This is a genomic window from Bacillus sp. NPDC060175, assembly GCF_042728695.1.
Lineage (GTDB): Bacteria > Bacillota > Bacilli > Bacillales > Bacillaceae_G > Bacillus_A.
Genome location: NZ_JBHWYR010000028.1, coordinates 1 through 57,671, shown reverse-complemented (window position 1 = coordinate 57,671; position 57,671 = coordinate 1). Strand labels below are relative to the sequence as shown.

At 37.3% G+C, this 57,671-nt stretch carries 60 protein-coding genes, 2 tRNA genes and 1 other annotated feature (1 of these 63 running past the window's edge); of the genes, 11 read left to right on the top strand and 51 right to left on the bottom strand.

Translation table 11 applies throughout. The features are described 5' to 3' along the window. The 17 genes from ACFWDE_RS15625 to hemA all read right to left on the bottom strand — a co-directional run. Positions 1-14 carry part of the coding region annotated (locus ACFWDE_RS15625) for a hypothetical protein (protein WP_377893259.1) on the bottom strand (this coding region is incomplete at its 3' end). 1,456 nt of the annotated region lie to the left of the window's left edge, so 14 of the 1,470 annotated nt are shown. After that, positions 7-762 carry an ABC transporter permease gene (locus ACFWDE_RS15620; protein ID WP_341305760.1) on the bottom strand — a complete coding sequence of 252 codons (756 nt, stop codon included), beginning with the start codon at positions 760-762 and terminating at the stop codon, positions 7-9. The genes ACFWDE_RS15625 and ACFWDE_RS15620, both read right to left, overlap by 8 nt. Further along, positions 759-1,454, bottom strand: coding sequence for an ABC transporter ATP-binding protein (locus ACFWDE_RS15615; RefSeq protein ID WP_377893258.1), 696 nt, complete (start codon positions 1,452-1,454; stop codon positions 759-761). The genes ACFWDE_RS15620 and ACFWDE_RS15615 overlap by 4 nt, the downstream gene beginning before the upstream one ends. A gap of 43 nt (positions 1,455-1,497) precedes the next feature. Then, a complete protein-coding gene (locus tag ACFWDE_RS15610) occupies positions 1,498-1,689 on the bottom strand; it encodes a thiazolylpeptide-type bacteriocin (RefSeq protein WP_377893256.1) in 192 nt (63 codons plus the stop codon). Positions 1,690-2,137: 448 nt separating this feature from the next. Next, positions 2,138-2,770 carry a RadC family protein gene (gene radC, locus ACFWDE_RS15605; RefSeq protein WP_377893254.1) on the bottom strand — a complete coding sequence of 211 codons (633 nt, stop codon included), beginning with the start codon at positions 2,768-2,770 and terminating at the stop codon, positions 2,138-2,140. A gap of 50 nt (positions 2,771-2,820) precedes the next feature. Then, positions 2,821-3,396, bottom strand: a complete 576-nt coding sequence (locus ACFWDE_RS15600) for a Maf family protein (RefSeq protein WP_002112047.1) — start codon at positions 3,394-3,396, stop codon at positions 2,821-2,823. Positions 3,397-3,615: 219 nt separating this feature from the next. Next, the gene (locus ACFWDE_RS15595; protein WP_377893252.1) at positions 3,616-4,575 is read right to left on the bottom strand and encodes a stage II sporulation protein B; all 960 of its coding nucleotides are present in this window, start codon (positions 4,573-4,575) and stop codon (positions 3,616-3,618) included. Between the two features lie 164 nt (positions 4,576-4,739). Beyond that, positions 4,740-6,041 (bottom strand): bifunctional folylpolyglutamate synthase/dihydrofolate synthase, encoded by a 1,302-nt coding sequence (locus ACFWDE_RS15590; RefSeq protein ID WP_377893251.1) that lies wholly within the window; start codon positions 6,039-6,041, stop codon positions 4,740-4,742. 94 nt (positions 6,042-6,135) lie between these two features. Then, entirely contained in the window at positions 6,136-8,781 is a 2,646-nt protein-coding gene (locus ACFWDE_RS15585) for a valine--tRNA ligase (protein ID WP_377893250.1), read from the bottom strand. Between the two features lie 38 nt (positions 8,782-8,819). Continuing rightward, positions 8,820-9,051, bottom strand: a binding site (T-box leader). Positions 9,052-9,254: 203 nt separating this feature from the next. Next, positions 9,255-10,280 (bottom strand): spore coat protein YsxE, encoded by a 1,026-nt coding sequence (gene ysxE / locus ACFWDE_RS15580; RefSeq protein WP_377893249.1) that lies wholly within the window; start codon positions 10,278-10,280, stop codon positions 9,255-9,257. 72 nt (positions 10,281-10,352) lie between these two features. After that, on the bottom strand, positions 10,353-11,375 hold the full coding sequence (gene spoVID, locus ACFWDE_RS15575; RefSeq protein WP_377893248.1) for a stage VI sporulation protein D: 1,023 nt from the start codon (positions 11,373-11,375) through the stop codon (positions 10,353-10,355). A 79-nt stretch (positions 11,376-11,454) separates the two neighbouring features. Continuing rightward, positions 11,455-12,744 (bottom strand): glutamate-1-semialdehyde 2,1-aminomutase, encoded by a 1,290-nt coding sequence (hemL, locus tag ACFWDE_RS15570; RefSeq protein WP_377893247.1) that lies wholly within the window; start codon positions 12,742-12,744, stop codon positions 11,455-11,457. Next, a complete protein-coding gene (gene hemB, locus ACFWDE_RS15565) occupies positions 12,744-13,733 on the bottom strand; it encodes a porphobilinogen synthase (protein WP_377893245.1) in 990 nt (329 codons plus the stop codon). The genes hemL and hemB overlap by 1 nt, the downstream gene beginning before the upstream one ends. Before the next feature lie 174 nt (positions 13,734-13,907). Then, positions 13,908-14,660, bottom strand: coding sequence for a uroporphyrinogen-III synthase (gene hemD / locus ACFWDE_RS15560; RefSeq protein ID WP_377893243.1), 753 nt, complete (start codon positions 14,658-14,660; stop codon positions 13,908-13,910). A 2-nt stretch (positions 14,661-14,662) separates the two neighbouring features. Next, on the bottom strand, positions 14,663-15,592 hold the full coding sequence (hemC, locus tag ACFWDE_RS15555) for a hydroxymethylbilane synthase (RefSeq protein WP_002145529.1): 930 nt from the start codon (positions 15,590-15,592) through the stop codon (positions 14,663-14,665). A 15-nt stretch (positions 15,593-15,607) separates the two neighbouring features. Beyond that, positions 15,608-16,441: a cytochrome c biogenesis protein gene (locus ACFWDE_RS15550; RefSeq protein ID WP_215554308.1), complete on the bottom strand. Its 834-nt coding sequence runs from the start codon at positions 16,439-16,441 to the stop codon at positions 15,608-15,610. A 17-nt stretch (positions 16,442-16,458) separates the two neighbouring features. Continuing rightward, positions 16,459-17,790, bottom strand: coding sequence for a glutamyl-tRNA reductase (hemA, locus tag ACFWDE_RS15545; RefSeq protein ID WP_002112063.1), 1,332 nt, complete (start codon positions 17,788-17,790; stop codon positions 16,459-16,461). A gap of 410 nt (positions 17,791-18,200) precedes the next feature. Between hemA and ACFWDE_RS15540 the strand changes: the two genes are divergently transcribed. Continuing rightward, complete coding sequence (locus ACFWDE_RS15540) at positions 18,201-18,653, top strand: MarR family winged helix-turn-helix transcriptional regulator (RefSeq protein WP_377893241.1); 453 nt, start codon at positions 18,201-18,203, stop codon at positions 18,651-18,653. Positions 18,654-18,655: 2 nt separating this feature from the next. After that, a complete protein-coding gene (locus tag ACFWDE_RS15535) occupies positions 18,656-19,072 on the top strand; it encodes an organic hydroperoxide resistance protein (protein WP_002145525.1) in 417 nt (138 codons plus the stop codon). Positions 19,073-19,106: 34 nt separating this feature from the next. Here the strand turns inward: ACFWDE_RS15535 and yihA are convergent, their stop codons facing one another. The 7 genes from yihA to ACFWDE_RS15500 all read right to left on the bottom strand — a co-directional run bounded on the left by yihA (position 19,107) and on the right by ACFWDE_RS15500 (position 28,549). Next, positions 19,107-19,703: a ribosome biogenesis GTP-binding protein YihA/YsxC gene (gene yihA / locus ACFWDE_RS15530; RefSeq protein WP_002088829.1), complete on the bottom strand. Its 597-nt coding sequence runs from the start codon at positions 19,701-19,703 to the stop codon at positions 19,107-19,109. Further along, positions 19,700-22,030 (bottom strand): endopeptidase La, encoded by a 2,331-nt coding sequence (lon, locus tag ACFWDE_RS15525; RefSeq protein WP_377893238.1) that lies wholly within the window; start codon positions 22,028-22,030, stop codon positions 19,700-19,702. Before lon ends, yihA begins: the two co-directional genes overlap by 4 nt. Positions 22,031-22,215: 185 nt before the next feature. Next, positions 22,216-23,886: an ATP-dependent protease LonB gene (lonB, locus tag ACFWDE_RS15520; protein ID WP_002112070.1), complete on the bottom strand. Its 1,671-nt coding sequence runs from the start codon at positions 23,884-23,886 to the stop codon at positions 22,216-22,218. Between the two features lie 106 nt (positions 23,887-23,992). Beyond that, the gene (gene clpX / locus ACFWDE_RS15515; RefSeq protein WP_002145523.1) at positions 23,993-25,252 is read right to left on the bottom strand and encodes an ATP-dependent protease ATP-binding subunit ClpX; all 1,260 of its coding nucleotides are present in this window, start codon (positions 25,250-25,252) and stop codon (positions 23,993-23,995) included. A 264-nt stretch (positions 25,253-25,516) separates the two neighbouring features. Further along, positions 25,517-26,794 carry a trigger factor gene (gene tig, locus ACFWDE_RS15510; protein ID WP_002145522.1) on the bottom strand — a complete coding sequence of 426 codons (1,278 nt, stop codon included), beginning with the start codon at positions 26,792-26,794 and terminating at the stop codon, positions 25,517-25,519. Positions 26,795-27,104: 310 nt separating this feature from the next. Continuing rightward, positions 27,105-28,103 (bottom strand): hypothetical protein, encoded by a 999-nt coding sequence (locus tag ACFWDE_RS15505; protein WP_002145521.1) that lies wholly within the window; start codon positions 28,101-28,103, stop codon positions 27,105-27,107. 197 nt (positions 28,104-28,300) lie between these two features. Next, on the bottom strand, positions 28,301-28,549 hold the full coding sequence (locus ACFWDE_RS15500; protein ID WP_002145520.1) for a hypothetical protein: 249 nt from the start codon (positions 28,547-28,549) through the stop codon (positions 28,301-28,303). A gap of 315 nt (positions 28,550-28,864) precedes the next feature. Between ACFWDE_RS15500 and ACFWDE_RS15495 the strand changes: the two genes are divergently transcribed. Next, on the top strand, positions 28,865-29,479 hold the full coding sequence (locus tag ACFWDE_RS15495; protein WP_002160347.1) for a PH domain-containing protein: 615 nt from the start codon (positions 28,865-28,867) through the stop codon (positions 29,477-29,479). Positions 29,480-29,793: 314 nt separating this feature from the next. Here ACFWDE_RS15495 and ACFWDE_RS15490 read toward each other — a convergent pair whose 3' ends face one another. From ACFWDE_RS15490 to ACFWDE_RS15465, 6 genes are all read right to left on the bottom strand, one after another. Then, the gene (locus ACFWDE_RS15490; protein ID WP_377893237.1) at positions 29,794-30,039 is read right to left on the bottom strand and encodes a hypothetical protein; all 246 of its coding nucleotides are present in this window, start codon (positions 30,037-30,039) and stop codon (positions 29,794-29,796) included. 291 nt (positions 30,040-30,330) lie between these two features. Beyond that, the gene (locus ACFWDE_RS15485; protein WP_377893236.1) at positions 30,331-30,492 is read right to left on the bottom strand and encodes a hypothetical protein; all 162 of its coding nucleotides are present in this window, start codon (positions 30,490-30,492) and stop codon (positions 30,331-30,333) included. 41 nt (positions 30,493-30,533) lie between these two features. After that, positions 30,534-30,773, bottom strand: a complete 240-nt coding sequence (locus ACFWDE_RS15480; RefSeq protein WP_377893235.1) for a DUF4148 domain-containing protein — start codon at positions 30,771-30,773, stop codon at positions 30,534-30,536. Positions 30,774-30,872: 99 nt separating this feature from the next. Then, the gene (locus ACFWDE_RS15475) at positions 30,873-31,646 is read right to left on the bottom strand and encodes a hypothetical protein (protein ID WP_377893234.1); all 774 of its coding nucleotides are present in this window, start codon (positions 31,644-31,646) and stop codon (positions 30,873-30,875) included. 26 nt (positions 31,647-31,672) lie between these two features. Continuing rightward, a complete protein-coding gene (locus ACFWDE_RS15470; protein ID WP_377893233.1) occupies positions 31,673-31,912 on the bottom strand; it encodes a hypothetical protein in 240 nt (79 codons plus the stop codon). Next, complete coding sequence (locus tag ACFWDE_RS15465; protein WP_377893232.1) at positions 31,909-32,175, bottom strand: helix-turn-helix transcriptional regulator; 267 nt, start codon at positions 32,173-32,175, stop codon at positions 31,909-31,911. The genes ACFWDE_RS15470 and ACFWDE_RS15465 overlap by 4 nt, the downstream gene beginning before the upstream one ends. Before the next feature lie 291 nt (positions 32,176-32,466). Here ACFWDE_RS15465 and ACFWDE_RS15460 point away from each other — a divergent pair, with 291 nt between their 5' ends. After that, a complete protein-coding gene (locus ACFWDE_RS15460; protein ID WP_098656211.1) occupies positions 32,467-32,706 on the top strand; it encodes a hypothetical protein in 240 nt (79 codons plus the stop codon). Between the two features lie 16 nt (positions 32,707-32,722). Here ACFWDE_RS15460 and ACFWDE_RS15455 read toward each other — a convergent pair whose 3' ends face one another. The 4 genes from ACFWDE_RS15455 to ACFWDE_RS15440 all read right to left on the bottom strand — a co-directional run bounded on the left by ACFWDE_RS15455 (position 32,723) and on the right by ACFWDE_RS15440 (position 35,081). Then, positions 32,723-33,079: a hypothetical protein gene (locus ACFWDE_RS15455; RefSeq protein WP_377893231.1), complete on the bottom strand. Its 357-nt coding sequence runs from the start codon at positions 33,077-33,079 to the stop codon at positions 32,723-32,725. After that, positions 33,069-34,046 carry a hypothetical protein gene (locus ACFWDE_RS15450; RefSeq protein WP_377893230.1) on the bottom strand — a complete coding sequence of 326 codons (978 nt, stop codon included), beginning with the start codon at positions 34,044-34,046 and terminating at the stop codon, positions 33,069-33,071. The genes ACFWDE_RS15455 and ACFWDE_RS15450 overlap by 11 nt, the downstream gene beginning before the upstream one ends. A gap of 49 nt (positions 34,047-34,095) precedes the next feature. After that, entirely contained in the window at positions 34,096-34,374 is a 279-nt protein-coding gene (locus tag ACFWDE_RS15445; protein WP_377893229.1) for a hypothetical protein, read from the bottom strand. Between the two features lie 113 nt (positions 34,375-34,487). Continuing rightward, positions 34,488-35,081, bottom strand: coding sequence for a helix-turn-helix domain-containing protein (locus tag ACFWDE_RS15440; RefSeq protein ID WP_377893227.1), 594 nt, complete (start codon positions 35,079-35,081; stop codon positions 34,488-34,490). A 1,653-nt stretch (positions 35,082-36,734) separates the two neighbouring features. Between ACFWDE_RS15440 and ACFWDE_RS15435 the strand changes: the two genes are divergently transcribed. The 4 genes from ACFWDE_RS15435 (at position 36,735) to ACFWDE_RS15420 (ending at position 41,295) form a co-directional block, all read left to right on the top strand. Further along, a complete protein-coding gene (locus ACFWDE_RS15435; protein WP_377893225.1) occupies positions 36,735-37,310 on the top strand; it encodes a recombinase family protein in 576 nt (191 codons plus the stop codon). A gap of 877 nt (positions 37,311-38,187) precedes the next feature. Continuing rightward, on the top strand, positions 38,188-38,769 hold the full coding sequence (locus ACFWDE_RS15430; RefSeq protein ID WP_098500339.1) for an AbiV family abortive infection protein: 582 nt from the start codon (positions 38,188-38,190) through the stop codon (positions 38,767-38,769). A gap of 425 nt (positions 38,770-39,194) precedes the next feature. Then, positions 39,195-39,788, top strand: coding sequence for a helix-turn-helix domain-containing protein (locus tag ACFWDE_RS15425; protein WP_098656218.1), 594 nt, complete (start codon positions 39,195-39,197; stop codon positions 39,786-39,788). 127 nt (positions 39,789-39,915) lie between these two features. Further along, the gene (locus tag ACFWDE_RS15420; protein WP_377893223.1) at positions 39,916-41,295 is read left to right on the top strand and encodes a KAP family P-loop NTPase fold protein; all 1,380 of its coding nucleotides are present in this window, start codon (positions 39,916-39,918) and stop codon (positions 41,293-41,295) included. 213 nt (positions 41,296-41,508) lie between these two features. Here the strand turns inward: ACFWDE_RS15420 and ACFWDE_RS15415 are convergent, their stop codons facing one another. The 13 genes from ACFWDE_RS15415 to ACFWDE_RS15355 form a co-directional block, all read right to left on the bottom strand. Continuing rightward, positions 41,509-41,697, bottom strand: a complete 189-nt coding sequence (locus ACFWDE_RS15415; protein ID WP_377893221.1) for a hypothetical protein — start codon at positions 41,695-41,697, stop codon at positions 41,509-41,511. Then, positions 41,694-42,389, bottom strand: a complete 696-nt coding sequence (locus ACFWDE_RS15410) for a hypothetical protein (RefSeq protein WP_377893219.1) — start codon at positions 42,387-42,389, stop codon at positions 41,694-41,696. The genes ACFWDE_RS15415 and ACFWDE_RS15410 overlap by 4 nt, the downstream gene beginning before the upstream one ends. A gap of 639 nt (positions 42,390-43,028) precedes the next feature. After that, positions 43,029-44,027, bottom strand: a complete 999-nt coding sequence (locus tag ACFWDE_RS15405; RefSeq protein ID WP_377893217.1) for a tyrosine-type recombinase/integrase — start codon at positions 44,025-44,027, stop codon at positions 43,029-43,031. A gap of 109 nt (positions 44,028-44,136) precedes the next feature. Further along, positions 44,137-44,210: transfer RNA gene (locus ACFWDE_RS15400), tRNA-Arg, on the bottom strand. A gap of 1 nt (position 44,211) precedes the next feature. Then, positions 44,212-44,285: transfer RNA gene (locus ACFWDE_RS15395), tRNA-Gly, on the bottom strand. Between the two features lie 108 nt (positions 44,286-44,393). Further along, the gene (locus tag ACFWDE_RS15390; protein WP_070145014.1) at positions 44,394-44,897 is read right to left on the bottom strand and encodes a metallophosphoesterase; all 504 of its coding nucleotides are present in this window, start codon (positions 44,895-44,897) and stop codon (positions 44,394-44,396) included. A gap of 13 nt (positions 44,898-44,910) precedes the next feature. Beyond that, positions 44,911-45,519, bottom strand: coding sequence for an XTP/dITP diphosphatase (locus tag ACFWDE_RS15385; RefSeq protein WP_377893216.1), 609 nt, complete (start codon positions 45,517-45,519; stop codon positions 44,911-44,913). A gap of 11 nt (positions 45,520-45,530) precedes the next feature. Then, on the bottom strand, positions 45,531-46,268 hold the full coding sequence (rph, locus tag ACFWDE_RS15380; RefSeq protein WP_002138500.1) for a ribonuclease PH: 738 nt from the start codon (positions 46,266-46,268) through the stop codon (positions 45,531-45,533). A 131-nt stretch (positions 46,269-46,399) separates the two neighbouring features. After that, positions 46,400-47,449 (bottom strand): GerMN domain-containing protein, encoded by a 1,050-nt coding sequence (locus ACFWDE_RS15375; RefSeq protein WP_377893214.1) that lies wholly within the window; start codon positions 47,447-47,449, stop codon positions 46,400-46,402. Positions 47,450-47,579: 130 nt separating this feature from the next. Continuing rightward, positions 47,580-48,392 (bottom strand): glutamate racemase, encoded by an 813-nt coding sequence (racE, locus tag ACFWDE_RS15370; protein ID WP_377893212.1) that lies wholly within the window; start codon positions 48,390-48,392, stop codon positions 47,580-47,582. A gap of 379 nt (positions 48,393-48,771) precedes the next feature. Further along, entirely contained in the window at positions 48,772-48,996 is a 225-nt protein-coding gene (gene gerE / locus ACFWDE_RS15365; protein ID WP_000659484.1) for a spore germination transcription factor GerE, read from the bottom strand. Between the two features lie 165 nt (positions 48,997-49,161). Beyond that, positions 49,162-50,457 (bottom strand): purine/pyrimidine permease, encoded by a 1,296-nt coding sequence (locus tag ACFWDE_RS15360; RefSeq protein ID WP_377893210.1) that lies wholly within the window; start codon positions 50,455-50,457, stop codon positions 49,162-49,164. A gap of 98 nt (positions 50,458-50,555) precedes the next feature. Further along, positions 50,556-51,797, bottom strand: coding sequence for an amidohydrolase family protein (locus tag ACFWDE_RS15355; protein ID WP_377893208.1), 1,242 nt, complete (start codon positions 51,795-51,797; stop codon positions 50,556-50,558). Between the two features lie 189 nt (positions 51,798-51,986). Between ACFWDE_RS15355 and ACFWDE_RS15350 the strand changes: the two genes are divergently transcribed. Beyond that, positions 51,987-52,172, top strand: a complete 186-nt coding sequence (locus tag ACFWDE_RS15350) for a PspC domain-containing protein (RefSeq protein WP_098268772.1) — start codon at positions 51,987-51,989, stop codon at positions 52,170-52,172. 68 nt (positions 52,173-52,240) lie between these two features. On the opposite strand, the gene ACFWDE_RS15345 is transcribed toward ACFWDE_RS15350, so the two are convergent. Then, positions 52,241-52,813 (bottom strand): helix-turn-helix domain-containing protein, encoded by a 573-nt coding sequence (locus tag ACFWDE_RS15345; protein WP_002112092.1) that lies wholly within the window; start codon positions 52,811-52,813, stop codon positions 52,241-52,243. 100 nt (positions 52,814-52,913) lie between these two features. Here ACFWDE_RS15345 and ACFWDE_RS15340 point away from each other — a divergent pair, with 100 nt between their 5' ends. Beyond that, positions 52,914-53,903 carry a DMT family transporter gene (locus ACFWDE_RS15340; RefSeq protein WP_377893207.1) on the top strand — a complete coding sequence of 330 codons (990 nt, stop codon included), beginning with the start codon at positions 52,914-52,916 and terminating at the stop codon, positions 53,901-53,903. A gap of 117 nt (positions 53,904-54,020) precedes the next feature. Next, a complete protein-coding gene (locus ACFWDE_RS15335; protein WP_002067333.1) occupies positions 54,021-54,686 on the top strand; it encodes an aquaporin in 666 nt (221 codons plus the stop codon). A gap of 60 nt (positions 54,687-54,746) precedes the next feature. On the opposite strand, the gene ACFWDE_RS15330 is transcribed toward ACFWDE_RS15335, so the two are convergent. From ACFWDE_RS15330 to ACFWDE_RS15320, 3 genes are all read right to left on the bottom strand, one after another. After that, positions 54,747-55,178, bottom strand: coding sequence for an Rrf2 family transcriptional regulator (locus tag ACFWDE_RS15330; RefSeq protein ID WP_002112095.1), 432 nt, complete (start codon positions 55,176-55,178; stop codon positions 54,747-54,749). A gap of 118 nt (positions 55,179-55,296) precedes the next feature. Then, complete coding sequence (locus tag ACFWDE_RS15325) at positions 55,297-56,523, bottom strand: ABC transporter permease (protein ID WP_377893205.1); 1,227 nt, start codon at positions 56,521-56,523, stop codon at positions 55,297-55,299. Between the two features lie 2 nt (positions 56,524-56,525). Next, the gene (locus tag ACFWDE_RS15320) at positions 56,526-57,410 is read right to left on the bottom strand and encodes an ABC transporter ATP-binding protein (RefSeq protein WP_377893202.1); all 885 of its coding nucleotides are present in this window, start codon (positions 57,408-57,410) and stop codon (positions 56,526-56,528) included. Positions 57,411-57,671: the final 261 nt, after the last annotated feature.

The window sequence follows — 57,671 nt, the reverse complement described above, 5'->3', positions numbered from 1 at the left end:
AATTTATTAGTCATTTTTCATCTTCTCCTTAACCAATAATCCTATATAGATTGCCAATAATATTACTCCTAAAATTAAATAAGACTTAAATAACTCACTATTACTATATAAATCATTAAATTTACTATCCCAAAAAGGACGTAATATTTTATTTGCATGATATAAAGGATTAAACTCAGCAATATTCTGAGCCCACTTTGGTAAAGCTGTTAATGGTAATGTCGCATCTGATAAGAAGAACATGGGAAAAAATAAAGTCATCATTAAAACTGTATACGTCTTAATTCTATCTATAAGTAGAGCTATCCCAATACCTAACAATAATGAATAACCAATAAAAATAATGTATGCTAATAAGAATGAGATTTTCTCAATACCGAATTCGATATTAAACATATAGATAGCAACTAAAATAATAAGGAGGAAGCCAATGATAGCTAATAAACCCGCTTTCAGTAAAATAACCCCAATAAATCGAGAAATTTTAATTGGGGTTACAGCTATTCTTCTATATATCCCCTTCTCTTTATCGGATATAATTTGATTTCCAACATTAAAAACAGATGTAGCAAATAAAATTAACATACAAAATCCAGGTATATATAAAGAAAAAAAGTCCACTCCACCATAATCATTTGACGAATACAATTTCCCAAAAAACACAAAACTTGCAACTGGCATTATTAAACTAAACAGTATATATAACGGCTGCCTTAAATATATTTTTAATTCAATTAAAAATTGTTTAGCAAATGAACTCATTGATTTTTTGCTCCTTCATGATTCCAAGATATATATATATCTGATAGACTTTTTTGTTCTTTATTTATTAATTCTTTTACCTCTCCAAAATAATGAACATTTCCCTTAATAAGAAACAAAATATGAGAACAATATTTCTCAACCTCTTCCATGTAATGAGAAGAAAGTAAAATTGTTGTGTTGTTAGATTGCTTTCTTACAATGCTCCACAAATCTTCTCTTGCTATAGGATCTAATCCAGTAGTAGGTTCATCTAATAATAGTAATCTCGGTTTGTTTAATATTGCCAATGCAATATTAACTCGTTGCTTCATTCCACCTGATAAATTCTTATAATACTCATTAATATATCCTTCTATCCCAGTTACAGAAATGATCTCATTTACATCCATCGTACTTTTATAGAATGTTGAAAATAATTTAATTAATTCTATAACTTTTACATCCTCATAAAAAGAATTCTCTTGCAAAACAACACCTAAATCTTCTTTAAAATCCTTTCCATTCAAAAAATTAACATTTCCTGATGTAGGTTTTTTTAAGCCTGATAATATTTCTAATAATGTTGTCTTTCCAGAACCATTGTGCCCAATAATACCAACAGTAGAATTTTCTTTTATTTTTAAGTTTAAGTCCTTAAGCGCATACATATTTCCATACTTTTTATCTAAATTATTAATAATAATATCCATAAAATCGCCTCACAATCAAATTAAGGGGGAGTGATTTATTAAATCATCCGCCTAAATGAATACAACAACCATCACAACATGAAGTAGATGCACAGCAAGAACAACTATTGCAAGATGAAATACCACTAGATGCAGCAGTTTCAGAAAGTGTAATACTTTCGTCAATTTCAATTAACTCAATATCACCAAATAACTCGTTAAATTCAAAATTTTCATTTCCTTTTTCAGTATTCATAAAAAAACACCCCTTTTAAATTTTAAAAAAATAACTATGATTCCTTAGTTTACCAAAAATACTAATCACTCCCTTGGTTAATTAAAACATATATTATGTTTTTTGGATAATGAATTCTACAAATATGTAATATTGCATATTTGATGCGTTTTTTAATTTTCTTCTGAAATTAATCTATTACCTAAAAGGAGTGGACTCCCACCGTTATCAAGTCAACACAACAATATACCCTCTAAAATTAAAAAACACGCTATTCTTTCTGTAGAATCATAGGAAAGGATAGCGTTTTATATTTCTATTTTTACATCTAATAAATTGCATCTCTTTGCCCAAGAAATTCAAGGTTTCTTATCCCCAAAAACCTTACGCGATCTTGTTTGTCCAGCGAACTAGTACATGCCAAGCAAAAAATAGATACATAAGCAATTAAAAACAAAAATCCTTTAGATTAAGAAGCTATTTTATCAATAGAATTTCGCCCATATAGATTGGGCGAAATTCTACCAAACATTAAATTCACAACAAATAATGAATCCGCCCATTTTAAAACAATATATATATGAAGACATATAATAGAGGCTGCTGCCCGACGGAACGCTTCTTTAAAAACTTCCCTTGGGTGCACAATCGACGTATTTAAACTTCCAATAAAAATAGTTTGCCTATGTATAACTTGATTTTTCGTATTCAAATATAAACAAACAAAATGCTCCTGTTGCAAAAAACGCATCTCTTCCATCATATAACTCGCACAATCTTCTGGACTTCGAATACTATATCTATTTTGATATTCTAAACGTACCATTCTTCTACCTAATTCAAAAGCAGCCATAAGCTGCGACGCCTTTGCAATCCCAACACCATGAATGCTCATCATCTCTTCTAACGTTGCATCCTTTAACATTCGTAAGCCGTCAAAATGATGTAGAATATTATCTGATAACGTTAACACCGTTTCTTCTTTAGAACCCGTTCTGAGTAAAACTGCAAGAAGTTCTCGATTCGATAAACTTCCTGCTCCTTCTAACAATAAACGCTCCCGTGGCTGTTCTTCTCTCACAACATCACGAATACCGTTCATCTCTCCACCCCTTTTTTTACGATTTCTCCTAAAGAAAACCCCATGCAATTTTACGCATGGGTTACATCGCTATCAAACTGTTTTAATTCACGGACAAGACGCGCAATTGGCAAGCCAACTACACTGTAGTAGTCCCCTTGAATATGTTGAACAAAAATAGACCCTTTACCTTGAATTCCATAGCTTCCTGCTTTATCAAGTGGTTCCTTCGATGCAACGTATACGTCTATTTCCTCTTCTGTTAATTCCCAAAATGTTACTTCTGTACGTTCATAAAAAGTTACCGTTTTTTCTTTCAATATAATTGCAACACCTGTGTATACTTCGTGTGTTTTCCCCGATAATAATCGTAACATTTCTTTCGCCTCAGCCTCATTAGACGGCTTTCCAAGAATACGTGAATCATATGTAACAATTGTATCTGCACCTAATACAACGTGATCACTATGATTTTCTGCCACAGCAGATGCTTTTTGCAACGCAAGCGACATAACAATATCAGAAGGTGATAAATATGCACCAATCGTCTCTTCTACTTCACTAACAACGATTTCAAATGGCACATCAGCTAATTCAAGCAGTTCCTTCCTCCTAGGTGATCCTGAAGCTAAAATAATTTTCCTCATATTTTCTCCTTCCCTTCTCGCATGAAGCAGAATAATTCAAATCAATCGTATCAAAGGAATAGTTTCCCCACAAATTCTAGAAATATCATTTTCTCTAAACAAAATAATAGTTCTTTTTAAATACGATTATATTCTGCCCATACAGAAAGCACTTTGCTCTAAATTCAAAAGAAAAGAAAGAAGTATATGTACTTCTTTCCCCTTCATCTTATTATCTTATTATTTTACTTTTTGTGAAACCATTTTTTCGTACGAAAGTAATCCATCAATAATAACTTGATTTAATTTAGCTACAGATTCCTTATCGTTCTTCCCTTCCTTAATCGTTTGCACCGCTATTGACGTATACGTATAAAGCTTCTTCGCATCTTCACGCTTCATACTCTTCCCTTCCTTTTCAATAACTTTCCACTCTTTTTCAATCGCCTCTACATCTTTTGGATTAATTTTTCCACTAGTTTGTACGCTGGACACATATTTTGTTAAATGAGTATATAATGGCTGCACTTTCGCTAAAAACATTCCTACTTCTTTATCATTTTTGAGCAATGCTTTATCTGTAATATCCCAATTTTTTTTCAAAACTGAAACACCATCTTGCTTATACTGATCTATTAATTGATTAACAGCCTGTTCATCGCTCGTAATACCAACAACTAACGCATACTTATCACCACTCGGTTTCAAAGCAGCCACGCCTCCATTGCCTTTCCACTCTTCAAGAGCGGCCTGTCCCTTTTCTTCGGAAGAATAAATCCCTCCTTGAACAAAAAATAATTTCATCGGGTCTAATGACGTTCCTACCTGTGCTTTTTGTTTTTCCTCTTTTGGTGCCGGTGTTTGTTCTGCCGTTCCACCCACCTTTGATTCTTCATTCCCCGTCTGCTTCGAAGCTGTTACTTCGCTTCCCCCTGTCGTCCCTTGTCCTGTTAAATGAAGCATTCCCATTCCAAACGCCGTACCAATAACAATTGCAGTTGCAACGATTGCAATTAATGTATTACTCCACTTCTTTCGATATTTTTCCATAGATACTGATTTCGCTTTTTGAAACGGAACGACATTTTTCGGTCTCTCACTTTCTGCTACCATCCAGTCAAACTCATCCTTCTTTTTTTCCTCATACTTCGCTTCTGTTCCATTTACTTTCACCGAGATTGTTCGTGATTGCTTGTCCATACACTCACACCTCACCTCTTGTCGTTGTCCGCATCATATCATATTCATTCCACAAAAAAACGAGATATTTGTCAGAGGAATTCGTCAAATAACCCTATATTATTATCTTATATGTATGCATTTGACTTCATTTGTAGAACAAAAAACTAGATAGCAAAGACTATCTAGTTTTTCTCGCGAATATATTTTCGAACTTCAGAAATGAAATAAAGAGAACCTGTTATGATAAAGACATCATTTTCTCCAATCATATCAACTTTTGTATCAATTGCCTCTTTCCAATCTTCAAAAACTAATTTTGATTCTTGTTGTGAATACGATGCAAGCTTGTCAGCAGAAATGGCACGATCAAAGGCAAACGTCGTAAATATTATTTCATCAGCAACTTTTTCTAATTGCCCTACCATGTTATGTAACTGTTTGTCACCAAGAGCAGTAAATAAAACTATTACATTCTTCTTTTTATAATGTGCCTCTACTGTTTTTACAAGACTTTCAATACCTTCTGGATTATGGGCACCATCTATTATAATATCTGGATTACTTTGTAACTTTTCAAATCGACCAATCCAGTAGGCTTCTTGTAAGCCAGCTTTCATTTCCTCTTCATTAATTAAAAATGATATATATGTTTTTAAATACATGACTGCCATAAGCGCTAGCGCTGCATTGCCTACTTGATGAATACCTTTCATTGAAATCCGAACATTTTCAAACGAGGCGAATGGACAAGCAAAATCAAAATGTTCCCCATCTTCATTAGAATGTTTATGTAATGTTGTAAACTGTTTTCCAAATTCATATAAGCTTGCATGATTTTCCTTAGCAAGCTTTTGAATTACTTGTAATGCTTCTTCATTTTTCACACCAGTAATAACTGGAACACCAGACTTAATAATCCCTGCCTTTTCATATGCAATTTCTCCTAGTGTATTTCCTAAAATATGCATATGATCGTGGCCGATATTCGTAATCATCGTGAGAACCGGATGAATAACATTTGTAGAATCAAATCTTCCCCCAAGCCCCGTTTCAAATAAAACAACATCACAGAAATTAACTTTACCGAAATAACAAATTGCCATTACTGTAATGATTTCAAACTCAGTCGCTTCTCCTAAGTCCGTCTCATCTAATTTTTCAACGACTGGCTTTACCATATTTACAAGTTCCGCAATCTCTTCATCTGCAATCGGTATTCCGTTTACACTAATACGTTCATTGAATGTTTCTATGTAAGGCGATGTAAACGTTCCTACTTTATATTTCGCACCTTCTAACATGTAGCGCATATATGTTAAAGTTGAACCTTTTCCATTTGTGCCGGCAAGATGCACACATTTTATATGACGCTCTGGATTTCCGAGTTCTTCCAACATCCATTGCATTCTTTCTAGTCCTGGTTTTATCCCAAATTTCAATCGGCTATGAATCCAGCTTATCGCTTCTTCGTATGTATGTATCACGTTTGCTATTCCCCTTTCAAAAGACAAACTTCTTAATTCTATTATACGCAAAGAAAAGAGACTCACCAATATAGTGAGTCTCTGAAAAACATTTTTATTTTTCAAGATCAGCTAGACGTTGACGAACCGCTTCGCGTTTTTCTAGATAATCTTGCTCTTTCGCACGCTCTCCGTCAATAACTTCTGCAGGAGCTTTCGCTACGAATCCTTGGTTTGAAAGTTTCTTCTGTACACGCTCTACTTCTTTATCGAACTTCTCAAGTTCTTTTTCAAGACGTGCTTTCTCTTCATCAAGATTGATAAGATCAGCTAATGGTAAGAATAACTCTGCACCTGATACGATTGCAGTCATCGCTTTTTCTGGCGCTTGTAAATCAATCTTAATTGTTAGTTCACTTGGGTTACAGAAACGCTCAATGTAAGAACTGTTTTTCGTAAGCTGAGCTAGTACTGCCTCGTCTTTTGCTTTAATTTGCATTTGAACTTTTTTGCTCATTGGTGTATTTACTTCCGCACGGATGTTACGAACAGAGCGAATGATATCAACTAGAAGGTGCATTTCTGCTGCCGCTTCTTTATCTTGTAAATCTTCACGAACTGTTGGCCATGCCGCTACTGTAATAGACTCGCCTTCATGCGGTAAATGCTGCCAAATTTTCTCTGTTACAAATGGCATGAATGGGTGTAATAGACGCATCGTTTGGTCTAATACGTAAGCTAAAATAGAACGAGTTGTTTTCTTAGCTTCTTCATCTTCACCGTATAGTGGCAGTTTCGCCATCTCAATGTACCAGTCACAGAAATCATCCCAAATGAAGTTGTATAATGAACGACCAGCTTCACCGAACTCATATTTATCCATGTTACGTGTTACACTTTCGATTGTTTCGTTTAAGCGAGTTAAAATCCACTTATCTGCAACTGATTTTTCACCAGTTAAATCGATTTCTTCATACTTCATGTCATCCATGTTCATTAATACGAAACGTGATGCATTCCAAATTTTATTAATGAAGTTCCAAGTAGATTCTACTTTTTCCATGCTGAAACGTAAATCTTGACCTGGTGCACTTCCTGTTGATAAGAAGTAACGCATTGCATCTGCACCATACTTCTCGATAACATCCATCGGATCAATACCGTTACCAAGAGATTTACTCATTTTACGTCCTTGCTCATCACGAACTAAACCGTGAATTAATACATCTTTAAATGGACGCTCTCCTGTAAACTCTAAACCTTGGAAAATCATACGAGATACCCAGAAGAAGATAATGTCATAACCAGTTACTAAAGCATCTGTTGAATAGAACTTTTTAAAGTCTGCTGCATCTTCATTCGGCCAGCCGAGTGTTGAGAATGGCCATAGTGCTGAACTAAACCATGTATCAAGTACGTCGTTATCTTGATTCCAGTTTTCAATATCCGCTGGCGCTTCTGTACCTACGTATACTTCACCAGTTTCTTTATGATACCAAGCTGGAATGCGGTGACCCCACCATAATTGACGAGAAATACACCAGTCATGAATGTTTTCCATCCAGCGTAAGTATGTGTTTTCAAAACGCTCTGGTACGAACGTTACTTTTTCTTCTTCTTTTTGTTGAAGTTTTACCGCTTTTTCTGCAAGTGGAGCCATTTTTACGAACCATTGTGTTGATAAGTAAGGCTCAACAACTGCACCGCTACGCTCACTATGACCTACTGAGTGCATATGAGGCTCGATTTCTACTAATACGCCAGCTTCTTGTAAGTCTTTCACTAACTCTTTACGGCATTCGAAACGATCCATACCGTTGTACTTACCAGCTTTTTCGTTCATCGTTCCATCTTCGTTCATTACTAAAATACGTGGTAAGTCATGACGGTTACCTACTTCAAAGTCATTCGGGTCATGAGCTGGTGTAATTTTTACAACGCCTGTTCCGAAGTCTTTTTCTACGTATTCATCAGCAATAATCGGAATCTCACGGCCTACAATTGGAAGTGTTACTGTTTTTCCGATTAAATGTTTGTAACGATCATCTTCTGGATGAACTGCTACTGCTGTATCACCAAGCATTGTTTCTGGACGAGTAGTTGCAAGACGAATGTGACCAGAACCGTCTGTTAACGGATAGTTCATATGGTAGAATGCACCTTGAACTTCTTTATGAATTACTTCAATATCAGAAAGAGCTGTGCGTGTTGCTGGGTCCCAGTTGATGATATACTCACCACGGTAAATTAAGCCTTTTTCATATAATTGAACGAATACTTTATTAACTGCATCAGATAAACCTTCGTCTAATGTGAAACGTTCACGAGAATAGTCTAGTCCTAAACCAACTTTTCCCCATTGTTGACGAATGTGAGAAGCGTACTCTTCTTTCCACTCCCAAGCTTTTTCAAGGAATTTCTCACGGCCAAGATCGTAACGTGAAATACCTTCTTCACGAAGTTTCCCTTCTACTTTCGCTTGCGTTGCGATACCAGCATGGTCCATTCCTGGAAGCCATAATACATCGTATCCTTGCATACGCTTCGTACGAGTTAAAATATCTTGAAGAGTTGTATCCCAAGCATGACCTAAATGTAACTTACCAGTTACGTTCGGAGGTGGAATTACAATTGTATACGGTTGTTTCTTCTCGTCTCCTGTTGCTTCGAAATATTTGCCTTCAAGCCACCACTTATAAAGGCCTTCTTCAACGGACATATGATCATATTTAGTTGGTAAATTCTTTTCCGTGTTTGACATTATTTTCCCTCCTTAAAATAAAAAATGTCCCTCATCCAAAAAAGGACGAGGGACATCGCGGTACCACCTTTATTTACAAACAAATTCAGAATTTGCTTATACTCTTAATTTGATAACGGACAAATCCGTCTTTTCCTAATGAGAACTATTCCGTTCAGAAAAGATGCTCCAGGGCTACCTTCTAACATAACTATCTAGAGAATCTCCCAGCTAATGATTCTCCTCTCTGAAGACGTTTCATGTTATACTCTTCCCCTTCAAGGCATTTATATGATTGTTAATTATTATATACAATAGTGTAAAAAACGAAACCTTATTCGTCAAGATAAATTTGAAACTGCGACCTTTATCTCTTTATGGAACTAATAAAAAGAAGATAAGCAGGTTTCTCCCTACTTACCTTCTTTATCCCGATTGATGAAGGCTAATAATCAGTGGGAATGAACAAAACCCCCACTGATTAAAATTTCACTTTATCCGTTCCCTTGCTGGGCAGCTTGTAATTGCGAAAGGAAATATTCTGTATTACTAATGAGCCAATGCGATTGCTGCAGAGTTTTCACCCCGCGGAGCTCATTTTCTTCATTACGACTCTTTCTTCTTTTCGTATACGACTGAATTTGCCGAATAAAATGAGACGGGTACGTCATATACGCAAACATAAGAAGCTGCTCTTCTTTCGTAAATGGAAAATTTTTTTGATACATTTGATACCATTCAAAGCGATCACTCCGCGCAATTGGATATGTGTTCAAAGACCTTGAATAAAAGCTGACAATATCCTGTACCGGTGTAGCAAACTGAGACTTTTCTAAACTAATAAAATAACCGTTTCGTTCATAATCAAATAAAAAGTGATTAAGCGATACATTTCCATGAACGAAAGTAGTACGTGTCGTTTCCTTTTCTTTCATTGCATCGTGCCATTCACTTAATTGTTTCGTTGCGAACTCACGTGCTCTCATAGCATGGTGATAATACGTACAATATTGTAATTCAAATGGCGACATATACCACTTCGCTTCAGATTCTACAAGAAACTCTTCTAACATCTCACCATCATTTTCCCAACGATCGGATATATTTGTATAATGTTTTTTTAAATCTTCTTCTGTATAAGTCTCCTCTTTCACTGTTTTTTGATGCAACGTCCCGAGCGTTTGAAACATCTTATGGTATTGATCATTATCTTCTCCGTTTCCTTCCGCACGTTCTAACCAAGGCATTAAATAATAACTATACGTCCCATCACTTAAAACATAATTCCCGTCCGTCGCATGATAGATAGGTACATAATTCGAAAAACCTTTCTCCTTCAAATATTGAATATGGTGCAAAAAATTATTCCGCTCTAATTTTCTATCTTGTATTTTCTTTAACGCATACGGACCTTGATTCGTATAAATTTTCATTACACTTCCGTGCTCTTCCATATGCTGAGTGTCCAATCTATATTGCCTCACAATGGGTTCATAGCGATTTCGTAATTCAATATCCATACGAATAACCCTTTCTTATTCAAAACATAGCTTCTAGGAAAAGAAAAGAGGTGAGTGAAAAAACTCACTCACTTATTTCACCTTTGCTTTTGAAACAGGAATATATATAATTTGCCCTGTAGTTAAATATATATCTTCTGATTGATTTACACGATGTAAGTTTTGTACAGTCGTTTCATAACGTTCTGCAACAGCTTCAATTGTATCTCCTTCTTGTACGAAGTACATTCTTAACTTCGTAAATTCTTCTTCTGGTTCTTTCGTAAATAATTTCGTTAAATAAAGTGCATTTTCATCTCGCTGTGAATATGTTTCTTCCTCTGGCTCTTCCTGCTTTTTCGCTTTTTCTTTCTTGAAATTTTTTCGCCCGAACAATTCAAATTGTGGCGTCGTTTCTTTCTCCTCTTCACGCCCCGCAAATTCATGTTCTTCTATTTCCTCTTCTTCTATTTCCTCTTCTTCTATTTCTTGCTCTTTTCTTTCTTCTAGCTGAAACGGTTCAAATGCATAATCTTCCCATCCATCTGATTCTTTATAGGCTGGTACCTCTTCGTGCGGCGCAGGTCTACTTTCACCTTCTTCAGCTGAATCAGCTTCCAACTCGGCATACGCCATCTCTTCCTCTTCATCCTCGGTTCTTTCTTCGTCACATAAACCTGTAATAGATATATCCGCTAATAGTTGTAAGCAACCATTTTCCTTTAATTCATAATCAAATTCCTCGATTGATACATATAATTCTTCAATTACTTTCACTCGATTTCTTGGAATTGATATTTCGAGCGGAAAGGAATGGACAAGCTCATTAACCCCGTCTGCCCTTGTTTCTACATAATCAATTGCCTTTGCTGGTGATAGCTCTCTTAATGAATAAGCTGAATCATCTTGCCTTGCAACGTACTCTCCCGTTAAATCTAATTGCCCTCTCACGATAACTTCATGATCGAGCTCCTCTATCTCAACGTCTGGATCTAACGAAATTGACAAAAGTTCTTCGACTTCCTGTCCCTTTTGGAACCAAACAGATTCTTTTAACGAAAATCGTAATGAATGATCTGTTGCCACTTCTTTTCCCCCTCCCAAACTATAGGTCATTACAGATTTATGTTCCCTAAGGCTACTTTATGAATAAAAAAAATCGCTCCCCTAATGGAAAGCGATTTTCTCTAAGAAATTATGCTTTTAATTTTGACATTGCAATTTCAGCCGCCGCAATTGTCGCCTCAATATCTGCATCACTATGTGCTGTTGATAAGAATAAACCTTCAAATTGAGAAGGTGGTAAAAATACACCTTGTTCTACCATTTCACGATAGTAAGCTGCAAAGAATTCTAAGTTTGAAGATTTTGCTGTATCATAATTAATAACCTGCTCATCTGTAAAGAAAATGCCAATCATAGAACCTGCACGATTAATGTGATGCGGGATATTATGCTTTTCAGCTACCTTACGTAGTCCAGCCTCTAACATTTCTGCTTTACGCTCAAATTCCACATATGATTCTGGTGTTAACTGCACTAGCGTTTCATAGCCTGCTGTCATTGCAAGTGGATTACCCGATAATGTTCCGGCTTGGTAAATCGGTCCGCTTGGTGCAACTTGACGCATAATCTCTGCCTTACCACCGTATGCTCCTACCGGCAAGCCACCACCGATTACTTTACCTAAACAAGTTAAATCAGGAGTTACGCCGTAGTAACCTTGCCCACAATTATAAGCAACACGGAATCCAGTCATTACTTCATCAAAAATAAGTAGTGCACCGTTTTGCTCTGTCACTTCACGAAGTCCTTCTAAAAATCCTGGTTGCGGGGGAACAACACCCATATTCCCTGCCACTGGTTCTACAATTATACAAGCGATGTCATCACCGAATTGTTCGAAAGCATATTTTACACTTTCTAAATCGTTATACGCTACTGTAATCGTATTTTTCGCTACACCTTCTGGTACACCAGGGCTATCTGGTAAACCTAGCGTCGCCACACCAGAACCTGCTTTAATTAATAAAGAATCGCCATGACCATGGTAACAACCAATGAATTTCAAAATTTTGTTACGCCCTGTATAACCTCGAGCTAAACGTAGTGCACTCATTGTCGCTTCTGTTCCAGAGTTAACCATACGTACAATCTCAATTGATGGCACGCGCTCAATAACAAGCTGCGCTAATTTATTTTCAATTTCTGTTGGGGCACCAAAGCTTGTTCCTTTTTCAGCAACAGCTTTTAAAGCCTCAACAACACGGTCGTTCGCATGACCATGAATTAAAGGTCCCCACGATAATACGTAATCGATGTATTCATTCCCATCGATATCATATACTTTAGAGCCTTTTCCGCGCTCCATAAACAGCGGATTCATACCAACAGACTTAAAGGCACGAACAGGGCTATTTACGCCTCCAGGCATTAAATTTTGTGCCTCTTCAAACGCCGCAATCGACTTATCGAACTTTTTCATTATTTAGCGCCTCCTTCTTGTAACCATCTTGCTGCATCTTTTGCATGATACGTAATAATCAAGTCTGCTCCTGCACGTTTCATGCTAATTAATTTCTCAAGTACAACTTCTTTTTCATTAATCCAACCATTTTGCGCTGCTGCTTTAATCATCGAATATTCACCACTTACGTTATAAGCAACGACTGGTAAGTTAAAGTTATTTTTCACATCACGAACGATATCTAAATAAGAAAGAGCTGGCTTTACAATTAAGAAGTCGGCCCCTTCCATTACATCTGATTCTGCTTCACGGAATGCCTCCATACGGTTTGCTGGGTCCATTTGATATGTTTTACGATCACCAAACTGCGGTGCACCATGTGCTGCATCACGGAACGGTCCGTAAAATGCTGATGAATATTTCACAGCATACGACATAACTGGTACGTGCGCGAAACCATTTTCATCTAATGCATGGCGAATTGATGTTACGAATCCATCCATCATGTTAGATGGTGCAATAATGTCCGCCCCTGCTTTCGCTTGACTTACAGCTGTTTTTGCAAGAGCTGCAAGAGACTCATCATTTAAAATAACGCCATCTTCAATAACACCGCAATGACCATGGCTTGTGAATTGACATAAACATGTATCTGCAACTACTACTAGCTCTGGGAACTCATCTTTAATTTGCTTAATTGCACGCTGTACAATTCCATGCTCACAATATGCCGATGATCCAACTTCGTCCTTTTCAGCAGGTAAACCAAATACAATAACAGAACGAATACCTAAATCAACGACCTCTTGCATTTCAGCTTGCAATAAGTCTAACGACATTTGATATACGCCTGGCATAGAAGGAACTTCATTACGAGTATTTTCTCCTTCTAATACAAAAATAGGGTAAATAAAATCTTCTGTATGTAAAAATGTTTCACGCACAAGTGCACGCATGCCCCCGCTTTGTCTTAGACGACGATGACGATTAAATTGTAAAGAATTCATAGATTTCTATCCCCATTCTTTTATTTTATCCCGCTATTTGCGGGCAGTAAGACCCCCACCTCAAAATTCGGCTGGAGCAAAGAAGTTAGGTGGGAGATCAACTGCCCGTAAACGCCCGATTGGTGAAGGCTAATAATCAGTGGGGGATGAACAAAACCCCCACTGATTAAAGTTTCACTTTATAGATTCACAAATGCATTGTAGTAATGCTTCTACAGTGTACTCTTTCGGCACAATAACATGTGGAAAATAAAGGAGCGCCTCTTTTTCCGTAATAGGCCCTATACAAGCAATTGTACATTTTTTTGTCCATTCTCTCCAGTTTGTACCCTCAAGTAAATGAACAAAACTATCCACAGTTGATGGGCTCGTAAATGTAATAATATTTACTTCCCCTAATTTCAATGCTGCTATAAGTTCTTGTTTTTTCTCTACATTCACCTTCGTACCATATACGATTAGCTCATCTAGAAAAACACCAACCTCCCTAAGTTTAACCGGGATTACATCTCTTGCTAAATTCCCCTTCGGAAATAAAATACGCTCGTTTCCACTTAATTCTTTTAGAAACTCTTCGGAAAATGCTTCTGCAACAAATGAGGTCGGAACAAAATGAACTTGATAGCCCCTTTTTTCTAACTCTAATTTTGTTTTCACGCCTACCGCAGCAATTTTAATAGTTAATGGTATTTTCTTTTTCAAACCATCTAGAAAAAAAGCTACACCATTTTTACTCGTAAAAATAACCCAGTCATACGAATGTAGTTGCCTTGTTATACGTTGAATTTGCCTATGAGATGTGCCTTCCATACGCAAAAGCGGAATTTCCAATGGAATTCCGCTCCTTTCTTTCACTGCTACACTCATTTGTTTCGCTTGATGCTGGGCACGTGTAATCAATACTATTTTGCCAGCGAGAGCATCCATATTTATTGTTGCTCCTTATTTGCAGCAAGGATGAGCTCTTTTGCTCCTTGTTTAATTAAACGGTCCGCAGCCTCTAATCCAACTTGCTTCGGATCATTGCCTACTACTATCTCTTTCAATAAAACAGAACCGTCCATAGAACCGACAAGCGCTGTTAATTCGATTGCATCATTTTCTTTAAGAGTTGCATATCCAGCGATTGGAACTTGGCATCCACCTTCAAGTTTATGAAGAAATACTCGTTCAGCAGCCACTGTTCTTTCTGTTACTGCATCATTAATATGTGCTAACAACTGAAGTAAGTCCTTATCATCCTCACGACATTCAATCGCTAATGCACCTTGTCCTACGGCTGGTACACATAACGTTTCATCTAAATGTTCTGTAATAACTTCTCCATCCCAGCCCATTCTCTGTAATCCTGCTGTCGCTAAAATAATTGCATCGTAATCTTCATCTTTCAACTTACGTAAGCGTGTATCGATATTCCCACGAATCCATTTCACTTGTAAATCTGGTCTCGCAGCTAGTAATTGTGCACTACGTCTCAAACTACTCGTCCCTAAGATCGCGCCTTCTGCTAAGTCTTTAAACGATTCTCCGTTTTTAGAAATAAAAGCATCACGAGGGTCAACGCGCTTTGGCGTACAACCAATCGTTAATCCATCTGGAAGTACAGCTGGCATATCTTTCATACTATGTACAGCCATATCAATTTCTTTCGTAAGCAACGCATGTTCAATTTCCTTTACAAATAAACCTTTTCCGCCTACTTTTGAAAGAGTAACATCTAAAATAACATCACCTTTTGTGACGATTTCTTTCACTTCAAATTCATATGGTAAACCAAGCGCTTTTAATTGATCGATAAACCAATTTGTTTGTGTTAATGCTAGTTTACTCTTTCGTGAACCTACAATAATTTTGCGCATAATTCTCTCTCCTCATTATAAATACCAAAAGTGGAAATTAGATAAACTGCTTAATAGAAAAATGTTAACTAGCATTACGAGAAATGCCCCGATATTCCACAGCACAATTTTCTTACCCTGCAACACATCTGCCGCTCGTAAATATAAGCCCACGCAATATACAAATAGAACGACAAAAGAACCGATTACTTTCGTATCATACCAATGGAAATTATCCAATTTTGTATATCCCCATATGCATCCTAATATAATTGCTAATAAGAAAAACGGAACAGAAAATAAATTTAATCCGTAAGACATCGATTCAAGCTTCGGCAAATTTCCTAACCTTCTTAATCTCGCATTCCATTTTTTCTTTTTTAATAGCCGATATTGCAATAAATACATAATAGAAAAAATAAACGATACAGTAAACGTTGCATAAGAAATAATCGCCATACCGACATGCACGTATACAAGTTCTGAAACTAATTGCTCTGCAAGTACTGGCGACATCTTTCCGAGCGGTGTAAAAATAGAAAAAGCGCTTACGCCAAATGCTACAACATTTGTAAAAAAGACTAAAAAGTCAATGCGCATAAATCGATTAATGACTAATGACATCGTAATCAATAACCAAACATAAAAATAAATCCCTGACAATAAAGTTAAAATAGGATTCGTTTCTGAATCTGTAGCCCTAAGCAACATAAAGATAGACTGCAATACCCATACAATCGAAAGTAACCAAAAAGCAAATCGGTTCGCCTTTCGGTTACTTTGAAAATAATCTATAAAATATAAACTAATGCTACAAGCATATAAAATAATTGCAATATGATAAATAATACTGTTATTTAAAAAACTCATCCGATCATCCTTCCAAGTTATAAAGATGGAACGGATGGTGTCCACGCTCTTTTATGTTCTACTTCTTCCGTATTTCCCGCTTCTTCCACTTCTAAATCAAAAATCTTCGCAAATAAAGCTAATTTTTCGCCAGCTCCCTCTTCAGCAGCTAATTCTTTAGCTACTAAAATTGGATCTTTTAACAATTGGTTAATAATACTTTTCGTATGTTTACTAATTACTTTTTTCTCACGATCACTAAGGTTTGGTATTTTTCGTTCAAGGCTTTCCATCGTGTCACTTTGAATTGCTAGCGCTTTATCACGAAGAGCCGATATTAACGGTACAACACCAAGCGTACTTAACCACGTTTTAAATAAAACCATTTCCTCTTCAATCATAAATTGAATTTTCTCCGCTTCTTTTAAACGTTCAGCACGGTTTGCTTCAACTACACCTTGCAGATCGTCGATATCATATAAGAAAGAGCCTTCTAATTCATCAATCGCAGGATCAATATCACGTGGTACTGCAATATCAACCATAAATAACGGACGACCAGAGCGCATTCTCTCTACTTTCGTCATCATCTCTTTCGTAATGACATATTCTGATGCACCCGTTGAACTAATTAAAATATCCGCTTCTAATAATGCACATTGCAATTCACTTAAAGGCTTTGCATGTCCCATATATTTCTCAGCCATCACTTCCGCTTTCGTAAGCGTCCTATTCATAACTGTTACTTTACGAGCACCACTTCCGTATAAGTTTTGCAGTGCAAGTTCACCCATCTTACCAGCACCAAGAATAAGTACATGACAATCTGTTAAATCTCCAAATATTTTCTTTCCGAGCTCAACAGCAGCATAACTAACAGACATCGCACTTTCACCAATCGTTGTTTCTGAGTGCGCACGTTTTGCTAACGTAACCACTTGCTTAAACAACTCATTAAAAATTGTACCTGTCGCTTTTACTTGTTGCGCTTCTAAAAAGCTATCTTTTATTTGACCTAAAATTTGCGTTTCTCCAACAACCATAGAATCTAAACCGCACGTTACGCGGAATAAATGATCTATTGCGCCATCTTGTTCAAAAATAGACAAGTATGGTGCGACTTCTTCTATTTCAAGCTGAAACCAATCAGCTAAAAACTTCTTAATGTAATACCGTCCCGTGTGTAATTGATCGACAACAGCGTAAATCTCAGTGCGATTACAAGTTGATACAATGACATTTTCTAGTACGCTCTTTTGGTTTTGTAATGTAGTCATTGCTTGCTCTAGCTCTGCTGCCTGAAATGTGAGTTTCTCACGAAATTCTACAGGGGCTGTTCGATAATTTACACTAACAACAAGAATATGCACGCAGCATGTCCCCCTTCACCCGTTTTATCACTTTATCTACTATCATAATACAACTTTCCTCTTATGAATCTGACAATCGTGTGAACAACTGATTATTTTTTCTCCATATGTAATAAAGGAGCTTCAGTAAGATTAATAAAGAACTCTCTACTTTATAATGATTATAAAATAATAACTCTATTTGTACGTTACCAAAAAAAGTCCTCATAATCAAGTGATGGAAACTATTCCATATTAATTATAACATCATCTTTTCTATCTTCTTTCATCATGAAGGAAAATATGTATGATTGTTCCAAAATATAGTACTCACTTTCTCAATGCAATGCATTTGACATTGTATTTATTTTTCGTTATATTGATTTTACAAAATTAAATTGTGCACAATTTAAAAGTATAAGGAGTTGCTTATGAAAGAAAATCCTCTACATCTAGATAACCAACTTTGTTTTTCTATTTACGCTTGTTCTAAAGAGGTTACTCGTTTTTACCGACCCTATTTAGAAGAAATGGGCATTACGTATCCCCAGTACATTACTTTACTCGTACTCTGGGAACGAGACGGACTAACAGTAAAAGAAATTGGAGAACGTCTATTTTTAGATTCTGGTACTTTAACACCTATGTTAAAACGGATGGAATCATTAAAACTTGTAAAACGTGTTCGTTCAAAAGAAGATGAGCGAAAAGTTTGTATTGAATTAACAGAACAAGGTAAAGATTTAAAAGAAAAGGCTTGTTCATTACCGACAACAATGGCTGCAAATTTAGGGATTACAGAGCAAGAATATCGTTCTTTACTAATCCAATTAAATAAATTAATTGAAACGATGAAAACAATTAATGATAGAAAAGGGGAATAAACATGGATAAATTATATACTGCTTCAGTAACAGCTACAGGTGGAAGAAACGGTAAGGTAGTTTCAGATGATGGCATATTAAATCTTGATGTAAAAATGCCAAAAGCACTAGGTGGCGCAGGCGGAGAGGCAACAAATCCAGAACAATTATTTGCAGCTGGTTATGCAGCTTGCTTTGATAGCGCATTGCAACTTGTAATTCGTACAAAACGTGTGAAAGTGGAAAGTACAGAAGTGACTGCACACGTGTCTATCGGTAAAGATACAGATGATGGTTTCGGACTATCTGCTGTACTTGACGTACATGTTGCTGGTGTTTCTCATGCCGAAGCACAAGAACTTGTAGAAGCCGCTCACGGTGTATGTCCTTACTCTAAAGCAACAAGAGGAAATATTGAGGTTACATTAAACGTACGCTAAAAGTTTAGTAAATAAAAAAAACGCGCGACATTCGTCACGCGTTTTTTGTTTTTGTCATTTTATGAATTGCTTTCCATGCTTCTTCTTTTCCAAGACCTGTTTCAGAAGAGAATAGAACGATTTCATCGCCAATTTCAACAGCAAGCGTTTCTTTTACAACTTTTAAATGCTTTTGCCATTTCCCTTTCGGAATTTTATCGGCTTTCGTTGCAATAATAATTGTTGGGATTTCATAATGCTTTAAGAAATCATACATCATAATGTCATCTTTTGTTGGTTGGTGACGTAAATCAACTACTAATACAGCTGCGTCTAATTGCGTACGTGTTGTAAAGTAAGTCTCAATCATTCTGCCCCATGCCGCGCGCTCTGTTTTAGATACTTTCGCATATCCATAACCTGGAACGTCAACAAAATGCATCATTTCATTGATTAAGAAAAAGTTCAGCGTTTGCGTTTTTCCTGGTTTAGAAGAAATACGTACTAACTTTTTACGATTTAAAATTTTATTAATAAAGGAAGACTTCCCGACATTAGAACGACCTGCTAAGGCAATTTCTGGTAAATCACTGTCTGGATATTGTTCCGGTTTAACGGCACTAATTACAATATCTGCTTTTGTTACTTTCATTGTTTCACTCCTACTAATGCGTGCTCCAATACTTCGTCTAAATGAGATGCAAGCACAAACGTAAGGTTTTCTTTTACGCTCTCTGGAATATCATCTAAATCTTTCTCATTTTCCGCCGGTAAAATAATTTTTGTTAATCCCGCGCGGTGAGCACTTAATGTTTTTTCTTTCAAACCACCAATTGGTAATACACGACCACGAAGTGTAATTTCACCTGTCATACCAACTTCTTTACTTACAGGAATACCTGTTAGTGCAGAAATAAGTGCCGTTGCCATCGTAATACCTGCTGACGGTCCATCTTTTGGAACTGCTCCTTCTGGAACATGAATATGAATATCGTTTTTCTCATGGAAATCCGGATCAATATGAAGTTCTTCTGCACGAGAACGAATATAGCTAAACGCGGCTTGTGCGGATTCTTTCATAACATCCCCAAGTTTCCCTGTTAAAATTAATTTCCCTTTTCCTGGCGCTACAGACACTTCAATTGCAAGTGTATCGCCGCCCGCTGCTGTGTAAGCTAAACCTGTTGCCATACCAACTTGGTCTGTTTTTTCAGCTTGACCATAACGGAATATATGCTTACCAAGTAAATCAACAATATTTTTCTCTGTTACAACAATGCGCTTGCGTTCTGCTGTAACGATAATTTTTGCTGCTTTACGGCAAACTTTTGCAATTTGACGCTCTAACGTACGAACACCAGCCTCGCGTGTATAATAACGAATAATTTCAAGAAGCGCTTCATCACGCACTTGCAAATTACCTTTTCGTAGGCCATGTTCTTTTAATTGTTTCGGCAATAAATGCTCACGAGCAATATGCACCTTTTCAAGTTCTGTATAACCAGCAATCGAAATGATTTCCATACGGTCAAGCAATGGGCCCGGAACACTTGCAAGTGTATTAGCAGTTGCAACGAACATAACTTTCGATAAATCATATGGCTCTTCAATGTAATGATCACTGAAGTTATGGTTTTGCTCTGGATCTAACACTTCAAGTAACGCCGCTGATGGGTCTCCCCTGAAATCGTTAGACATTTTATCAATCTCATCTAATAAGAAGACTGGATTAACTGTTTTCGCCTTTTTCATACCTTGAATAATACGTCCTGGCATCGCTCCTACATATGTACGACGGTGACCACGAATTTCAGATTCATCGCGCACACCACCAAGAGAAACACGTACAAAATTACGATTTAACGATGTTGCAATAGAACGTGCTAACGAAGTTTTCCCAACCCCAGGAGGTCCTACTAGACAAAGAATTGGTCCTTTTAATGAATTCGTTAACTTCTGTACAGCTAAATATTCAAGTACTCGCTCTTTCACTTTTTCAAGACCGTAATGATCTTTATTTAAAATTTCTTCCGAATGAGCGAGGTCAATCATATCCTCTGTTGCTGTTGTCCATGGGAGAGCTAATAACCAATCAATATAATTACGAATAACACCACTCTCAGCAGAACTTACAGGTAACTTTTCATAACGATCTAATTCTTTCAGTGCAGCCTGCATTGTTTCTTCAGGCATTCCCGACTGTTCAATTTTCTCACGAAGTTCTTCAACTTCCCCGCCCTTGCCTTCTTTATCACCAAGTTCAGTTTGAATCGCCTTCATTTGCTCACGTAAGAAATATTCTTTTTGCGTGCGCTCCATTGAACGTTTCACTTTTTGTCCAATTTTCTTTTCTAGGCTAAGTAACTCTTGTTCATCTTGAATAATTGAAATAAGTGTATGTAGTCGTTCTTTCACAGATACACTCTCTAAAATCTCTTGTTTCTGCTTCGTTTTAATCGGTAAGTGAGAAGCAATTAAATCAGCTAGTCTTCCGGGTTCTTCTACATCAGCTACCGTTGCAAATGTTTCATTTGAAACTTTTTTCGAAACTTTAATATATTGTTCGAAATGCTCCAGTAACGTACGCATAAGAGCCTTCTCTTCTAAATCATCTTCTACTTCTTCAGTTACTGTTCTAATAGAAACTTGTACCAGATTTTCTTCTTCGATAAACTCTACTACTTCTGCTCTATGTAAACCTTCTACAAGGACACGAAGCGTACCGTTCGGCAATTTTAACATTTGCTTCACTTTCGCCACTGTACCTACACTATATATGTCATCTTCTTTAGGATCGTCGATATTCATTTCTTTTTGCATTGCTAAAAAGATGATATTTTCATCCATTGCCGCCTGCTCTAGTGCTTGTATCGATTTATCACGTCCTACATCAAGATGCAGAACCATCGTTGGATATACGAGAATGCCTCTTAATGGTAGGAGGGGTACAATTCTTTCATTCGTATTCATACTAGACATAGCACCTCCATAATAAATTAAACTCCTGTTCAACTATTTTATATTACAATACATCTAGATGCAATTGCAGAGATTCTTCGCAATTGTAAATCCCCTGTTTTTTTGTGCCTCACGAAAAGAAAAAAGACTCCGCTTAAGCATACAAACTTAAACGAAGTCTGGCAAATCTTTATTATTGTATATTCTCACATTGATTGCGCATCTGTTTCATCCAAAGCAGTATGTGCATCAAGCTCACGATGCATATTTTCCTGCATAAATGTTAATTCAAATACTTCTTTTAATTTGCGAACAGGAATGATCTCAATTCCCTTTATTGTATACAAAAATGGTTGCATGTTTTCAGCCGGAATGATGACTTTCTTAGCTCCCGCTTTTTTCGCAGCTTTTATTTTTGCGTATACACCACCAATAGGCTTCACTTCTCCGTGGATACTTATCTCACCCGTCATCGCTACTTCATTATTCACATACGTACGATGCACTGCTGAATAGACACCTGTTGCCATAGCAATACCTGCTGAAGGACCATCAATCGGGATACCACCAGGAAAATTAATATGTATATCATACCCTTCTGGCAACACATCTAGAGAACGAAGTACTGTTAACACATTATCAACAGAACCTTTCGCCATACTTTTACGGCGAATTGATTTCGTTTGGCTACCAATACTTTCCTCTTCTACAATTCCAGTGACATTTACTGACCCTTTATCTTTCGCAGGAATAGCTGTTACCTCAATTTCTAATAACGTACCTGTATTCGGCCCATATACAGCAAGCCCGTTCACAAGACCGATTCTTGGAATTGGATAAATACGTTTTTCGTACTTTGGTGTAAGCTGACTAGAATGAACAACCCACTCAATATCTTCATCTTTAATGAAAGGTCGTTCTTCATTTATCGCCATACCAGCAGAAATTTGCACGAGATTAATTGCTTCTCGTCCATTTCTTGCATACATTCCAATCATTTCGATACCGTTCTCACCTACTTGCATTTCCACTTTGTCAGCTGCATTTTTCGCTACTTTTTGAATTTCTTCTGTATCTAATTCACGGAAGAACACTTCTAAACAACGCGACCTAATTGCAGGAGGAATTTCCTCTGGCGAACGCGTCGTTGCACCAACTAAGCGAAAATCTGCAGGTAAACCTTTTTGAAAAATATCATGTATATACGTTGGAATCATCGAATTTTCTTCACTATAGTACGCACTTTCCAAAAATACTTTCCGATCTTCTAACACCTTTAGCATTTTATTCATTTGAATTGGATGTAATTCACCAATCTCATCAATGAACAAAATACCACCATGCGCATCTGTTACAGCCCCTTTTTTCGGTTGCGGGATACCCGCTTGCCCCATTGCACCTGCTCCTTGATAAATCGGGTCGTGCACTGAACCAATTAATGGATCCGCAATACCACGCTCATCAAACCTAGCTGTCGTTGCATCAAGTTCGATAAATGTTGCATTTGTACGAAATGGAGATTTCGGATTTCGTTTCGCTTCTTCTAATACAAGGCGTGCTGCCGCTGTCTTTCCGACACCTGGCGGACCGTATATGATCACATGTTGCGGATTAGGACCACAAAGAGCCGCTTTTAACGACTTAATCCCGTCTTCTTGCCCTACAATGTCTATAAAGGATGTAGGACGTACCTTTTCCGCAAGTGGCTCTGTTAAAGAAACCTCACGCATTTTACGAAGCTGCTCTAATTCTTTTTTCGATTCTCGATCAATTGAAACTTTTTGTGTTCGCTGATTTCGAAGTAAGTGCCAAAAATACAATCCGACAATTACGCCAAAAACAAGTTGAACAAGTAAAAATATATTTGTCCAGCTCATAATTCATTTCCTCCCGCTATGTTTTACCTTTTAGTATTTCCTGGGAGGAATAGTGCTAAACATAAAGAAAAACAGCAATTATAAAAATTGCTGTTTCTTCTTCGCATTATGCAGATGTTTTTGTATCAAGTACAGTACCGTCTTGTAACACCAATTTCGGCGGTTCATTATCAGCTACTGTTTCTTTCGTAAGAATACACTTCTCGATATCTTTGCGAGATGGCAGTTCGAACATTACATCAAGCATCAAGCCTTCAATAATAGAACGAAGTCCACGAGCACCTGTTTTACGTTCAATTGCTTTTTTCGCAATCTCAACTAGTGCACCTTCTTCAAACTCTAACTCAACATCGTCAAGCTCCAATAGTTTTTGGAATTGCTTAACAAGTGCATTTTTCGGTTTAGTTAAAATATCTACAAGAGCATCTTCATCAAGCGGCTCTAGGTTCGCAATAACTGGAAGACGACCGATAAACTCCGGAATTAAACCGAATCTTAAAAGATCCTCTGGTAAAACGTGAGATAAAACATGCTTCTCATTTAAATCAGCATTTTTCTTCTCCGCACCAAATCCAATTACTTTCTCACCAAGGCGACGTTTAATAATAGGCTCGATGCCATCAAACGCTCCACCACAAATGAATAGGATGTTCGTTGTATCAATTTGAATAAACTCTTGATGCGGGTGCTTACGACCACCTTGAGGTGGAACGCTTGCTACAGTACCTTCTAAAATTTTCAGAAGTGCCTGCTGTACGCCTTCACCAGATACATCACGTGTAATTGATGGATTTTCGGACTTACGTGCCACTTTATCAATCTCATCAATATAAATGATTCCTTTTTCCGCTTTCTCTACATCATAATCAGCTGCTTGGATTAATTTTAGTAAGATGTTTTCTACATCTTCCCCTACATATCCAGCTTCTGTTAAAGATGTTGCGTCCGCGATCGCAAATGGAACATTTAAAATACGCGCTAATGTTTGTGCCAATAATGTTTTACCACTACCAGTTGGCCCAATAAGTGAAATATTACTCTTCGCCAATTCTACATCATCAATTTTGCTGTTAGAATTAATGCGTTTGTAATGGTTATATACCGCTACCGCTAGTGCTTTTTTCGCGTTATCTTGTCCGATGACATACTCATCTAAGATTTCACGAATTTCTACCGGTTTCGGTACATCTTTGAATTCTACTTCTTCGTCCTTCGCAAGCTCCTCTTGTACAATTTCAGTACAAAGCTCGATACACTCGTCACAAATGTAAACACCTGGACCTGCAACTAGCTTTCGAACTTGCGTTTGTGTTTTACCACAGAAAGAACATTTTAGTTGACCTTTTTCATCATTAAATTTAAACATATTTTCACACCCCTTACAAAGTGCTAACCTCTTGCCTTCGTATGTACACGATAAATGTATCGTATGTAAATACATATTATGTCACTACGTGGCGAGAAATACAAATAATATGACTAGTTATGTACAAATAAAAAAATTTTAAAACTTTTGAAATATGTATATTCGACTTACAAAGGAACTTTTCCTTCTTCATCGAAAAGTTTTATAAATATATTTCTATATTTATAAAACAAGGCACGATTAAAATCGCGCCTTGTTATTTTATTATGCAGCGTTGTCTACTAAGAAGTCTACAGCTTTACGCACTTTAAGGTCTTCAGATAAAGCGTCTACGCTTCCAAGAGCTTGCTTGATAGCGTCTACTGGCATACCGTACATTTCAGCCATTTTTTCAACTTCTGCAGTTACTTCTTCTTCAGTAACTTCGATGTTTTCAGCTTCAATGATAGCTTCAAGAACAAGATTGATTCTTACACGTTTTTGTGCATCCTCTTTCATTTGCTCTTTTAATTTGTCAGCGTCAGTACCTGTGAATTGGTAGTAAAGCTCAAGGTTCATACCTTGTTGGCTTAAACGTTGCTCGAATTCACGAACCATACGATCTAACTCAGTGTCGATCATAGCTTCTGGAATGTCGATTTCAGCGTTAGCAGCAGCTAATTCTACTACTTCGTCACGTACTTTGTGCTCAGCTTCGTGCTTTTTGCCTTCTTCTAAGTTTGTACGAAGTTTTGTTTTTAATTCATCAAGAGTTGTAACTTCTTCGTCAGCATCTTTAGCGAACTCGTCGTTTAACTCAGGAAGTTCTTTTGTTTTGATTTCGTGAATTGTTACGTTGAATGTTGCTGGTTTACCAGCTAATTCAGCAGCATGGTACTCTTCTGGGAATGATACTTCAACTTCTTTAGAATCACCAGATTTAAGACCAATTACTTGCTCTTCGAAACCTGGGATGAAAGTACCAGAACCGATTGCAAGAGAATAGTTTTCGCCTTTTCCGCCTTCAAATGCTTCGCCATCAACGAAACCTTCGAAGTCGATTACAGCTGTATCACCATCTGCAACAGTTCCTTCTTCTTTAACAACTAGTTCAGCTTGACGCTCTTGTAAAGCTTTTACTTCGTTCTCTACATCCTCGTCAGTTACAGTTGTTTCAACTTTTTCTACTGCTAAACCTTTGTAATCACCTAATTTAACTTCAGGTTTTACAGTAACTTTTGCAGTGAAAATTAAGTTTTGGCCTTTTTCGAATTTCTCGATGTCAATCTCAGGATGAGCAACTGGGAAGATACCAGCTTCATCGATTGCTTCACCGTATGCTTTTGGTAAGATGATATCTAAAGCATCTTGGTATAAAGATTCAATACCAAAGCGTTGTTCGAATAATGGACGAGGCATTTTTCCTTTACGGAAACCTGGTACATTAATTGTTTTTACTACTTTTTTGAATGCAGCGTCGATAGAGTTATTTACTTCTTTAGCATCAACTTCGATTGTTAAAACGCCAACGTTACCTTCTAATTTTTCCCATTTTGTAGACATTTATTCTTTCCCTCCAACTATAATAATGTATGCACATACCTCTATAGATTAAGATTTTTATTATCTCTTTTTTGAAATAACAAATGTACAAGTAACCCTCTAGCAAAAAGCTTTCAGATACAATGTTCCAATCTACTAATTGTCTAAAAGACAACTACGGTATATTTTGTTCGAGACTAATATGAAACATATTAAGTAAGAGAATTATACTCCTCTTCTCTTACAAACGGGCAGATTTCTGCCTTTTGCAACCCTTACATTATAACATAGAATGTGCTCGTTTCAATAACTGAACGATTCTTTTTCATAATTATACGGGCAAATACCCTTCTCTTTCAATGCGCAGTAACCATTGATAGGCAATATGGAATTCCTCAAACTCAATATTGTATGCTGTCATAAGTTCTTCTTCATCAATAGCCAATCCGAAACGCTTTCTTCCAATTCTCTCTAAGACGGCAGCCCAAATTTCTACTTTATCCATTAATAGAGGGAATGGGAAAATGCTAATTTGTAATTCTTTCCAGTATGTAACCATTGCATCAAATATATCCGGATAATTTTGCTCTAATCGGTTTGAGAATTTATGTATAATTTTATCGGATTGCTCCTCATTATGACCTGCAAATGCTGGAATCACCCTTATCGTATTCCCAAACTTCTCTACTTCTATCTCTTCTTCTATTTGATTTTCTACCATTTTATACAAAATAGAAGTTTTTAAATAAGGGTGCTGATCTTCGTCTATTAAAAATTTCTTTAAAGTAGGAAGCGCGAGATCCAGGTCTTTTAACGAAAGTTTCTGGATCACTCTTAGCTTTTGACCAAAGTTTTCTCCAAAAAGCCCCTCGGTAAATTCTTCTAATTCAAAATTCGAATCCACTAGCGGTATATTTTCTTCATTCAGCATCCCTTGCGCAAACAAAGCAAGCTGTGCCAATTTTTCCTTTTGCTCAGGAATTATATCTTTCGTTTGCAAAACTTCCTCAACAGTTTCGATGACACCTTCATAATCATTTGTTTGAACTAAAATAGTTACATACGTTTCAAGAATATCACCAAATAATACAGCTCCTGTTTCAAGCAACTGCTCACATTTTTCTTTCGCTTCTTCCATATGTTTTAATTCTAGCAAACAAATAACTGAAGCTAATTCTGTTTGTTCCGTTTCTGCATTATACTGACGTAATATTTCAAAGCAGCGCAATGCATCTTCGAATTCCCGCTCTTTCAACGCTAAAAAACCTTTATCAATATAGCGTTCTGATAGTTGCGGAAACAATACGACCGTATTTTCTTTTTTATCCATACGTCCGCCTCTTTTTCTAGATTTTAATGATCTTCAAAGTAAATATATCAAATGCGTAATGAGAACACAACATTCCAAAATTATTTATTTGAAATATAGGAATATTCGATTTTCGCAACAAAAAAGCAACAAACTTTTAAATGAAATTCATTTTTCACAAACAAAAACCCTCAGCAACAGACGCAGAGGATTCATCATTAACGGAAAGCTTTTATAATTGTGGGGTATATAACAAGGGTAATAATTTGGAGAACAATAATTGCCATAACAATCATGCTGAAATAGAAGATTGGTTTACTTTGCTTCATTAAAAACATAATAATAAGCATCGTACAAGCAAACAAACTTAAAAAGAACAAACTTGTTGTCGAACTAAGTATACCACTCGGGACAAAGAACAATAAAACTACACTACAAGTACCTATAATTCCAAATAACCATTCCATTCATTCACTCATTCCCTTTCCCTCTCATGGCAGTTTTTTCTACGCTACTAAATGTTTTACAACATCAATTACATATGTTAACTTTTCATACGCCACAAACCCAAAAGCTACTGTTAAACCCGTTACGATTAACCCTTTCATCATCTCTTCCTCCTCATTTATCGTTGTTATCTTCATTATAGAGGATTAGTAATTTGTTACCATCGAACTTCCTTACACTTACCTTACAGAATTGTAAGATTTCAAAAAAAGACTTCAAATCATGATATTATTTTTTTGTACAATTAAGAATTTAATTTATAAGGGGGATTATATATGTTCAAAAAAATGGCTGCTGATGTTTTAGGATTAAGCGATGTAGGTTCTGTCATTACACCAAAAGATTATGATAAGGTTGATGCTGATGATTACGTGATGCATGAAGATGGGGAGAAAATTTACTTTCTTATTAAATCAAAATCAGATGAATATTGCTTTACAAACAAAGGATTAATTCATCTAGATGGTACAAGCGCGACAAGCAAAAAGCGTACACTACGCCGATATAGCTATAGTAAATATCAAATTAAAAACGTAGCACTTGAAACTGCAGGCACAATTGATTTAGATGTAGAAATTAAATTTCATATGGGAGATGAGCATTACTCAATTGATGTTCATAAAAAACATATTGAAGAATTAAAAGATTTATATAAGGCTCTTCTTAAAATCGAAGAAATTTCATACGACAACGATATTACATTGCAGTATGCGCATAAAAGTTTAGATATGGCCTCTAACACTTTTAGCCGTATTACAAATGCACAAGTAAATTTAGCAGAACAATTTAAAGAGATGAACGAGATCGCCTTTAACTGGCTTGTTGATACGAAGAAACAATATAACGTGAAAGATTATGGTTTTGTCTTTGAGAAGTTTATTAATAACTAATTTAAAACAAATAAAAAACCTTGTTATCAAAAGATAACAAGGTTTTGTTAGCGTCCCAGGAGAGATTCGAACTCCCGACCCGTCTATTACCTACGATATATAAACGATTCTTTTCTTCGTTTGCTGAGCGTACATTTTGGCGGTCAACTGACCGTTTTTGTTAATTAATATTATACGCTATAGCGCAGTTCTACGTCAACGTTGAAGGCACTCTTATTCTATCGATTTCCCTATGCGTGATTCTGACGCATTTAGACGATACTACCGTAAGCAAAAAGTTATCGGTCTAGAATCGTTAATCTCGGCATACTGAATTACTCAAAAAGGGACTGTAATCCTATTATCCTGAAAGGTTTAAAAGCTGGTTGACCTCTTAGTGCTTCAAAAATTTCTTTTCGATAACGCTTAAAGTGTCTCGCATATATTACTACTTCTCCATCCTTTATTTTTTTCAGTGTAACTGTGCGCCCATTCATATTCTTATGTCCCACAATCGTAAGTGCTATAACTATCTTGTTCCCACCCTCAGATACATCTTTTATCACTGCACTACTATTCATTCTCGTCCCCCTTTCTAAGATCCGTGTAGTTCTCGCCGTATTTTTCAAAGAAGTCGAAAAGCGCCTTTAATCATTTGCCATTCGTACGTTCTATTAATCTTGTATAGTTCATATTCTACACTTGCATGCATAATATTTCCACTAAACAACTCACTATTTTAGAGAATCTTCTGATAATATCTACATTCGAATCTATCGAGATCGTTGTACGGGTGTTCTGCACGCTTATTTATGCATAAAAAAGAGCGAAGTCCGTTAAGACCTCGCTCAGTTTCGCCATTCCTCTTCGCATTAATTTGAGTTCAGATGTCGAGACATTGCCATCCCATGAATTACGATCGGCGCCGCCTTCTTCTTTTGTACGTTTCCTGCGGGTTGGATATGTCTAGCCGTGATCATTCCCGATCGTGGTTGCCTTGTTTCTTCTTTTGCCTTCTCATTGATCTTCGTCATCTTGTCGCATCCTTTCATAATTAAATCGATTCCCTCACTGATCAGCGCCAACGATCAAATATATCAGCCTCGTTAATTCCACCACTACCCCTTTTCGGTTGGTGTACGATCTTCCAGTTTGGCGCGATTTCGTTGCCTTCGTTCACTATAACGTAGTCATTTCCGTACTTGCTGCGAGCCGTATCGATCAGCGCCGATAGATCCGCTTCTAGTTGTGTTTTAGATTTCTTTCCTTGCTTCGCTTCGCACTTCGTAGTTCTGACGTATGTAGTAGTTTCCATTTTCGTTCCTCCTTCGATGTTGTCGCTACATAGGAGAACCGTCGGGAAGCCGCAGCAGATCCGCCACAACTTCGACCTTCCGTCCCAATCTCACTTCGCTTATTGGATGACTGCGCCTGTCATGTCGGCGTGTTCCATCTGTACTTGTAGAATGCGATCACGATGCACGGTCTTATATGTTTCCGTGTCGTTCGCGTATTCGGTTAGATATTTCGAGAACTCATTAAACGCCGCGCCATATTTCGCAGTATCTACGAATGCACCATTTTTGATAGATTCGATCGTTTGTAATACTTCGAATGCTTCGCCCGCTCCTTCGACTTGTGTAGCGCGAACTAGTTTATTGTGTGTATTCCCTAACGCTTGTCGAACCTTGTGCGATGCCTCTACGTTTCCGCCTGCGCTTTGTAATACCGCTTGTCCTAGCTCGAAAAATTCGTTTTGAATGGATCGCGCTAACGTTGGATGATCCGCAGCTTGTACCATTTGTTCTAAGAATTCCGCAGCTCGTGTCGGATTGGGCGCGAATAATACTCGACCTTTTAACTCTTTCATTTTCGCATTGAATATCGTTTCTTTATTCTTATCGACCTTCGACGGCTCTTTGTATAGATCTCTTTCCGCTAACATATGAGCCTCGCTGATCAATTTATCGTGAGCTGCTTTTTCTTGATCAATCAGGGCGATCATTAAAACCTCGTGTTTTCGTTTTAATTTATCGATCTGTGCAAACTGCCCTTTTGCCGTTAACATATCGTTACTTCTGATTTTTTCCTGATTCTCTCGGAAAAGTTTTTGCATCCCTAGTACCTTTCCTGTGAAATCTCCTTTGATCTTGCTAGCTTCTTGAATTAGGTTTTTTGATGTTTTCATTTTTGTATCCTCCATTTAATTTCGTTTTATTTTTGTTTTCTTTGATCATTCTGATGTAGATAATTGGCGCGGCTGATCACATACAATGCAGCAGCATCGCGCGTCTTTCTTCGTTTAGCTTGTTCGTATAGCCATCGCAGCGAACTAATATTGATCGGTAGCTCGCCTGATTTTAGCGGCGTCGGCGTGACCTCGATCCCTGCGAGCTGCAAAAGATCTTCGTCGCCTTCGATCGTTATGTAATCGCCATGTTGTTTTATGATCATAGTCGCTCGTGCGCCTTTCTTTGTAGCTGCTTCATGATGTCTTGCGTTTGGATCGCGTAAAATCGCGCATCGATTAACTTGAAATTCTCTTCACCGACAAAATTAACGATCTTCGCCACGCTCTCGGCGCTACATACTGATCGATTAACCTCCCACGCTGAGACGCTTTTTTTGTCCACTCCGATTAAATCCGCTAGTTCTCGTTGTGAAACGTTTGCCAACGCTCGGATCAATCGCAGTTTGTCGCCTGTAATTTGATACATTCTTTTCGCTCCCTCTGATGTATACACCGTTGACCGGTTGAGATCCGTATAATGTACCATCGTATATTTTTAAAAATATGGCAGCGGGGGAACCCGCCACCGCATCATATGTCGTCTTGCGAACGTAACATATTGACGCCTACGTAAATTCGAACGAAGACTGGCACTGACGGCGATTCAGCTTACCGCCCAATTGTGTTAATCGTGTACTAGGATCAATGCCCCTCGCCGTGGATCGGGAAAATCCTACGGCTGGCACTAAGAAGAAAGGAAGGATGAAGAAAGCGATATATGTCCCGTGTTGCCGCGCTAGTAACTAACGTCGGGAAGCGCTATTTACTAGACCAATGGAGAGAGCAGCAAGGAAAGGAAGAAGAAACCCCGCCGCTAATGGAAAACGATCAAACCTACTCAAAAAGTAGGAAACTAGAAGGAGAAAAAAGAAGATCTTCTTCTCATACTATATGTACCTCTGAGAACTACTTATTTGTATACAATGATCCATTTTCTTTAGATTTTATTCCATCGTGACTTTCTCCCGCATATTTTAGGCGATCGCCTTCGCCTGATCAGGTCGGTTATTTTTTAACGCCTCTCTGATCGCTTTGCTTTTCTTCACCTTCTCGATATGACACGGCTTGCAATGCGCTTTCCTTCCGCCTCGTCCGTTTTTAGCGAACTGATCTAACGGTTTTAGCTCTTCGCATTTTTTACAATATCGATGTTCAATCATCTCCCCGTCGATTTCTACGGAGATGATCAGCGTTTTCTTATTTGTGTTACGTGTGTAGTTATTGCACGGTTTGCATCTCGATTGCAGTCCGTCGGGCTTCGCTTTACATTCGTGGAACTGGTTGAGATCCTTCGATTTTTTGCAGTATGAGCATTGTTTCTTATGCTGCATTATGATCGCCTCCTTCCTCGTGCTGCTTGATCAATTCCGTAATCCCTATGATTCCCGCATGAGTTACGTATAATTGACGATATGTAAAGCCGTTTAATTTACTTTCTCGATCCTCGATTTTAAACCAACCTTTATTACGATATTCGCCGACTGGACGATAAGATCCACTTGTCTTTCTCATCGATAATACTCCCAAAATTTGCAGCTCTGATCGTACCGCCTGCGATGACATCCCGTCGAGATGGTAGGCGCCGAGATCCGCTAGTGTAATCAGACTATCATCTTCTACGTACCTCTTTATTTTTTGTTCCGCTGCTGCTCGTTTCTCATTCGCATATTGAATGATAGTTTCGTAGGAATCGATAACCTCGGCGGGCATATCGCCAATTAATGCATCATACTTCGCTGCCTTTTCACGCAGCTCGATAAGTTCCGCATCGATCGCCTTGGTTCTCGTATGATCGTCCGCATTATCCCGAATATTTAATAGTTGGTCACGCACTGCTACGGCGATCTTGCTATCTTGTAATAACATTCCGAATCGTAGCACGGCACGGATCGAGAACAGTCCCATTGTTGAGTTAGGTATTTTCATTGCCGTACCGTCTGCAAACTCTACATTATAAGCGCCCTTTTCGATCGTATATGTGCGGTGTGACAACGTGTCACATAGTAACTTTTTACCCGTTGTTAAGATATAACCGTCGCTTTGAATTTCTTCGCGGTGACGAGAATAAACTTTTCGAATCGTTGCGGGATCAGTTTCGTAGAAATCAGCGATCTGACCAACCGTCACCATTTCGATATTAGGCAGCAGTACAACCGCTTTAACTTTTTCTAATATATCGATGCGATCCGCTAGTTCGTCGCGTTTTGTTCTCGCGTCGATGATATCGGCTACCTTTTCGATCGCCTGTGTATTGAATGCCTCTTCATTTAGTATGATTTCGATTTTTGTGTTTTTCATTGTTGTTATCCCCTTTTAGTTTTTATAGTTTTTCGTTTGTTTCATAATTCTAGTTGTTGAGTTCGCGCCCATCATTGAGCGTGATCTCTACGGAACTTTTCGCATTTATTTTGGACGAACTATGCAAATTCTCGTTGATCAGCGTTTTATTTTCCGCTGTGCCTTCCGTATTCAACTCGACAACAAGATCAGCCGATGTTATGCCGAACCCAACCGCATAGTTACGTTTTTTCTTTCGCTTACGTTTCTTTTTCTTCGCTGCTGCCGCTTTTTTCTCGTCGGGTAGATCTAGATAGCGACGATCAGCTTCAGGGATTTCGATGTACATCGCGAAACCTCCGATCATTTTTATTTAATTTTTTACGCTAGCCATACAAATAGATAGCGCTTAGAGGTCTAAGGAACGATTGATAATCATCAAGGCTTCGCGGTAGACACCGATTAAAATTCGCAGTCCACTTCGTTCGCCTGCTTCGCTGCTTCCCTCCGCTGCTGATCCCCTTTCGCGTATTCCTCAGCGCATTTCGTGCGGTGTGTCTTGTCTTTATTACGATGGCTATCGATGCTTTTCGCGAAATCATTATGAAACGCTGCTGCTCGTGGGTATCGTTTGAAAAGCTCGCTCTTTTTCAGCGGTCGCAGTGGGCGATATCCGTTCGATAATCCCAAACCGCGGCGAATGACTTCGATTAGTCCAACGTCTTGCAGGATTTTTATATTATTCGCTACCGTTCGGACACTTTTATGTAGCATCTCGGCTATAGCATATTGAGACGGGAATGCGCATCCATATTCGGAATTGTATAGCTGAACAATATAGTCATAGATTATGATTGTATCGGCGGTGAATCCGTATTCCTGCAATGCTAGGTAGTCCATAATACTAGCGGGCTTTTTGATAAATCCGTCGCCCTCTTCCCTTGCATTTTTATCGTAGAATGGATTCGGATCGTGATCGGCGGTGATCGCCTTTAATTCTCTGTTTAATTCCTTTTGAAAATCCTTTTTTGCTTTTGCCTGTGCTGCTTGCGTCATAATTACCATCCTCCCTTTTTCTCTTACGTTAATATAGACGCTGTATGCATTACATTTCGGGTCAAGTCATGAAATATATTTCATAAAAGATCCGAACTACTCTCCGTGCATATAAAGATTTAGGTTATAAAGATTTAGGTTATAAAGATTTAAAATAATTCTGCTTCGAATTGAAATACGCATTCTTGCAGTGATAACGGTTTGTAGGAAACTCGCTATTTTGGGACTGGGCGCAGCCTTGATAAATAATAAAACCGACGCCGATCCGATATGATTAACTGATGCGTAGATCTTCGATAGAAAAGAGAAGAAAGATCGCCTCCCCTCGTTCCGCTCGTCCCCTCCACGAAGTCCTCCTGATCCGCTGCCCTCGTCTCTATAGGCGCGTGGATCCTGATCGTTTGGTCAACTGCTGCGAAAATTTATATCGGCGGATCTCGCTTATATATAGAAGAAACGCGACTACCTGAGTTAAAAATTATATGCGCGAATTTTTATCGAGTGGTGATCGTTTAAATTATCGGGGGTTGGGTAACTTCGTGAGGTAGATCGATCGGGCTGCGCTAGAAAGTAAGTCGACATCATGTCCATTTACTCGATTTGGCTGCGTCAACGTCTTCCCAAACATTGGCGCCAACTTTCAGTGGATCGGGCTGCGCTGCTGCGGAAAGTATTGAGACACCGTGTCCCGTTACTTTTACGCCTTGAGTTAAAAATGGTGTGCGCTTTGTTTGTACGCTTGCTGCTGGCTATACAAGGGCGGCGTTGGGGGGTTGGTGGATTTTTCCGATTTGGGATGCTGCTCTATATCCGATCAATTTAAAAGCTCCGCAACGAAGCGAAAGGATGCTTTAAAGAGATTCGAAGTTTCCGATCAAGAAAGAATCACGAAAAGAATTACGAAGAAAGAAAGTAAATGAATTCAATCGCGAACTTAATTCGATTCGATTCGATGCGAAGAAAGAAAGAAGATCATTAACAACAAACGAAACACAACGCGAAGATGATCACGAACTTAATCGATCAGACTTTAATCATTCGAAGAAGACAACAAAGAAGAAGATCAATAACAATTCTTTAAACGAATTCAATCGCAGCAAACAAAGAAGACAACGAACAAGAACGATCCTGATCCGCTGCTGCTGCGATCCATACGATATGATACATAGTTATGTGGTACGCCGTGGCGTGGTCGTATGCCATACGCTGATGTGGTGGTAATGCATAGCGTACGTTGTAAGACGCCTGCGCCCCTCTCTGGGAACTTCTAGGTTATTCGGATACACTTGCGTATATGATCTTATGTGTAAGCCTGTATAAGCGTACCTATATACGGCAGGTCATATCGGGGTAATGGTATCGGGGTATCTCGAATAGAGTGCGGGCTATTGGTCGATCAGATACATGGCTAGGTATGGTGGCGTGTTCTTCGTAGGTTGGTCGAATGGCATGAAGGTGTATCATAACATAAAACATATAGCGATCTATTATAATACAGTTATATATCGTGGGCGTGCTTTCATAAATAAACCTTCATAACTTAACAGTATTGACGGGGTTTTTGACGTGTGATAAGATAGCTACACAAGACACCTTCATAACTTACCTTCAAAAATAAAGGCGAAGGAGAGGGCAAAAAGGAGAAGATAAACTATGAAATACGGATATGCACGAGTGAGTACATTAATGCAGGATCTAGAGGCGCAGGAGATCGCCCTACATAATGCAGGATGCGATATCATTTATAAAGAGAAATTCACGGGAACAACGAAAGATCGTCCGCAGTTCATCGAATTAATGGAGAAGATCAGCGAAGGCGATACGCTTGTAATAACGAAGCTCGACCGATTTGCAAGATCAACAAAGGATGCGATTGAACTCGTAACAGATCTATACGAAAAGGGCGTGATCGTACACGTATTAAATCTAGGCGTGATCGATCGATCTACCGCAGCAGGTAAATTAATGTTTAATGTATTCGCTGCATTCGCAGAGTTTGAACGCGATATGATCATTGAACGTACTCAGGAAGGAAAGGCAATCGCTAAGCAGCGTCCCGACTTTAAAGAAGGACGTCCGAAAAAGTTTAACGAGCAGCGACTAAAAGAGGCGTTAGAACTTCGCGAGAAAATGAGTTATTCGATGAAGAAAACCGCAGAGGTTACGGGTATTTCATTATCGACATTAGAACGATATGCACGGAAACAACGAGCGGCATCGATAAAATAGATCGGTGTCTTTTTGGTATGCGCTGAAATCCTTAGACTTCCAACGCTATGAGATTTGTAGTAGCTTCGTAATTTAATTCGAAAATATTTACGCTAGTCGAGGCGATCAGGTCGGGCGGATCTACTGCGAATGAAAACCCCCTGATTTCGGATCGGCTCTCTCTATATGGTGCCGTGCTGATGTAGCGAAGAGAATGCGCCGATAATCCTACCGATCTACACGAAGTACTACACATATGTATCGATGCGTGACGAATAATAACGATCACTACTCGCAACCTATCATAAATCACTACCGAAATGTAGCGAAGTGTACCGATCCCTATGAGTTTCGTATATACGTAAATGAATGTAACTATTTACGTTACACGTAAACCACCGTAAACCCTACTCTCGCAAGGGATCCGCCGTTTCATCGAAAATATTACACGAGTTTACATTAAGGTTAGCGCCAACAAAATGCCGACGTTTATGCATAAATAGTAAACGTTGTTATTATGCGGTTTACGCATCGCTTGCATAGCGTAATAGTGTATACGATTTACAGTAATTGAAGGGGGGCGTTCGGAGGATGGACATCCGTCACAAGCTTTCGGCTGGTAATATGTAACGTAATGTATAACGGTGAGAGTACGCTTCTTTGTTCAGTTTTGTTAAATATACGAAAAAAACGCGGAGAAGCGAAGTCTAGGAACGAGGAAAAATGAAAAAAGTATCGAAATTTTACTAGAGTGCATGCGGTTGGAACGTACTCTATCAGAGAGAGCTGAGTGGCTTTCTTTTTTGTTTCCTGTAAAAATGGTAAAATTGGAATATATTATAAATTTTTTTGAAGGATCACCTTATGGGGAAATTAAGTCGAAAGGGAGAAGCTGAATATGAATATAAATAATTACAAAATAAAGGATTTAGAAAAGGCTTATACTCTAATATTTGAAAACGCTAAAGAATTAATAGAGGAATCTGAAATACTTTTAGCCAACGAACGATTTGCAAGATCATATACCTTGTCACACATAGCTTCAGAAGAATTATCAAAATTGCCAATTTTATTTAGGGTTGCCACAGACATTCATTTCAAAATAAAAGTTAATTGGAAAGACGTTAATAAAGACTTACGTGACCATGAAGGAAAATTAAGAAGAAAGTTTATACAGCAACAAATCCTATTAAATCCAAAGGGGTTTAATGATGAATTACTAAAGTTTATAAAAGACAAGGCGAAACATTACAATACTTTAAAAAATGATAGTTTATATGCTGGCATTCGCAATGGAGAATTTACTAAACCAAGTCGTACTATCGATAGAGAAATTGCCGAGGCGAATATTCAAGTGGTAAAAGAAGAATTAAAACTACATGAAATGACAAAATATCACTTAATAGGATTTAGTAAAGCTCTAACAAAAGCAAATAAGCAAGATTTTCTTTCACTTACATTTAGAGATAAGACTAATTAAAGGAATGCAAATCCCAACAGGCTTGTTACCTATGTATTAAACCCATACTTTGTAACAAGCTATCAGAATACGCATGCTTATTATTACGTTTCAATTTTTTGTACTATTACACTCGCTCATTTTGTCTCCCTACAATCACCGTCAATTTAACCTCACAGTTTAATTTATTCGTTATTCATTATATATTCTTCTGTTCTCCTACCGATCTACACTTCGCTTAGTTAGCGGTAGTCACTTTCTTCCTCCACCTATCGTAGCCAGTGGCGTTATTTTTTCGTTCTTCCTTAATATCTGATATTACGCTCGGACTCTACCCTCAATTATTAATAGTGGACATACATTAATCACTTTACAAATGCGATAACGCATGTTAACGTGTAGATAACAATAAAATATGCGTTACCGCACTAATCGGGAGGATTCGAATGATTTTAAATAAAGTAATTGGAGTTGAAGAAGCTGCAGTTTTATGGAACTTATCGCCTGGATACATAAAAAATCTATGCGCAAAAGGTGATGTACTATCAAAAAAGATAGGGAAAACATGGGTAATCGATGCTACACAAGGACATCCCGCATTACGTTTGTACATAAAGAATATACAAGGAAGCCCATTTCTAAAGGAAGTATGTATAAGCGAGGATTCTAAAAACGTCAACATTCAATACGTTAATTCTTTCGAAGAATACGTTGCACTAAATGAAAAAACGGGCAATGACGCTAAAGCATACGAAGAATATTTCGGAACAGGCGATAAGATTAATAAAATACTAACTCAAGAAAGCGCTCGCCTACTACGCCAGTTTTCGTTTTTAGATAACGTCTCGATCAATATTCCTTATAAAGGATTAGTTCATGAAATCAAATTGAATCGGGATAAATTTAATGCTTATTTAGGCTATAAAATAGAGGATTTAAACGTCCAGGATAGAACGTGGCATCAAGAATTCCTAGAAAAGCACGCATATCCAAAAGAAGATAGAGCTAGACTTGTAAATGAATTCGTAGTAGTAAAGTGATTTCTGAATCTAGCCTATGACGATTAAAGCCGCTTGAGATAGCGGCTATTTTTCCTTGATATGGAAGTGTATATTATATGATAAAATATAAATTGGATAATTTTACTATATAAGGTGGAGAGACACGATGAAAGAATTTCAATATTTACCATTAGATGATACAGATAGGGATATGCTTGGATTTAAAGAGAAGGCTGAAGAAATTGCAGAATTTATCAACGACTTCTCTCCTAAACTACCGTACTGCCTTTCTATAAACGGTTCGTGGGGCGCTGGAAAGTCAACAATGTTAAATTTTGTAGCAACTAATTTAGATAAAGGGAAATGTATAACAGTACGTTTTAATCCTTGGATGATTTCTGAACGTGAAGAACTAATCAAGAATTTATTTGAAGAAATATACTATGCTATGGGAGAAGGAAATTTTTATAAAGCTAAAGATAAATTTTTTAAGTACGCAGAGAAAGTAGTGTCTCCCCTAACAAAAGCGGCAGCGTTTGCTACAGCTTATTTAAACGGAGTTACTCCTGCGGCAGCTACTACCATGGCGAATGTTACAGGGGAGACAGCGCAAGGAATTGGTGATTTAATATTCGATAAGCCTTTATCAAAAAGAAAACATGAATTAAGCCAAGTAATGGAAGATACCGTTAGGGAAGACGAACGAAAAATTGTCATTATGATTGATGAATTAGATAGATTATTTCCTGAAGAAGTCATTACTATTTTTCAAATGATAAAGTCCAATCTAGACTTACCAGGATTATTTTTTGTAGTAGCAATGGATCAAGAGGTAGTATTCGATGCATTAAAAAAAGAGGGAATAAGCAAACCAGAATATTACTTACAAAAAATTTTCCAAAGAAAATATTTGATTAATACAAAGTATCAAATTAGGACACTTTCTCAAAATTTCATCTTAGAACATTTAAATTTTCATAGTGAATCAGATAATGCATTAGAAGAGGCTATATTAGCGTATTTTTATTTAAATGAATCTTATTTTGTATATAGCCCCAAACAATCCCCTAGTTTTTACTGGCACGAATTATCTGATGATTATAAACTGAGAAATGACCCTGGTGATTATAACATTAGACGTTCATATAACACTGTCGCAGAACTTTTAGCTAGTCAACTTAATTTTCATAACCCTAGAACATTCTTGAGGTTTACAGAAATGCTTATTGAGAAATGGGAAAGATACTATAATTACATATTTGAATTCGAAAAAGACATTAAGCGTTATGTATATATATCATTTTTGATTTTTATTTCTTATTACGCATATCCTGACTATACAGAACCATATTATCTGCAAAGGGAAAAAAGTAAAGACGATGATCGACCGTTATTCATTCAAGAAGTTGCTGATCATATTCAACAATTAATCCCATCGTTTACTTATGAAGATGAAGATAAAGAAATACAAACAGTTTATTGTAATACTGTAATTAGATTAGCAATTAACTATTTAAATCAATTCCCTGATTTTGTAGAAGTATAGTTTATATTTATTGTAACAGTAAAATAATTTCTAAACCTATCAAATAATGGTTATAGCCGCTTGAAATAGCGGCTATTTTTATAAGTAACTCCGTTATACGATGCTAACCTTTTTATATTAATAAAAAGTAAGTATGGTTTTATAAATAATTATTAAACTTCCGTTATCCACTAAACATCCTATCAAACTTATCCACCACTTCGCGTAAAATCTTCACGCGTCCCCCTCTTCTTTCCTCTTACGTATAAAATCGCCAATCATCGCAGTAATAGCCGAAGCGGCTACGGCTAGTCCGAATACTACCCCGAATGCTGCTACGTACAGATTGCCAAATGCTTTGGTTATCATCATAAATACGAATGCGAATACGATTAATAACATTTCTTTACGTTTGTTTCTCACGCTATATCCTCCCTTCTGACGTTCCTTTTTCGTAATCTCTGCTTAAACCCTCGAACTGCACCTCTAGCAGAATCAAACGAACGATCCGTTTTTTGCGCCACCGTCCGAGTGATCTCGCTCTCTTTAACTCCCGACCTGACTACGTCCTCGCTATCAATGGTATCAAATATCGAATCTAATATAATCTTATCGATCTTCTTTTCACAGATAGATCCATATAAAGTTTCGTAGATCTCTTCGTATGTACACGCATTACAGATCGCTTTTTCTTCCGTAGTATCTGTACAGTCGCCTAACGTTTCAAGTGCGCTAATATTCCCGATCAACGTTAACACATCTCGTTTCTTTCCCCTACTTCCGCAGTATTGGCGAACACTTTGACACAATAACCATTTAACTAGATTATCGAAATCGCCTCGATCTACATCAAACGATCTGATCGCATACCTTATTTTACGGAAACAATCGTCTATAAAGTGTACTTCGTTATTCATCTTATGCCAGTTATCGTTGGCTAGTCGTTCGATCAGCGGTATGTAGTGCGCCTTGATCCTCGTTCTATATTTAGTATCACTTATTTCAGTGTGACAATCTTCCACTTCTTTCTTAGCTAAAGTCGCTATTCTATTTAATGTTTCGTTTATGTCTTCGTCTTTATTAGCGTATTGTCTTATATTAAGTCGTATTTCCATGCACAAGTCCTCCGCCTCTTGTAGCACCCTGTGTCGACCTTCGATGTTTAATTCACTTCCGCTAGTGACAAGCGTTGACACATCGACTAGCAGAGGCGAGGAAGTCGTAGGAAGCAGGGTGCAGTTTGAACCCCTATTTCGCAGAGATAAAAATAATCGTCAATGCGAATAGGGGTAAGGCGTTAGCAACTAGCGTCGGCTCGTTGTATGAGGTTTTCAGTAACGCATTCCCCGTCCTTGTACTTTCGTACGCATCGACTTTCTACACTACAAAACGTCCCATAGTGCGTAAATCTTTCGATACACCCTGTTACCGTAGTAACAACGTATTTCCACCCTGACCTTTAACGGTAGTCACCACCTAGACCTATACGACGCATGGGGAATGATATGCGTTGAATTGTATAGCGCTAGTGGTTGCGGCGGTCTAGCTACCCTTTTACGTTTTTATAGCGGTACGGCTTCCGCTTTTTGACTTACCGCATCAGTACCTAAAAAAGACATTACTAAAGACGCCTTGCAATCTTCGAATTTTTTCGATAGAATGCAAAGTAGATGATCAGACTGATACGGCTTGTCCGTTATTTAGTTTGATTTGTGTATGTTTTGAGTCTCCGATTGCCGTCGGGGACTTTTTATTTACAAGAAATTTCGCAGACTTTCCGCCACTTCGTTTTTATCTAAATGCAGATAACGCGTTGTAACGGATATATCACTATGCCCTAGCGCCTTTGATATCAACGCGACATTTGCACCCTTCTTTAAGAGATTCTTCGCAAATCCTCTACGTATGGCGTGCGGATTAATATTTTTAAGCCCGTATTCCTTCGCATGTTTAGTCATTCGTTTTGATATAATGTTATTCGTCGGACTAGTTAAAACACTTCCGCCGCTCTTCGTAATAAAGAGATAATTATTTTTCGCTTGGTACTCTCTGCGAATGATTTCGTTTTGTTTCATAAGAACATCTAGCAATCGTGCGAGAGCGTCGTCAAACGGCAGATATATCGATTCATGATTCTTTATAATACCACCGTCAACACTTAATACTTTCGCGTCTAAATCAACGTGTTTATGTTCGAGTTGTGCTAATGTGCCGACCCGTATTCCCGTCTGATACATAAGTAGAATAGCGGTAGCATCTCGTAAATCTAAGAATCGTGTTAAGTCGAGTACCGATAACAAGATATTAATTTCACGATCTGTCGCACCTTCTTTAACAGGCGTATCCACTTTGATCTTCACGTTACGCCAAAAGTTAATATCAATCCATCCATTATCGTGGCAGCGTCCTAAAAATGCCTTTAGACACTTCAAACGGGTTAATTTCGTTTGATTACTAACGTTCATAGACGATAGCCACTCGTAAATATGATTAACATTTAATTCTTCTAAGCACTGCGTATCTGCTATCTTCGCAAAATGATTAACGTGTATATAATAGTCATTTATCGTGCGCTCACGTAAGCCTGTCGCCTTCATTTGACGTACAACAATTTCGAGCGCTTTCTCGATTGTTAAATTAAATGTATAACGACCCTCTGTGGATGCTTTCTTTCGCTGATCGCTTTTCAATCTATCGCTAAAAATATTCGATAAGTCTTCGCTAATCGTTAAAGAATCACGTCTTTTTGACATAAAAAAATAAGCCCCCTAACTCGTTAGCGACCGCACATTGTACGATTCAACTGACGAATTAGAGAGCTTATATATCGCGGATCTTGACGTCACCGCAAGGTTTTGTTAGCGTCCCAGGAGAGATTCGAACTCCCGACCGTACGCTTAGAAGGCGTATGCTCTATCCTGCTGAGCTACTGGGACATGGAGCGGGTGAAGAGAATCGAACTCTCGACCAGAGCTTGGAAGGCTCTTGTTTTACCACTAAACTACACCCGCGTATGTTATTTTATTTTTCATCGTTAGCGCCGTTGCCCTATCGACAATATTTATTATATTCATAACTACTTATAAAGTCAACACTTTTTTAAAAGAGGATAATTTTTCTTATCCTCTTTTAAAAATTGCTTGTTCCACCAACTGTCCGTCTAATGTTTCAAAACGAACTTCTATATGATTTTCATCCATTTCTAATAAAGCGAATGTTTTTTCCACACGAGAGCGTGGGAGCAAAATACTTCCTGGATTAATAAATAAAATCCCATCAATTAATTCTGCCCCTAATACATGAGAATGTCCAAAGCATGCTACTTGCGCTCCTACTTCTTCTGCATGATACGCTAACGTTTGTAACGTCATTTTCACATTATGACGATGACCGTGTACAACTAAGAAACGAATTCCATCTACATCAGTTACAATTTCATCTTGAAAGTTAGCATAATCACAATTCCCTTTTACAACATGGAAACCTTGCAGCTCTTCGTGAGCAGGCGTTAGCTCTGAATCACCGCAATGAATCATGACATCTACTTTCCCTTCGTAATTCTCTTTTAACTGCTGTAATTCCTTCACAGAGCTATGACTATCGCTTACGATTAAAGCTTTCATCAATCTCTCTCCCTTATTCTTCTAAAAACCATTCTGGGATTTTTCCTTCTAATTTACGAAGAGCACGCCCGCGGTGACTAATCGCATTTTTCTCATCTGAGCTTAGCTCCGCCATCGCTTTTTTATATTCTTCTACATAAAAAATCGGATCGTATCCAAAACCATTTTCCCCGCGGCGCTGTTCTAAGATTTTTCCTTCGCACGTTCCGTTTACAATAACCGGCTCTTTATCAGCTTCAGGGAAAGCAACTGCTAGCGCACAGTAAAAACGAGCTGTACGTTTTTCTAAATCGACGCCGGTTAACCCTTGTAACACCTTATCTATATTCGCCTGATCATCTTTCGGCTCTCCAGCAAAACGAGCTGAATATACACCTGGTTTCCCGTTTAAGGCATCTACAATAAGACCAGAGTCATCCGCAATTACGATGGAATTCAACTGTCTACTAAGACTGTCCGCTTTTAAAATCGCGTTTTCTTCAAATGTTTCACCAGTTTCTTCGACTTCTTCAATATGAGGAAAATCGTGTAAAGATTTCACTTCTAAGTCAAATCTCTCAAATAACTCAGCAAACTCACGTACTTTCCCAATATTTTTCGTCGCTACAACAACTTGCTTCATATTTTCCACCTCTACTCTATATGAGATACGATGTCACCTAACGCTTCTTTTTGCTTTTCAACAAGTTGGAAAATCCCTTGTTCAGCAGCATCAAGTAATTCATTTAATTCAGCTCTGCTAAACGTCGCTTCCTCTCCAGTTCCTTGTACTTCAACAAACTGACCTTTTCCAGTCATAATAACGTTCATATCAACGTCTGCTTTAGAATCTTCAGCATAATTTAAATCTAAAACGACACCTTGTTCTTCAACAACACCTACTGACGTTGCCGCTAAATAATCTTTCACCGGAATTTTAGATACTTTGTCTGCTTGCAATAATTTTTCAAAAGCTAATACCATCGCTACATAAGCACCTGTAATAGAAGCCGTTCTCGTTCCGCCATCCGCTTGAATTACATCACAGTCAATCCAAACCGTTCTTTCGCCAAGCGCTTCTAAATCAACAACCGCACGTAATGCTCGTCCAATTAAACGCTGGATTTCCATTGTGCGCCCTGTTACTTTCCCTTTACTTGACTCCCTGATTGTACGTTGCTCTGTCGCACGTGGAATCATTGAGTATTCTGCTGTTACCCAGCCTTTTCCTTCTCCGCGCATAAACGGCGGTACACGCTCTTCAATTGTCGCTGAACAAATTACCTTTGTATCCCCAACTTCAATTAGTACCGATCCCTCTGGATGTTTTAAATAATTTGTATGAATATGTATATGGCGTAGCTCTGCTTTTCCTCTACCATCTACTCGCATAAAAATAACCCCCTCATAAATACTCTCATTAGTATAGCCAAATTTAAATGTACGATATGTATAACAATAAAAGAAGGGGAACTCAAAAAGCAATTCCCCTTTCTTACATAAGTATATCAAATTATTCGCGATTAAAAACTACCTGTATTCACGTTTTGTGGACGATCAACAGGTTTTATTAACTTTTCACCTTTCTCATCCATAAGATTTGCTTTCCCATTCACTTCAATAGAAACATTTTTCACACCTTGTTTTTCCGTTAAAGATAAGACTAACGATTTCAACACATAATTTGAAATCATATTTTTGTCTGGGTTCACAAATATATTTTCATTAAAGTTTAATGTAATATTTCCGTCCTGCACTTTCGGATTCGTAATAAGCTTAGCTCCTGGATTAAAATCATTTAGTAGCGATCCTTGAATCGGACCTTTTACAAGCTCATCCACAATGGCCGCATAATCATTTTCTTTTCCTTCTGCAACGCGTCTTGTTACCGGTACGTAATATTGCTGCTTATTATTATTTTGCGCCATAAAATAAAGTGTAACCGGTTTTGTATTCGTTACATCTGCTACTTGTTCATCATCAAAGTTAATTCCATTCGCACGACTTATCCCTTCACCAAGCGGTGTACCTGCAACAGGCATCTTCGCTAACTTTTCACCATTTATTTGGAACTGCACTTGTTTTATTTCTGTAAATTGAGTCAAAGTCCACGCTACTGATTCAACAATTTGACGCTCTTCTTCTTTTGAATAATTTTTCATTTCGTTAGAGAAATCAATTACTGCTGTCCCGCCTTTTTTCAAATTCAAGGTCATCGTCGTATTCGCTGGAAGGACTGCTCGAAATCCATTTGGCAATAAATTTGTGACTGGTCCATCTTTCACAAGATACTCTAACGTTTGCTGTACAACTTCATTCGCTTTCGGAGTAGGCATTGCAATAGTTTGCGGTACGACATATCCATTTTTATCAACGAGGTATAACTCTCTATTTACTGTTTGCCCTTGTTTATCTTTTTTAGCTGTTTCTTTCTTTTCACCTTCTGTATACGTAACTTTTTTTGGCGGATCAATTTGTTCTGTCGCTTTCTCTTGATTTAACAAGCCACACCCTGATAATAAAATCGCACTCACAGTAGCACCAACAACCCATTTAAAAGTGGATTTAGGCATGCCATTCCCCCCTAAAATCTAAGTTTGTACTATTATGTATACGAGCTGTTTCATATTTTAGAACAAGCTATAGCCACTTACACAGAAAAAACCCCTGATTTCTCAGGAGTTCTCTTATATGAATCTACTATTATTCTGTATCTAAATTAATATGCTTCACATTTTCAATCGGCTGACCGAACCACTTTGATGCAATTTCTTTAAACAGACCTATTTTACCAGTCGTTAAAAAGAGGTGATCACTTTGTTCTTCTCCCTCATTTAACATCTTACTATGGTATAAAATTGTGCTTACCTCACGCGCTGTTTCATCACCCGAACTAATTAATTGCACTTGATCCCCCATTACCTTTTTAATAACAGGGCCTAAAATCGGATAATGTGTACACCCTAAAATAAGTGTATCAATGTCAGTACTTTTCAACGGTTGCAACGTTTCTCTTACAACTTCATACGCCATTTCACTTTCGAAATTTCCGCTCTCTACAAGCTCAACGAAAGGTGGACAAGCTAAACTTTCTACCATAACACGGTTATTAATAGACTTTAGCGCCTCTTCATAGGCACCACTTTTTACTGTTCCAATCGTTCCAATAATCCCAACATGATACGTATTTGTCACTTTTAAAGCTGTACGTGATCCTGGATGAATAACTCCAACTACTGGAATTGATAATTGTTTCTGCATTTCTTCTAATACAACCGCAGTGGCTGTATTACACGCAATAACTAACATTTTGATATTTAAATCTAATAAATGCTCCGTCATTTCCCACGTGAATTGACGCACTTCTTCACGAGAACGCGGACCATAAGGGCAACGTGCTGTATCCCCTAAATATATAATACGCTCTTTCGGCAACTGACGAATTAATTCCTTCGCTACTGTTAAACCGCCCACTCCTGAATCAATAACACCGATCGCTCTATTCAACTTAATCACCCGTTTTCTCATTCATCATCTTATTTTATCATTATATTTTACACACTTTAAGTTCACTAACTTAAAATGCCCCTGTATAAAAAGTTTCATTTGTACCTATATAGATCAGGACCTTTTTTATTTTGCTCCTTTTTTTTATAATTTGCAAGACAGAAAACAACCGACCTTCTATATGAAAGTCGGTTTCTTCTATATAAAATACTCATTCAAAACAAAACTCCCGCTACCTTTATTAATAGCGGGAGTTTTGTTTTGAATGAGTATTTATCGCGTTCTTTATAGCCTTACCTATTTATGTATGAAACATCCTTATCATTCATATAGAGCATGAAACAAACAGAAAAATAGCCGACTCTTTGTATAAAAGTCGGCTGCTTTCTTATAGTTCGAGCTCTCCCATGCGAAGAAGCTCAACAACTGCTTGTGAACGTCCTTTAACCCCTAGCTTTTGCATTGCGTTTGAGATGTGGTTGCGTACTGTTTTTTCACTTATAAAAAGTTCACCTGCAATTTCCTTCGTTGTTTTATCTTGAACGAGTAATTCAAATACTTCTCTTTCTCTCTTTGTGAGTAACGGTTTAGATTGATACGCTTTTTCCTTCAACTGGTATAACCCTCCTTGCTTAAGCCAGAGCTGTATATGTGTAAGTTGGGTGTTTATTTAGTCAAGATATTGTATGAACGAAATGTGCAGGTGGTGAATGAAAATGGGCTTTATTTCTTATGTTATTTTAGACTTTTATACAGTGCGTGCACTCATTTTATCCACTTACTTTTTAATGCGCCATATTTGTTCTAGTAATATACTTACAACTGTACCTACAAACAAACCATTTCCAAATATATATTGCATAACAGACGGCAACGATTGGAGTGCTCCAGACGGTAAAAACATAACACCGCAACCAAATAATATCGCAACTCCTAAAATCGTTACATTCCTTTCATTAAGCTCCACTTGTTTTATATTATTTAACCCAATTCCAATTAGCTGTACGAACGAAGCCATTAAAACTGCAGATGCAACAGCTGATGGTAACGATGCTAAGTAACGAATAATACTTGGAAAAAGAGACATTACGACTAGTAACGCACATGCCATTAAGAACGATCGTATATATTTTTGTTTTGTTAAGCGTATAAATCCTGCCGTTGCTGGTAACGGAACGACACCTACAGTTGAAAACACGGAGGAAATGATATGTGAAATCCCTCCAACCCACGTACCATCCTTCAACTGTTTTTGTTCAATAGTCGCTTTATGAATGGTAGCTTGATTAATTGCTATAATAGCTGCCACTGTATTTGAAACTAAAATACATACCATAACGAAACTTGATACTGCCATACCTGTATTCCATTTCGGAAGTCCCCAAGCAAATATCTGTGGAAGTTGCACAAAATGAGTTACTTGAGACGGAATCGTCACTTTCCCTGCAATTAGAAAAATAATCCACCCACTAATTAATCCTATTAAAACTGCATAGCTTTTGATAAAACCTTTTCCGAAGTTGGAGAGTATGACCACGAACAAAAATATGCCGAAAGCGATCAATGCTGTAAATCCATCAATTTGAGAAACAGTAGTTGTAATCCCTAACATTCCTTTTAAAAACACACCACTTAATTGCAAGCATAATAGCAGTAAGAACGTTCCTGTCACGAGCGGCGTAAATAAAAATAAAATACGTCCGATAAACCCCGTTACTCCTAGTCCTATTAAAACTACTCCAGCAACCATCATCCCTAATTCTAAAATTTGCAACGTACTATGTAATTGATCCTGCCCGACAGTTGCATAAGCAAGTACGGTAAATACACCAACCCAAGATCCAGCTGGCCCATCTGCAATTGGTAGTCTATGTCCAAGCCACCCTTGTAAAAAAGAAGATATACCAACTACAAAAAACGTACGCTGCATTAAATAAAATATTTCTTCCGTCGTAAGATGAAATAACCCACCAACGACAATTGGTAGTGCGATTGAATTCGCTAATAAAAATATAAACCATTGCAAAGTTCCCATAATATGATTTTGATTATGTTGATTGTCCAAATTTTTCATCCCTTCTAGCTTTCCTATACGAAATATATTGTAAGAATAAAAAAGAAGAGTTCTATATTCTCAATTAGAACCCTCCTCAAATTATTTAAACGATTCTTCTACACAAGATTATTTAATTCCACCTCATTTAAACTTCCAACAACAATATTCCCTTTATACACGACTAAACGCTTTTCTGTTTGACGCGCTACCGCTTCAGCAGTACATGTTGCATTCGTTAAAACAAAGCTTGCTTCATCTCCTACATTTGGCCACACTCGTTTCCCTTCATTGTTTAACGTTCCTTTTCCTCCCGTAATAAAGCGAAGTGCTTTTCCTAAAGACCTTTCGTCACCCCATCCAAAACGCTCTGCTAATCGATTTGCCTTTTGAAGCATATCGCCAGTTCCAAACGGCGACCAATGATCTGTAATACTATCATTTCCTAATGAAACTTTAACACCCTTTTTATCTAATAATGGAATTGGGATTACTTGTTTACCAATTGGCACGGTTGAAGTAATATCAATACTTAAAGCCGCTAGTCTTTCTGCCACTTCTTCAGCCTCTTTATCAGTAACACCACCAAGTCCAAGCGCATGGCTAATTGTTACACGCCCTTGCCACCCTGCTTCTTCTGTTAAGCTTGCCAACCTCTTCATCGTAAACGTTCCCAGATTATTCGCATCATGCAAATGAATATCAACATCTGCATTAAATTCTACTGCGATATCCATAATTGTATGTAATGATTTTTCGATATCATTATCCACTGTAGCTGGATCCACTCCACCGACTAGATTCGCACCCATACGCATCGCATCTTTCACAAGTTGTACAGAATTACTGCGTAATAATCCATGTTGCGGAAAAGCAACGATTCTACCAGACATCCGATTTTTATATGTTTCTAATGCAGCTAACGTCGCCTCCAAATTATTAAGTCCAATAATTGGATCAACATTACAATGCGTTCTAATATTCGTTGCACCATTTCGAAGTAGTAACTCTAGCATATTTTCCGCCCTGTCTTGAGCAGTTGCTAATTGCTTTGGCAAAATCTTCTCTTCCTCATTAAAACGTGTAAAAATACTTTCTGCTGGCATACAAGCTTTCCAAGGCCCACTATAATACGTTTTATCAATATGAATGTGCATCTCTTCGAAAGAAGGCAAAATTAATAAGCGATTGGCATCAAGAGTTACTATCCCTTCCTCTTGAACAATCCCTTCTATAATTTTTTTAATTCGTCCATCTTCAATAAGTAAACTACATAATTCTGTTTCTGTTCGTGAAATTTCCCCTTCTTCATATGCATACCTTGATTCAACCATTACATTAGTCAACCAATATACTGTCATCTCTATTTCCCCACCCTTTATTAAAAATCATCTCATACCTCTTACTATAATTTTAATATCAGCTGAAAATTAAGACAATTAATATGATCGTTTCTCTAAAAAAATGTAATACAACCTCATAGTCTTCTCATAAATTTCCATATAGAATAGAAGTATGTAGCTTCATATAAAAAAGGAGTTGATCGTTATATGTCAAAAAAATTATGTAAATCCGAAACTGATAAAATGCTATTTGGTATATGTGGTGGTTTAGGAGAATATTTCGATATTAGCTCTACTCTCATTCGTATCCTTTGGGTCATTGCTGTTTTATGTTTTGGAACGGGATTTTTAGTTTATTTTATTTGTTTATTACTTATGCCACGTTCGTACTAATGGCATCACTTCATATACTTAAGAAGAGCATATAAAAAATCACCTATAGAATTCTATAGGTGATTTTTTCATGAAGAATATTTCATCGTTAAATGTAATACGGCCACTTCATCCTCTTCATTTTTATAACTATGTTTCTTATTCGCTTCAAATTGAATGGAATCAAACTCATTTAGCACGTACACATCGTTCTCCACTTGAATAGAAACTTTCCCTTTCATTACTGTTACAAGTTCGATTGCCCCTTCATGATGAGCTTCAGGTTCATATATACTATCCGCTCTTAAACAAGCTCGGTGCATTTCCATCCCTGTTTCTTTCGTGTAACGGAACATCGTTTCTAAATGCCATGCTTGTCCTACATCTACTGCAAATCCTTCTCCGCAGCGCGCAACAGCTACAGGCTCTCCAACAACCATCAATCTCGATAAAGGGATTGATAACCCTTTCGTAATTTTCCAGATGACAGCTAATGTCGGATTCGTTTCACCTCTTTCAATTTTCCCTAGCGTTAATTTACTAACACCTGTCTTTTGGGCTAAATCTTCTAAACTTAATTTTTGTTCATTTCGAATTTGTCTTAATAACTGACCTACTTGCTGGATCACTTCTTTTGTTTGCATGTCCTCATTTTCTTTCATCTATAAAACCACCTTAAAATATAAAATAGTTTACTTTTATTCACTTTAAGTATATTATACTATACATAAATACTCAATTTCGAAAGGAGTGCCATACTTCATGCGCGCAATACTACTAGGTCTTTTATCATCGGCCTTTTTTTCTGCAACCTTTATTATTAACAGAGCAATGAATGTATCTGGAACAAGCTGGGCTTGGACTGCTTCCTTCCGTTTTCTATTTGCTCTCCCTATTTTATTCCTTATCGTTTTATTTCGCAAAAACTTAGGAGCTTTATGGGAAGAATTAAAAAAACATCCATTTGTATGGATCGGGTGGGGCTCTGTCGCTGGCATCGGCTTCTATTCTTTATTAAGTTTCGCAGCTGTTTTTTCTCCAGCTTGGCTCGTTGCTGGAACTTGGCAAGTTACGATATTAGCAGGTTTACTTTTATCGCCATTATTCTTCATTAAAATAGAAACAAAATCAGGTACAAAACTTGTACGTGGAAAAATCCCACTGCGCAGTTTATACGTCGCTTTATTTATTTTACTTGGTGTACTTTGTATGCAAGCTACTGAAGCGGGGCATATTACAATGACTCAATTCATTTCTGGTTTTTTACCTGTCGTTTTAGCAGCTTTCTTATATCCCTTCGGTAACCGAAAAATGATGGAACTTGTTGGCGGGCGTCTTGATACATTCCAACGTGTATTAGGAATGGCAATCGGAAGTCTCCCTATTACAATTCTACTTGCTATATACGGATTTTCCACTACCGGTATTCCATCATCAAATCAAATGATGCAAGGATTTTTATTAGCATTATGTTCCGGAGTTATTGCGACGATGACATTTTTCTTTGCTACTGACTTAGCAAAAAACAATCTTGCTTTACTTGGAGCTGTTGAAGCAACACAAGCTGGAACGATGGTCTTCACTGTGCTTGGTGAGATTATTTTCTTAAATGGTTCATTCCCTAGCGGTCTGTCACTGATTGGGATGATTATTATAATGTTAGGAATGGTCGTAAATAGTGTTTTAAACCGTTCTGTTCCAGTCATTAAACAAAAAAATCAGCATAAAAATGGATATGGTTCTTCTTTATAGAACCATATCTATTTTTATTGTCTCCCTATTTCGCCTTATCAGAATAGTATTTCATTAGCTATTTATACTAAAACCTATGTTATAATACGTTTCATGCGCATTAATAGGAGGTAAATTATGTTAAAAAAAGCAATTGCTGAATTTATTGGTACATTTGTACTTGTATTATTCGGAACTGGAGTAGCTGTCATTGGTGGCGGAATTGAAGGAATTGGAACGTTAGGTATCGCTATGGCTTTCGGATTATCTATCGTGGCTATGGCATATAGTATTGGAACAATTTCTGGGTGTCATATTAATCCAGCAGTATCAATCGCTATGTTCATCAATAAAAGAATGAACGCTATGGAACTTAGCTATTATTTATTAGCCCAAATTTTAGGTGGTTTATTAGGAACTGCAACGTTAGTAACAATTTTACGATCTGCTAAATTACCTTTAGATAATTTAGGACAAAATAGTTTTGGAACTCTTGGTTTATCTGGAGCATTTTTAGTTGAATTCATTTTAACTTTCGTATTTGTTTTAGTTATCGTTGCTGTAACAGGTAAAAAGGGAAGTTCTTCTTTAGCTGGACTAGTAATTGGTTTCACATTAGTATTAATTCACTTATTAGGTATTCCGTTAACTGGAACATCTGTTAACCCAGCTCGTAGTATCGCACCAGCTCTATTCGCTGGCGGAGAAGCAATTTCTCAACTATGGGTGTTCATCGTTGCCCCAATTTTTGGTGGTATCGTAGCAGCTGTTGTAGGAAAGTTTATTTTAAATACTGAAAAATAGAATTTTCAATATTTCCGAATAAAAAAATGCGAGCCCTCATCATGAGGAAGCTCGCTTTTTTTATTCTTTAATTTTCGACTTTAAATTTGTAACTAATTGCTGCACCGTTACATTTGCAAGTACGTTTTCCATCGCTTCTTGCGATTGTATTAAAACAATCTCTAATACCGATTGAATATTAGCTCCTACTGGACATTCAATGTTGGGATTTTCATGGAAAGAAAATAGATGTCCTTCTTCTACAACTTCCACAGCTTTATATACATCAAGTAATGTAATTTCATCTAAATCACGAGCAAGTGTCGTACCACCTTTACCAGCTTGTACATCAACAAGTCCTGCTCTCTTCAACATTCCTGTAATGCGACGAATCACAACTGGATTTGTATTCACACTACCAGCAATCCATTCAGAGGTACAGCGAGAGTTTCGATCTATTGCAAGTAACGTTAACATATGAACACCTACTGTAAAACGACTACTAATTCCCATCTGCACACCCTCCTTTTTATTCATTCTATTAAAAGACAACTCTTATTATTATATACTATTTTTAATTTATACATAAAGAAAAAGCATGATTCCATTAGAAAATCATGCTTTTCTCCCATTATTGACGCTTTATAAATTTCGTCAAATCTTTAAACTTCACTTTATCAGAGTAATTCATTACACCATTTACATAGATACGGCTTGTAATAGCATTTAATATACCAATCGTCGCCAATAAAACTACTAATGTTATCGTAATCTCTAACATACCAGCTTCACCAGCTACAATCCGCGAGAAGGTAACCATCGGTGTGAAAAACGGAACATACGAACTTACAACAACAATAGTACTATTCGGATCACTTAATGATTTAATACTAATGAAGAATGCAGCCATGATCAAAATCATTACTGGGAAAGATACAGCTTGTAAATCCTCTGTCTTAGACACAACAGCTCCAGCCGCAGCGTACATCATCGCATAAAGTAAATACCCCGTAATGAAATAAACAAGGAACATACTTATAACCTTTGCATCTAATTTTGTAAAGTCAATGGGAACACCAAATAATGAAGCACTTTCTAAATCGACCCAACCTAACAAATAAGGAATAAGATAACCACAAGCCAATATTACAAGTTGCAATAACGCCGTTGAAACAACCGCTAAGATTTTCGCATACATCATCGTAAGAGGCTTTACTTTCGGAAGCATTACTTCCATTACACGTGACGCCTTTTCAGATGCAATATTCATTGCGATTGTATTTCCGAAAGCTACAATAAACATATACAACGCAAATGTAAAGAAATATGCAATTCCGAAAGAAGATGTACGATCTTTTATCGCTTCTTGCTTTACTTGAATTTCTGCTTGTAATTGCTGCGCAATTTCTGGTGAAACATTATTTTTTGCAATCGTCACCATCGTATATTGTTGTTTTAAATAACCCGCCATAATCGCAGAAGTTGCTTGGCTTGGAAATCCATTATACATATATGTAACTGCTGGAGCCCCATCCTTTTCCGTCACATGGAATAGACCGTCTAAATCGCCCTCTTCTACTTGTTTATGCAGTTTATCAAAATCACCCTTTGAACCGACCGTTATTTTTGCTGATGGCAATAACTTATTTAGCTCTTCTTTTTGTACTTTGTATGTGGAACTCTCTACTACAACTGCAATTTTATCTTTATCCTTATTTTTATCATCGCCTGAAGTAAAATGATTAAATGCAAAAATCCCAAACACAACCAAAAATAAAATCGCACTCGTAATTAATGATTTTTTAGATAAAAACGCTTCCTTAAAATAAAATGAAAATACATGAGAAAATTTACGCATCTTTATTTCGCCCTCTCTACAAAGATTTCGTTTAACGTCGGCTCTAACATTTTAAATTGTCGTAAGCTAATACCTTGCTCTTGCAACTGTTGCAAAATCTTTAGAGCTTCTGCATCGCCTTGTACTTTTACATAAAGAAGGCCTTGTTGTTTTTCATACGGAACGTGTATAGCTTCTAATCCCTTTTCATTCTCTACTGTATCTTCAATCGTTAAATTACGGAAACCGTATTCTTTCTTAATATCACTTAACTGTCCTTCTACGACCGCTTCGCCTTTTTTCAAAATACATACATGTTGGCAAAAAGCCTCTACTTGCTCCATACGATGACTTGATAAAATAATTGTCTTTCCACTCTGTACTTGTTCTCCAATAATATTAGCTAACATTCCCGCATTAACTGGATCAAGTCCGCTAAATGGTTCATCTAAAATAAGAAGTTCTGGATCATGAAGAAGAGCAGCAATCAATTGAATTTTTTGTTGATTCCCTTTCGAAAGCTCCCCTGCCGTTTTAAATTTATATTCTGGGATTGCTAATCGCTCTAACCAGTGATCAATTGCAAGATCTACTTCTTTTTTCGTCATTCCTTCTAATCTACCAAAATATCGCAACTGATCTATTACTCTACTTTTTGTATATAGTCCTCTTTCTTCTGGTAAATATCCAATTGTTACCCCGCTATCACCAAATGACTTTCCATCCCACGTAATAGAACCTTCATTTGGCGTTAATAAACCTAGTAACATTTTAATTGTCGTTGTTTTCCCTGCACCATTTCGTCCAAGTAATCCTAGTACTTCACCTTTTGGTAACGAAATTTGCAAACCATTAACTGCTTTTGATTCCCCAAATAGTTTCGTTAAGTTTTGAATTTGTAAACTCAAAGTATAAAGCCTCCCCTTTAGTGTCATTCATACTCTCTTTCAAAGACTATGTTTATTCAGGATAAAATATAGCACTACGCTTCATCCTCTTAGTATGTAACATCGCCTTAATCCATCATTTGTTCTATTTAGTTAAAATTGTAAATAACAAAACTTTATTTGTCAATTATATTTGTCATTACGACAATTAAACTTGTCAAAATAACATTCATTATTTTGCTCATCTTATTAATATAGAGCATACTACTATATATACAGAAG

Bases quoted from the DNA above. Each gene is read 5' to 3' on its own strand.
- ACFWDE_RS15620 (WP_341305760.1), bottom strand. From the start codon at position 762: ATGAGTTCATTTGCTAAACAATTTTTAATTGAATTAAAAATATATTTA.
- ACFWDE_RS15615 (WP_377893258.1), bottom strand. From the start codon at position 1,454: ATGGATATTATTATTAATAATTTAGATAAAAAGTATGGAAATATGTAT.
- ACFWDE_RS15610 (WP_377893256.1), bottom strand. From the start codon at position 1,689: ATGAATACTGAAAAAGGAAATGAAAATTTTGAATTTAACGAGTTATTT.
- radC (WP_377893254.1), bottom strand. From the start codon at position 2,770: ATGAACGGTATTCGTGATGTTGTGAGAGAAGAACAGCCACGGGAGCGT.
- ACFWDE_RS15600 (WP_002112047.1), bottom strand. From the start codon at position 3,396: ATGAGGAAAATTATTTTAGCTTCAGGATCACCTAGGAGGAAGGAACTG.
- ACFWDE_RS15595 (WP_377893252.1), bottom strand. From the start codon at position 4,575: ATGGACAAGCAATCACGAACAATCTCGGTGAAAGTAAATGGAACAGAA.
- ACFWDE_RS15585 (WP_377893250.1), bottom strand. From the start codon at position 8,781: ATGTCAAACACGGAAAAGAATTTACCAACTAAATATGATCATATGTCC.
- ysxE (WP_377893249.1), bottom strand. From the start codon at position 10,280: ATGGATATTGAATTACGAAATCGCTATGAACCCATTGTGAGGCAATAT.
- spoVID (WP_377893248.1), bottom strand. From the start codon at position 11,375: ATGACCTATAGTTTGGGAGGGGGAAAAGAAGTGGCAACAGATCATTCA.
- hemL (WP_377893247.1), bottom strand. From the start codon at position 12,744: ATGAAAAAGTTCGATAAGTCGATTGCGGCGTTTGAAGAGGCACAAAAT.
- hemB (WP_377893245.1), bottom strand. From the start codon at position 13,733: ATGAATTCTTTACAATTTAATCGTCATCGTCGTCTAAGACAAAGCGGG.
- hemD (WP_377893243.1), bottom strand. From the start codon at position 14,660: ATGGATGCTCTCGCTGGCAAAATAGTATTGATTACACGTGCCCAGCAT.
- hemC (WP_002145529.1), bottom strand. From the start codon at position 15,592: ATGCGCAAAATTATTGTAGGTTCACGAAAGAGTAAACTAGCATTAACA.
- ACFWDE_RS15550 (WP_215554308.1), bottom strand. From the start codon at position 16,441: ATGAGTTTTTTAAATAACAGTATTATTTATCATATTGCAATTATTTTA.
- ACFWDE_RS15540 (WP_377893241.1), top strand. From the start codon at position 18,201: ATGAAAGAAAATCCTCTACATCTAGATAACCAACTTTGTTTTTCTATT.
- ACFWDE_RS15535 (WP_002145525.1), top strand. From the start codon at position 18,656: ATGGATAAATTATATACTGCTTCAGTAACAGCTACAGGTGGAAGAAAC.
- yihA (WP_002088829.1), bottom strand. From the start codon at position 19,703: ATGAAAGTAACAAAAGCAGATATTGTAATTAGTGCCGTTAAACCGGAA.
- lon (WP_377893238.1), bottom strand. From the start codon at position 22,030: ATGTCTAGTATGAATACGAATGAAAGAATTGTACCCCTCCTACCATTA.
- lonB (WP_002112070.1), bottom strand. From the start codon at position 23,886: ATGAGCTGGACAAATATATTTTTACTTGTTCAACTTGTTTTTGGCGTA.
- clpX (WP_002145523.1), bottom strand. From the start codon at position 25,252: ATGTTTAAATTTAATGATGAAAAAGGTCAACTAAAATGTTCTTTCTGT.
- tig (WP_002145522.1), bottom strand. From the start codon at position 26,794: ATGTCTACAAAATGGGAAAAATTAGAAGGTAACGTTGGCGTTTTAACA.
- ACFWDE_RS15505 (WP_002145521.1), bottom strand. From the start codon at position 28,103: ATGGATAAAAAAGAAAATACGGTCGTATTGTTTCCGCAACTATCAGAA.
- ACFWDE_RS15500 (WP_002145520.1), bottom strand. From the start codon at position 28,549: ATGGAATGGTTATTTGGAATTATAGGTACTTGTAGTGTAGTTTTATTG.
- ACFWDE_RS15495 (WP_002160347.1), top strand. From the start codon at position 28,865: ATGTTCAAAAAAATGGCTGCTGATGTTTTAGGATTAAGCGATGTAGGT.
- ACFWDE_RS15490 (WP_377893237.1), bottom strand. From the start codon at position 30,039: ATGAATAGTAGTGCAGTGATAAAAGATGTATCTGAGGGTGGGAACAAG.
- ACFWDE_RS15485 (WP_377893236.1), bottom strand. From the start codon at position 30,492: ATGACGAAGATCAATGAGAAGGCAAAAGAAGAAACAAGGCAACCACGA.
- ACFWDE_RS15480 (WP_377893235.1), bottom strand. From the start codon at position 30,773: ATGGAAACTACTACATACGTCAGAACTACGAAGTGCGAAGCGAAGCAA.
- ACFWDE_RS15475 (WP_377893234.1), bottom strand. From the start codon at position 31,646: ATGAAAACATCAAAAAACCTAATTCAAGAAGCTAGCAAGATCAAAGGA.
- ACFWDE_RS15470 (WP_377893233.1), bottom strand. From the start codon at position 31,912: ATGATCATAAAACAACATGGCGATTACATAACGATCGAAGGCGACGAA.
- ACFWDE_RS15465 (WP_377893232.1), bottom strand. From the start codon at position 32,175: ATGTATCAAATTACAGGCGACAAACTGCGATTGATCCGAGCGTTGGCA.
- ACFWDE_RS15460 (WP_098656211.1), top strand. From the start codon at position 32,467: ATGTCCCGTGTTGCCGCGCTAGTAACTAACGTCGGGAAGCGCTATTTA.
- ACFWDE_RS15455 (WP_377893231.1), bottom strand. From the start codon at position 33,079: ATGCAGCATAAGAAACAATGCTCATACTGCAAAAAATCGAAGGATCTC.
- ACFWDE_RS15450 (WP_377893230.1), bottom strand. From the start codon at position 34,046: ATGAAAAACACAAAAATCGAAATCATACTAAATGAAGAGGCATTCAAT.
- ACFWDE_RS15445 (WP_377893229.1), bottom strand. From the start codon at position 34,374: ATGTACATCGAAATCCCTGAAGCTGATCGTCGCTATCTAGATCTACCC.
- ACFWDE_RS15440 (WP_377893227.1), bottom strand. From the start codon at position 35,081: ATGACGCAAGCAGCACAGGCAAAAGCAAAAAAGGATTTTCAAAAGGAA.
- ACFWDE_RS15435 (WP_377893225.1), top strand. From the start codon at position 36,735: ATGAAATACGGATATGCACGAGTGAGTACATTAATGCAGGATCTAGAG.
- ACFWDE_RS15430 (WP_098500339.1), top strand. From the start codon at position 38,188: ATGAATATAAATAATTACAAAATAAAGGATTTAGAAAAGGCTTATACT.
- ACFWDE_RS15425 (WP_098656218.1), top strand. From the start codon at position 39,195: ATGATTTTAAATAAAGTAATTGGAGTTGAAGAAGCTGCAGTTTTATGG.
- ACFWDE_RS15420 (WP_377893223.1), top strand. From the start codon at position 39,916: ATGAAAGAATTTCAATATTTACCATTAGATGATACAGATAGGGATATG.
- ACFWDE_RS15410 (WP_377893219.1), bottom strand. From the start codon at position 42,389: ATGGAAATACGACTTAATATAAGACAATACGCTAATAAAGACGAAGAC.
- ACFWDE_RS15405 (WP_377893217.1), bottom strand. From the start codon at position 44,027: ATGTCAAAAAGACGTGATTCTTTAACGATTAGCGAAGACTTATCGAAT.
- ACFWDE_RS15390 (WP_070145014.1), bottom strand. From the start codon at position 44,897: ATGAAAGCTTTAATCGTAAGCGATAGTCATAGCTCTGTGAAGGAATTA.
- ACFWDE_RS15385 (WP_377893216.1), bottom strand. From the start codon at position 45,519: ATGAAGCAAGTTGTTGTAGCGACGAAAAATATTGGGAAAGTACGTGAG.
- rph (WP_002138500.1), bottom strand. From the start codon at position 46,268: ATGCGAGTAGATGGTAGAGGAAAAGCAGAGCTACGCCATATACATATT.
- ACFWDE_RS15375 (WP_377893214.1), bottom strand. From the start codon at position 47,449: ATGCCTAAATCCACTTTTAAATGGGTTGTTGGTGCTACTGTGAGTGCG.
- ACFWDE_RS15360 (WP_377893210.1), bottom strand. From the start codon at position 50,457: ATGAAAAATTTGGACAATCAACATAATCAAAATCATATTATGGGAACT.
- ACFWDE_RS15355 (WP_377893208.1), bottom strand. From the start codon at position 51,797: ATGACAGTATATTGGTTGACTAATGTAATGGTTGAATCAAGGTATGCA.
- ACFWDE_RS15350 (WP_098268772.1), top strand. From the start codon at position 51,987: ATGTCAAAAAAATTATGTAAATCCGAAACTGATAAAATGCTATTTGGT.
- ACFWDE_RS15345 (WP_002112092.1), bottom strand. From the start codon at position 52,813: ATGAAAGAAAATGAGGACATGCAAACAAAAGAAGTGATCCAGCAAGTA.
- ACFWDE_RS15340 (WP_377893207.1), top strand. From the start codon at position 52,914: ATGCGCGCAATACTACTAGGTCTTTTATCATCGGCCTTTTTTTCTGCA.
- ACFWDE_RS15335 (WP_002067333.1), top strand. From the start codon at position 54,021: ATGTTAAAAAAAGCAATTGCTGAATTTATTGGTACATTTGTACTTGTA.
- ACFWDE_RS15330 (WP_002112095.1), bottom strand. From the start codon at position 55,178: ATGGGAATTAGTAGTCGTTTTACAGTAGGTGTTCATATGTTAACGTTA.
- ACFWDE_RS15325 (WP_377893205.1), bottom strand. From the start codon at position 56,523: ATGCGTAAATTTTCTCATGTATTTTCATTTTATTTTAAGGAAGCGTTT.